General features: G+C 60.1%; 51 protein-coding genes, 6 tRNA genes and 1 riboswitch (1 of these 58 cut by a window edge). Of the genes, 21 read left to right on the top strand and 36 right to left on the bottom strand.

Translation table 11 applies throughout. The features are described from left to right. Positions 1 to 201: hypothetical protein (locus ACM6IP_RS19135; RefSeq protein ID WP_414862102.1), on the bottom strand; the 201-nt coding region annotated here is incomplete at its 3' end. Between the two features lie 22 nt (positions 202 to 223). Between ACM6IP_RS19135 and ACM6IP_RS19140 the strand changes: the two genes are divergently transcribed. Beyond that, positions 224 to 727, top strand: coding sequence for an AAA family ATPase (locus ACM6IP_RS19140; RefSeq protein WP_414862103.1), 504 nt, complete (start codon positions 224 to 226; stop codon positions 725 to 727). Between the two features lie 172 nt (positions 728 to 899). Here the strand turns inward: ACM6IP_RS19140 and ACM6IP_RS19145 are convergent, their stop codons facing one another. From ACM6IP_RS19145 to ACM6IP_RS19160, 4 genes are all read right to left on the bottom strand, one after another. Then, positions 900 to 2,210 (bottom strand): MFS transporter, encoded by a 1,311-nt coding sequence (locus tag ACM6IP_RS19145; RefSeq protein WP_414862104.1) that lies wholly within the window; start codon positions 2,208 to 2,210, stop codon positions 900 to 902. 242 nt (positions 2,211 to 2,452) lie between these two features. Then, complete coding sequence (locus tag ACM6IP_RS19150) at positions 2,453 to 3,730, bottom strand: L-fuconate dehydratase (protein ID WP_095171578.1); 1,278 nt, start codon at positions 3,728 to 3,730, stop codon at positions 2,453 to 2,455. A 14-nt stretch (positions 3,731 to 3,744) separates the two neighbouring features. Next, positions 3,745 to 4,593 (bottom strand): fumarylacetoacetate hydrolase family protein, encoded by an 849-nt coding sequence (locus ACM6IP_RS19155; protein ID WP_095171576.1) that lies wholly within the window; start codon positions 4,591 to 4,593, stop codon positions 3,745 to 3,747. A gap of 58 nt (positions 4,594 to 4,651) precedes the next feature. After that, complete coding sequence (locus ACM6IP_RS19160) at positions 4,652 to 5,392, bottom strand: SDR family oxidoreductase (protein WP_320333835.1); 741 nt, start codon at positions 5,390 to 5,392, stop codon at positions 4,652 to 4,654. 244 nt (positions 5,393 to 5,636) lie between these two features. Here ACM6IP_RS19160 and ACM6IP_RS19165 point away from each other — a divergent pair, with 244 nt between their 5' ends. Then, on the top strand, positions 5,637 to 6,398 hold the full coding sequence (locus ACM6IP_RS19165; protein ID WP_095171573.1) for a FadR/GntR family transcriptional regulator: 762 nt from the start codon (positions 5,637 to 5,639) through the stop codon (positions 6,396 to 6,398). A 133-nt stretch (positions 6,399 to 6,531) separates the two neighbouring features. Here ACM6IP_RS19165 and ACM6IP_RS19170 read toward each other — a convergent pair whose 3' ends face one another. The 3 genes from ACM6IP_RS19170 to phnN all read right to left on the bottom strand — a co-directional run bounded on the left by ACM6IP_RS19170 (position 6,532) and on the right by phnN (position 7,558). Next, positions 6,532 to 6,636: an SEC-C metal-binding domain-containing protein gene (locus ACM6IP_RS19170; RefSeq protein WP_401131081.1), complete on the bottom strand. Its 105-nt coding sequence runs from the start codon at positions 6,634 to 6,636 to the stop codon at positions 6,532 to 6,534. 150 nt (positions 6,637 to 6,786) lie between these two features. After that, positions 6,787 to 6,863, bottom strand: a tRNA-Arg gene (locus tag ACM6IP_RS19175). A gap of 110 nt (positions 6,864 to 6,973) precedes the next feature. Then, on the bottom strand, positions 6,974 to 7,558 hold the full coding sequence (phnN, locus tag ACM6IP_RS19180) for a phosphonate metabolism protein/1,5-bisphosphokinase (PRPP-forming) PhnN (RefSeq protein WP_159994219.1): 585 nt from the start codon (positions 7,556 to 7,558) through the stop codon (positions 6,974 to 6,976). A 385-nt stretch (positions 7,559 to 7,943) separates the two neighbouring features. On the opposite strand from phnN, the gene ACM6IP_RS19185 reads away from it, so the two are divergent. Then, positions 7,944 to 8,270 (top strand): Arc family DNA-binding protein, encoded by a 327-nt coding sequence (locus ACM6IP_RS19185; protein ID WP_095171568.1) that lies wholly within the window; start codon positions 7,944 to 7,946, stop codon positions 8,268 to 8,270. A 162-nt stretch (positions 8,271 to 8,432) separates the two neighbouring features. On the opposite strand, the gene mgtE is transcribed toward ACM6IP_RS19185, so the two are convergent. Next, complete coding sequence (gene mgtE / locus ACM6IP_RS19190) at positions 8,433 to 9,875, bottom strand: magnesium transporter (protein WP_095171567.1); 1,443 nt, start codon at positions 9,873 to 9,875, stop codon at positions 8,433 to 8,435. Between the two features lie 318 nt (positions 9,876 to 10,193). Here mgtE and ACM6IP_RS19195 point away from each other — a divergent pair, with 318 nt between their 5' ends. Then, positions 10,194 to 10,541, top strand: coding sequence for a hypothetical protein (locus ACM6IP_RS19195; protein WP_095171565.1), 348 nt, complete (start codon positions 10,194 to 10,196; stop codon positions 10,539 to 10,541). Between the two features lie 19 nt (positions 10,542 to 10,560). Here ACM6IP_RS19195 and ACM6IP_RS19200 read toward each other — a convergent pair. The 8 genes from ACM6IP_RS19200 to ltaE all read right to left on the bottom strand — a co-directional run bounded on the left by ACM6IP_RS19200 (position 10,561) and on the right by ltaE (position 16,668). Then, a tRNA-Arg gene (locus ACM6IP_RS19200) sits at positions 10,561 to 10,637 on the bottom strand. A 71-nt stretch (positions 10,638 to 10,708) separates the two neighbouring features. Next, positions 10,709 to 10,785 (bottom strand) — tRNA-Arg (locus tag ACM6IP_RS19205). Between the two features lie 72 nt (positions 10,786 to 10,857). Continuing rightward, positions 10,858 to 10,934: transfer RNA gene (locus ACM6IP_RS19210), tRNA-Arg, on the bottom strand. A gap of 107 nt (positions 10,935 to 11,041) precedes the next feature. Beyond that, positions 11,042 to 11,132: transfer RNA gene (locus tag ACM6IP_RS19215), tRNA-Ser, on the bottom strand. A gap of 62 nt (positions 11,133 to 11,194) precedes the next feature. Continuing rightward, a complete protein-coding gene (csrA, locus tag ACM6IP_RS19220; RefSeq protein WP_002554426.1) occupies positions 11,195 to 11,383 on the bottom strand; it encodes a carbon storage regulator CsrA in 189 nt (62 codons plus the stop codon). Between the two features lie 183 nt (positions 11,384 to 11,566). Then, positions 11,567 to 12,808 carry an aspartate kinase gene (locus ACM6IP_RS19225; protein WP_095171563.1) on the bottom strand — a complete coding sequence of 414 codons (1,242 nt, stop codon included), beginning with the start codon at positions 12,806 to 12,808 and terminating at the stop codon, positions 11,567 to 11,569. Between the two features lie 90 nt (positions 12,809 to 12,898). Next, complete coding sequence (gene alaS / locus ACM6IP_RS19230; RefSeq protein WP_414862105.1) at positions 12,899 to 15,517, bottom strand: alanine--tRNA ligase; 2,619 nt, start codon at positions 15,515 to 15,517, stop codon at positions 12,899 to 12,901. Between the two features lie 146 nt (positions 15,518 to 15,663). Then, a complete protein-coding gene (ltaE, locus tag ACM6IP_RS19235; RefSeq protein ID WP_414862106.1) occupies positions 15,664 to 16,668 on the bottom strand; it encodes a low-specificity L-threonine aldolase in 1,005 nt (334 codons plus the stop codon). A 197-nt stretch (positions 16,669 to 16,865) separates the two neighbouring features. Next, positions 16,866 to 17,037: riboswitch (FMN riboswitch) on the top strand. A 120-nt stretch (positions 17,038 to 17,157) separates the two neighbouring features. Between ltaE and ACM6IP_RS19240 the strand changes: the two genes are divergently transcribed. Continuing rightward, entirely contained in the window at positions 17,158 to 17,667 is a 510-nt protein-coding gene (locus ACM6IP_RS19240) for a 6,7-dimethyl-8-ribityllumazine synthase (RefSeq protein WP_095171559.1), read from the top strand. Between the two features lie 54 nt (positions 17,668 to 17,721). Here the strand turns inward: ACM6IP_RS19240 and astE are convergent, their stop codons facing one another. The 7 genes from astE to ACM6IP_RS19275 all read right to left on the bottom strand — a co-directional run bounded on the left by astE (position 17,722) and on the right by ACM6IP_RS19275 (position 25,612). Beyond that, positions 17,722 to 18,732, bottom strand: coding sequence for a succinylglutamate desuccinylase (astE, locus tag ACM6IP_RS19245; protein ID WP_414862107.1), 1,011 nt, complete (start codon positions 18,730 to 18,732; stop codon positions 17,722 to 17,724). A 12-nt stretch (positions 18,733 to 18,744) separates the two neighbouring features. After that, positions 18,745 to 19,032, bottom strand: a complete 288-nt coding sequence (locus ACM6IP_RS19250) for a topoisomerase II (protein ID WP_095171555.1) — start codon at positions 19,030 to 19,032, stop codon at positions 18,745 to 18,747. 63 nt (positions 19,033 to 19,095) lie between these two features. Then, complete coding sequence (gene astB / locus ACM6IP_RS19255) at positions 19,096 to 20,442, bottom strand: N-succinylarginine dihydrolase (protein WP_095171553.1); 1,347 nt, start codon at positions 20,440 to 20,442, stop codon at positions 19,096 to 19,098. 164 nt (positions 20,443 to 20,606) lie between these two features. After that, on the bottom strand, positions 20,607 to 22,076 hold the full coding sequence (gene astD, locus ACM6IP_RS19260) for a succinylglutamate-semialdehyde dehydrogenase (protein WP_414862183.1): 1,470 nt from the start codon (positions 22,074 to 22,076) through the stop codon (positions 20,607 to 20,609). After that, positions 22,073 to 23,098, bottom strand: a complete 1,026-nt coding sequence (gene astA / locus ACM6IP_RS19265; protein WP_095171550.1) for an arginine N-succinyltransferase — start codon at positions 23,096 to 23,098, stop codon at positions 22,073 to 22,075. The genes astD and astA overlap by 4 nt, the downstream gene beginning before the upstream one ends. A gap of 79 nt (positions 23,099 to 23,177) precedes the next feature. Then, the gene (aruF, locus tag ACM6IP_RS19270; RefSeq protein ID WP_095171548.1) at positions 23,178 to 24,197 is read right to left on the bottom strand and encodes an arginine/ornithine succinyltransferase subunit alpha; all 1,020 of its coding nucleotides are present in this window, start codon (positions 24,195 to 24,197) and stop codon (positions 23,178 to 23,180) included. A gap of 194 nt (positions 24,198 to 24,391) precedes the next feature. Then, entirely contained in the window at positions 24,392 to 25,612 is a 1,221-nt protein-coding gene (locus ACM6IP_RS19275; RefSeq protein WP_095171547.1) for an aspartate aminotransferase family protein, read from the bottom strand. A 306-nt stretch (positions 25,613 to 25,918) separates the two neighbouring features. Between ACM6IP_RS19275 and ACM6IP_RS19280 the strand changes: the two genes are divergently transcribed. Then, entirely contained in the window at positions 25,919 to 30,949 is a 5,031-nt protein-coding gene (locus tag ACM6IP_RS19280; RefSeq protein WP_414862108.1) for a dermonecrotic toxin domain-containing protein, read from the top strand. 57 nt (positions 30,950 to 31,006) lie between these two features. On the opposite strand, the gene argR is transcribed toward ACM6IP_RS19280, so the two are convergent. The 7 genes from argR to acs all read right to left on the bottom strand — a co-directional run bounded on the left by argR (position 31,007) and on the right by acs (position 39,106). Then, on the bottom strand, positions 31,007 to 31,987 hold the full coding sequence (gene argR, locus ACM6IP_RS19285; RefSeq protein WP_095171543.1) for a transcriptional regulator ArgR: 981 nt from the start codon (positions 31,985 to 31,987) through the stop codon (positions 31,007 to 31,009). 218 nt (positions 31,988 to 32,205) lie between these two features. Then, positions 32,206 to 32,970 carry an ABC transporter ATP-binding protein gene (locus tag ACM6IP_RS19290; protein WP_095171542.1) on the bottom strand — a complete coding sequence of 255 codons (765 nt, stop codon included), beginning with the start codon at positions 32,968 to 32,970 and terminating at the stop codon, positions 32,206 to 32,208. Positions 32,971 to 32,993: 23 nt separating this feature from the next. Further along, on the bottom strand, positions 32,994 to 34,106 hold the full coding sequence (locus tag ACM6IP_RS19295; protein WP_414862109.1) for a succinylglutamate desuccinylase/aspartoacylase family protein: 1,113 nt from the start codon (positions 34,104 to 34,106) through the stop codon (positions 32,994 to 32,996). Between the two features lies 1 nt (position 34,107). Continuing rightward, positions 34,108 to 34,806, bottom strand: coding sequence for an ABC transporter permease (locus ACM6IP_RS19300; protein ID WP_095171538.1), 699 nt, complete (start codon positions 34,804 to 34,806; stop codon positions 34,108 to 34,110). Next, positions 34,803 to 35,492: an ABC transporter permease gene (locus ACM6IP_RS19305; protein ID WP_095171536.1), complete on the bottom strand. Its 690-nt coding sequence runs from the start codon at positions 35,490 to 35,492 to the stop codon at positions 34,803 to 34,805. Before ACM6IP_RS19305 ends, ACM6IP_RS19300 begins: the two co-directional genes overlap by 4 nt. A gap of 91 nt (positions 35,493 to 35,583) precedes the next feature. Then, complete coding sequence (locus ACM6IP_RS19310) at positions 35,584 to 36,357, bottom strand: ABC transporter substrate-binding protein (RefSeq protein ID WP_159994201.1); 774 nt, start codon at positions 36,355 to 36,357, stop codon at positions 35,584 to 35,586. A gap of 793 nt (positions 36,358 to 37,150) precedes the next feature. Beyond that, positions 37,151 to 39,106 carry an acetate--CoA ligase gene (gene acs, locus ACM6IP_RS19315; protein WP_414862110.1) on the bottom strand — a complete coding sequence of 652 codons (1,956 nt, stop codon included), beginning with the start codon at positions 39,104 to 39,106 and terminating at the stop codon, positions 37,151 to 37,153. Positions 39,107 to 39,479: 373 nt separating this feature from the next. Here acs and ACM6IP_RS19320 point away from each other — a divergent pair, with 373 nt between their 5' ends. Then, a complete protein-coding gene (locus ACM6IP_RS19320; protein ID WP_095167135.1) occupies positions 39,480 to 39,743 on the top strand; it encodes a DUF2790 domain-containing protein in 264 nt (87 codons plus the stop codon). A gap of 253 nt (positions 39,744 to 39,996) precedes the next feature. Beyond that, positions 39,997 to 40,242, top strand: coding sequence for a hypothetical protein (locus ACM6IP_RS19325; protein ID WP_095167133.1), 246 nt, complete (start codon positions 39,997 to 39,999; stop codon positions 40,240 to 40,242). Positions 40,243 to 40,290: 48 nt separating this feature from the next. Here ACM6IP_RS19325 and ACM6IP_RS19330 read toward each other — a convergent pair whose 3' ends face one another. Next, positions 40,291 to 41,676 (bottom strand): sensor histidine kinase, encoded by a 1,386-nt coding sequence (locus ACM6IP_RS19330; protein WP_095167131.1) that lies wholly within the window; start codon positions 41,674 to 41,676, stop codon positions 40,291 to 40,293. After that, on the bottom strand, positions 41,669 to 42,340 hold the full coding sequence (locus ACM6IP_RS19335) for a response regulator (protein ID WP_095167129.1): 672 nt from the start codon (positions 42,338 to 42,340) through the stop codon (positions 41,669 to 41,671). Before ACM6IP_RS19335 ends, ACM6IP_RS19330 begins: the two co-directional genes overlap by 8 nt. Before the next feature lie 234 nt (positions 42,341 to 42,574). Here ACM6IP_RS19335 and ACM6IP_RS19340 point away from each other — a divergent pair, with 234 nt between their 5' ends. The 5 genes from ACM6IP_RS19340 to ACM6IP_RS19360 are packed head-to-tail and all read left to right on the top strand — an operon-like array spanning position 42,575 to position 47,982. Beyond that, positions 42,575 to 43,867 carry an OprD family porin gene (locus ACM6IP_RS19340; RefSeq protein ID WP_401127901.1) on the top strand — a complete coding sequence of 431 codons (1,293 nt, stop codon included), beginning with the start codon at positions 42,575 to 42,577 and terminating at the stop codon, positions 43,865 to 43,867. A 54-nt stretch (positions 43,868 to 43,921) separates the two neighbouring features. Then, on the top strand, positions 43,922 to 44,911 hold the full coding sequence (locus tag ACM6IP_RS19345; RefSeq protein ID WP_095167127.1) for a Bug family tripartite tricarboxylate transporter substrate binding protein: 990 nt from the start codon (positions 43,922 to 43,924) through the stop codon (positions 44,909 to 44,911). A gap of 60 nt (positions 44,912 to 44,971) precedes the next feature. Continuing rightward, complete coding sequence (locus ACM6IP_RS19350; RefSeq protein WP_095167125.1) at positions 44,972 to 45,430, top strand: tripartite tricarboxylate transporter TctB family protein; 459 nt, start codon at positions 44,972 to 44,974, stop codon at positions 45,428 to 45,430. Position 45,431: 1 nt separating this feature from the next. Further along, complete coding sequence (locus ACM6IP_RS19355) at positions 45,432 to 46,946, top strand: tripartite tricarboxylate transporter permease (protein ID WP_095167123.1); 1,515 nt, start codon at positions 45,432 to 45,434, stop codon at positions 46,944 to 46,946. Beyond that, on the top strand, positions 46,939 to 47,982 hold the full coding sequence (locus tag ACM6IP_RS19360) for an AbrB family transcriptional regulator (protein ID WP_414862111.1): 1,044 nt from the start codon (positions 46,939 to 46,941) through the stop codon (positions 47,980 to 47,982). Before ACM6IP_RS19355 ends, ACM6IP_RS19360 begins: the two co-directional genes overlap by 8 nt. Positions 47,983 to 48,020: 38 nt before the next feature. On the opposite strand, the gene ung is transcribed toward ACM6IP_RS19360, so the two are convergent. Next, positions 48,021 to 48,713 (bottom strand): uracil-DNA glycosylase, encoded by a 693-nt coding sequence (ung, locus tag ACM6IP_RS19365; protein WP_401127904.1) that lies wholly within the window; start codon positions 48,711 to 48,713, stop codon positions 48,021 to 48,023. Between the two features lie 132 nt (positions 48,714 to 48,845). On the opposite strand from ung, the gene ACM6IP_RS19370 reads away from it, so the two are divergent. Next, positions 48,846 to 49,958: an enoyl-CoA hydratase/isomerase family protein gene (locus ACM6IP_RS19370; RefSeq protein ID WP_095167117.1), complete on the top strand. Its 1,113-nt coding sequence runs from the start codon at positions 48,846 to 48,848 to the stop codon at positions 49,956 to 49,958. 53 nt (positions 49,959 to 50,011) lie between these two features. Here the strand turns inward: ACM6IP_RS19370 and ACM6IP_RS19375 are convergent, their stop codons facing one another. Further along, complete coding sequence (locus ACM6IP_RS19375; protein ID WP_095167115.1) at positions 50,012 to 50,470, bottom strand: hypothetical protein; 459 nt, start codon at positions 50,468 to 50,470, stop codon at positions 50,012 to 50,014. A 230-nt stretch (positions 50,471 to 50,700) separates the two neighbouring features. On the opposite strand from ACM6IP_RS19375, the gene ACM6IP_RS19380 reads away from it, so the two are divergent. The 7 genes from ACM6IP_RS19380 to ACM6IP_RS19410 all read left to right on the top strand — a co-directional run bounded on the left by ACM6IP_RS19380 (position 50,701) and on the right by ACM6IP_RS19410 (position 55,466). Next, the gene (locus tag ACM6IP_RS19380) at positions 50,701 to 52,188 is read left to right on the top strand and encodes a sensor domain-containing diguanylate cyclase (RefSeq protein ID WP_095167113.1); all 1,488 of its coding nucleotides are present in this window, start codon (positions 50,701 to 50,703) and stop codon (positions 52,186 to 52,188) included. Continuing rightward, a complete protein-coding gene (locus ACM6IP_RS19385) occupies positions 52,181 to 52,399 on the top strand; it encodes a cysteine-rich CWC family protein (protein ID WP_414862112.1) in 219 nt (72 codons plus the stop codon). The genes ACM6IP_RS19380 and ACM6IP_RS19385 overlap by 8 nt, the downstream gene beginning before the upstream one ends. 32 nt (positions 52,400 to 52,431) lie before the next feature. Next, complete coding sequence (locus ACM6IP_RS19390) at positions 52,432 to 53,124, top strand: pseudouridine synthase (RefSeq protein WP_414862113.1); 693 nt, start codon at positions 52,432 to 52,434, stop codon at positions 53,122 to 53,124. Positions 53,125 to 53,435: 311 nt separating this feature from the next. Further along, a complete protein-coding gene (locus ACM6IP_RS19395) occupies positions 53,436 to 54,320 on the top strand; it encodes an alpha/beta fold hydrolase (protein ID WP_159994181.1) in 885 nt (294 codons plus the stop codon). Between the two features lie 169 nt (positions 54,321 to 54,489). Then, positions 54,490 to 54,563, top strand: a tRNA-Gly gene (locus ACM6IP_RS19400). A gap of 281 nt (positions 54,564 to 54,844) precedes the next feature. Next, complete coding sequence (locus ACM6IP_RS19405; RefSeq protein ID WP_093412936.1) at positions 54,845 to 55,027, top strand: type II toxin-antitoxin system HicA family toxin; 183 nt, start codon at positions 54,845 to 54,847, stop codon at positions 55,025 to 55,027. A gap of 31 nt (positions 55,028 to 55,058) precedes the next feature. Beyond that, positions 55,059 to 55,466: a type II toxin-antitoxin system HicB family antitoxin gene (locus tag ACM6IP_RS19410; protein WP_159994179.1), complete on the top strand. Its 408-nt coding sequence runs from the start codon at positions 55,059 to 55,061 to the stop codon at positions 55,464 to 55,466. A 5-nt stretch (positions 55,467 to 55,471) separates the two neighbouring features. Here the strand turns inward: ACM6IP_RS19410 and tam are convergent, their stop codons facing one another. Then, positions 55,472 to 56,203, bottom strand: partial view of a trans-aconitate 2-methyltransferase gene (tam, locus tag ACM6IP_RS19415; protein WP_414862114.1) — the 3' portion only. It continues 39 nt past the right edge of the window; only the last 732 of its 771 coding nucleotides appear in the window; the start codon falls outside the window, past its right edge; the stop codon is at positions 55,472 to 55,474.

Raw genomic sequence — 56,203 nt, forward strand, 5'->3', positions numbered from 1 at the left:
ACGTAACTCATTGTTTACCAAGGAGTTTTCCGTTTCGACTGCGCCGGAAGTGGGGCGAATTATAGACATATAGAATCTGCCGTCAACTGCTAATTTGGTTTTTCTATCAAAACACCGAAAACAGCCTGAATAAGCCCTGAAATCAGGTGCCTGGCCGCGACCGGCTTTCAAAACCTCTTCTATATAGAGAAGATGCTGCATCCCCTCCCCCGCAGGACAGCTCGTGCTTATTGTATTCAGCGGCCTACCCGGCACCGGAAAAACCACGATCGCCAAGCTCCTGGCCAATCGACTGCGAGCGGTCTACCTACGGATCGATACCATCGAACAAGCCATCCGCAACGCCTGCGTCCTCGTACAGGACGTAGGCACCAGCGGCTACCTCGTGGCCAACGAGCTTGCCCTGAGCAATCTGCGTCTTGGTCACACCGTCATCGTCGACTGCGTCAACCCGGTATCGGCAAGTCGCAACACCTGGCACGCCACCGCAACCAGCGCCGGCGCAGAGCTACTGGATATAGAGGTGATTTGCTCCGACACAGAAGAACATCGCCGACGCGTCGAGACCCGCACGACCGACATCCCCGGCCTGACACCTCCAACCTGGGCGTCAGTGCTGGCACATGACTATGAACCGTGGAATCCACCGCCCCTCTATATAGATACAGCCCAGCTCTCACCGGACGACGCCGTATCCCAAATCATCAGTCACCTGCACTCCATCTGAAATGAAATGTGAGGGGGCCCTCGGCCACGTTGCCACAGTAACGCCCGCCAACAAGGAGCACGTGCCGAGCGAACCAGCGCAACTACATGGCGCTTCATGACCTATGAGAGCGGGATTGCTCGCGATGCCACTGGTGTACAGAAGAGGTGCTATCGCGAGCACGTACACATTTTCAGCTGGGCGATCGGGCCACCTGAACCCGCTTTCCTGACTCGTACCCCGCTCTTGCCGAGCGAATCAGCATCAGCGTACCGATCAGGGCGGTCGCCGCCAGGAAGTACATCCCCGCGTGGGCGTTATTGAAGTACTGCTCGGCCCAGGTTTTGACCGTTGGCGCCAGGAAGCCGCCTAGATTACCCAATGCGCCAATCACCGCAATCCCGCTGGCCGCTGCGGCACCGCCCAGGAAGCGAGTAGGTAAGGTCCAGAACAGCGGCTGCACGGTGATGAACCCGGCGGCGGCAACGCAGAACGACAGCATCACCAGCGGCAGACTACCGCTCAAGGTCGAGCCCACCATTCCCACTGCTGCCAATGCCAGCATCAAGGCTGCAAAACGAGCCTGCTGGCCTTTTCGGTCGGCGTAACGGGTGACCACATACAGCACGCAAACGGTGGCAATCCAGGGAATGGCGGTCAACATGCCGACTTTCAGGCCGATGCCGGTGGCGAGCAGTTCCGCGATTCGTGTGGGCAGGTAAAACAGTACGCCGTAGACACTGACCTGAATCGTGAAATAGATCAGGGTGAAGTACAGAACCTTAGGGTTGATCAATGCCGCACGCCATGTCGATGGGCCACTATTGGCTTTCAACAGCTGATCTTTTTCCAGTTCGTGCTCAATCGCAGCTTTTTCTTCAGCACTCAACCACTTGGCATCTCGCGGTTTGTCGGTCAGGTAAAAGAACGCAAACACGCCGATGATCGAGGCGGCGAGGCCTTCGGTGACAAACATCCATTGCCAACCGGCCAGACCGAACTGGGCGGTTTCCAGCAGCCATCCCGACACCGGCCCGCCTACAATCAAAGACACTGGCACACCAAAATAGTAGATGCCGTAGGCCGAACCGCGCTGGTTCTGCGGGAACCAATAGGTCAGGTACAGCACCACGCCCGGCGAAAGACCGGCCTCGGCCACGCCCAGCAAAAAGCGGAGGATGTAGAAGCTGGTTTCGTCGTGGGCAAACATCATCGCAGCCGAAACCAACCCCCAGGTGACCATGATCCGGCTCAACCAAATACGCGCGCCGATCTTGTGCAGCATCAGGTTGCTGGGCACCTCAAACACGGCGTAGCCGATAAAGAAAATGCCCGCACCAAGCGCAAAAGCGGCGTTGCTGAGGCCGGTGTCAGCCTGAAAGGCGTGTTTGGCAAAACCGATGTTGGAACGGTCAATGATTGCCATCGCAAACATCAATGCAACAAAGGGCAAGATGCGCCAGCGGATTTTGCTGAGCGCCTGCTTCAACGCGGGGTTAGACATGACGTCCTCCGATTATTGTTTTTGTGGAGTGCAGCAACATCAATACAGCGCTTACAGCTTTTTCAAGGCGCCACGGACATAAGCCGCGACCACCAAGAACGGCCCATCGGCAAAAGATACGCCACAGCTGTGGAGGCGTTATCAGCCACCAGGCCCATCACGTACCCGATAGGCCGTGGCGTCATAGCGACTGGAGTGCTGGTGAGCATTCAGCCGAAGTGGGCGCGAGGATCGCATGGCGGTTAGCCCCGATACTGGTACTGCTCTCGAGAGGCGGCCTTCATCTGGATCGAGAAGCCCGGCGCCTGCGGTGGCATGTAGGCCGCATTACGAATTACGCACGGGTCTACGAAGTGTTCGTGCAGATGGTCGACAAACTCCACTACGCGACCTTCATGGGTGCCGGCGATGCACAGGTAATCGATCATTGACAGGTGCTGTACGTACTCGCACAAGCCCACGCCGCCTGCGTGCGGGCATACCGGCAAGTTGTACTTGGCGGCCATCAGCATCACCGCCAGCACCTCATTGACCCCGCCCAGTCGGCAGGCGTCGATCTGCACCACATCAATTGCTTCACGCATGATCAATTGTTTAAACACGATGCGGTTCTGGCACATCTCCCCCGTGGCGACTTTGACCGGAGCGACACCCAGACGAATCTTGCGATGGCCTTCGACGTCATCCGGGCTGGTGGGCTCTTCAATGAACCATGGATTGGCGAAGGAGAGCTCGCGGACCCAGTTGATGGCCGTGTCGACTTCCCACACCTGGTTGGCGTCGATCATCAACTGACGATCCGGGCCCAGCACTTCACGGGCAATACGCACGCGGCGGATGTCGTCCTTCAGGTCGCGGCCGACTTTGAGTTTGACGTGGGAGAAACCGGCGTCGACCGCTTCCTGACACAAACGGCGCAGCTTGTCGTCGGCATACCCCAGCCACCCGGCTGAAGTGGTGTAGCACGGGTAACCTTGCTCTTCGAGCAGCGCAACGCGCTCGGCTTTACCCCGGGCGCGTTCGCGCAGCAACGTCAGGGCTTCTGCCGGGGTGATGCAATCGGTGATGTAGCGAAAATCAATGCAGCGCACCAACTGCTCGGGGCTCATGTCCGCCACCAGGCGCCAGACCGGCTTGCGCTCCGCCTTGGCCCACAAGTCCCAGGCAGCGTTGACCACCGCTCCGGTGGCCAGGTGAATGGCGCCTTTATCCGGGCCGATCCAGCGCAATTGGCTGTCACTGGTGACGTGATGCCAGAAACGGCCCATGTCTTGGGCAATCCATTCCAGCTTCAACCCCACCAGCAGACCGGCCAACGCCTTGATCGAGGCGCAGCAAATCTCGTTGCCGCGGCCGATGGTAAAGGTCAGCCCATGGCCTTCCAGGCCCGGGGTATCGGTTTCGAGAATGACATAGGCCGCAGAGTAATCCGGGTCCGGGTTCATCGCATCCGAACCATCGAGAGATTGCGAAGTAGGGAAGCGGATGTCTTCAACGCGTACAGCGGTAATCGTGGTCATGGCGTAGCTACCTGTCACTGGGCATTCACGGTGCGTTGGTTTTGTTCGCCGAGGCCGGCGATGCCCAGACGGATTTGTTGACCTGCGCGCAGGTACACCGGCTCAGGCTTGATACCCAGGCCGACGCCCGGGGGAGTACCGGTGGAGATCACATCACCGGGTTGCAGGCTCATGAATTGGCTGAGGTAGCTGATGATTTTTGGGATCTGGAAAATCATCGTCCGGGTGTTGCCGTTCTGGTAACGCTTGCCGTCGACTTCCAGCCACAGATCGAGCTGATGCGGGTCAGCGACTTCATCGCGGGTCACCAGCCAAGGGCCGAGCGGGCCGAAAGTGTCACAGCCCTTGCCTTTGTCCCAAGTGCCGCCCAGTTCCAGCTGGAACTCGCGCTCGGACACGTCATTGATTACGCAATAACCGGCCACGTGTTCGAGAGCATCGCTTTCGCTGATGTAGCGGCCGCCTTTGCCGATGACCACGCCAAGCTCGACTTCCCAGTCGGTTTTGCGTGAGTTGCGCGGTATCTCGATGTCGTCATTCGGGCCGACAATGGCGCTGGTCCACTTGCTGAACACCACCGGTTCGGCCGGGATTGCGGCGCCAGTTTCGGCGGCGTGATCGGCATAGTTGAGGCCGATGCAGATGAACTTGCCGACTTCACCAACGCAAGCGCCGAGGCGTGGCGAGCCTTCAACCAGCGGCAAGCTGGACGGGTCGAGATCTTGCAGGCGGGCGATGCTTTGCGGGCTCAGCGCGTCGCCCGTGATATCAACGACCACTTCGGACAAGTCGCGCAATTGACCGTTGTTATCAAGCAACGCAGGACGTTCCTGGCCTTTTTCGCCGTAGCGCAGCAGCTTCATATTATTTCCTTTGTTAGTTAGAGCTAAGGGGCACGCAGGTCTAATGGCGGCGCGGGAGTCAGTTACTCCAGCCACCATCAATAATTTGCGCAGTTCCGGTGGTGAACCCGCTGGCACTTGAGCCCAGGTACAGCGCCAGGTGTGCTATTTCCTCAGCGGTGCCGATGCGGCCCATCGGTTGGCGGGCAGCGAAGGCGGCGTAGACCTCAGCGATGCTGCGACCTTCACTTTGGGCTTGTTCACTGATGCGTTGACGCAAGGAGGGGGAGTCAACGGTGCCGGGGCAAATGGCATTGCAGCGGATGTTCTGACTGACGAAATCAGCCGCCACTGAACGTGTCAGGCCAATTACCGCACCTTTGCTGGCGCAGTAGGCAAAACGATTGGGAACGCCTTTAACGCTGGAAGCCACCGAGGCCATATTGATGATCGAGCCGCCACCGTTCGCCAACATGCCCGGTAAGAAAGCTCGGATCATGCGGTACATGGCGGTAACGTTTAGGTCCAGGGCGAAGGCCCAGTCGTTTTCGCTGCACTCAAGAATGTTGCCGCTGTGAACCACACCTGCGCAGTTGAACAGAACATCTAGCGGACCAAGCTCTTGGGCTAGGTGCTGGATGGCGCTTGCATCGGTGACATCTAGGATATGGGTATGTGCACCTTCAAGTGCTTCGAGGGCGCCAGCATTGATGTCGGCGGCGAAGACTTCAGCGCCAGCAGCGAGATACGCCTGGACACTGGCTAGGCCAATACCCTGAGCGCCCGCCGTGATCAGCACGCGTTTGCCGGAAAGATTCATAAATGCTCCGTGACGCTAATTTTTTATTGTTTTCGCGAAGACTGGCCCAATGGTCAGGCCATTGGAGGCGCATCAATTGGCAAACCGACTCAAGCGCCAGAATAAAGTTTGCTATGATCACTTCACGTTATGGGTTCAATGGTCAGACCATTAGGCCTTTTATAGCATTCGCCCCGACCATCAACAAGCGTCTTTTCCACCGGCGTGCTTGTCGAATGCTGTCCAAACCAGAGTTTAATTTTCAATGCCATTTCAAGTTATTGATAACCAAAGACTTTACCGGCAGATCGCCGACCAGCTGCGAGCCTTGATCGACAGCGGAGAATTTCCGCCGGGCAGCCGTTTGCCGGCCGAGCGAGAGCTGGCCAAGTTGCTAGGTGTGAGCCGAGCCTCTGTGCGTGAGGCAATGATTGCGCTAGAAGTGATCGGCTTGGTGGATGTGCGCGTCGGTAACGGGGTGCTGGTCTGCGAACCTTCAGTGCAAGCGGTATCGAATGAGCCAGTCATGGCTCAAGTCACGCGCAATCAATGGAAAGAGCTGGACCCTGAGCTGGGGATCGAGATTGATTTCAGCGCTGAAATCCCGCCCTTCGCCTTGCTTCAGGCCCGCCGTCTGATCGAGCCCGAAGCCGCCGCGCTGGCGGCCGTGAACGCTAGCGATGAAGAACTGGCAGGCATCCGCGAGGCATTCGAGCGCAACGTGCAGGACAACCGTGAAGATTCACACACCCACCCCGGCGACCGCCTATTCCATATCCGCATCGCCCAGGCCTCGGACAACCCGGCCTACGCGCTGATGATTCAACACCTGTTAGGCCATCGATACGGCAGCATGTTCCAGCGTCTACAAAGCCATTACAGCTCGGGCGACATGCCCCATCGTTCGGAAGATGAACACCGGCGTGTGCTGCAAGCGTTGGAACAACACGACCCCGACGCAGCGCGTCAGGCAATGGCCGAGCATCTGAGTGAAGTGATCAGGATTTTCAGCCGTAGCGCCCAGTAAGCATCTATTCGTAGCCGGGACGCTTAGGGGAGTGGCTGATGGATGAACGATGACAGTTCTGTTACGGGGGCGTTCTTATTTAAGGAGGCCGTGTAAAGCGGGCTTGCAAGATGTCTGGAGAATCCGGGGCGCATCAATCCCAGAGTTTGAGAGGGTCGGCCGCGGCGCGCCCAAGATGGCAACGTTTTAATTTCTTCCCTGAGCCACACCAGCAAAGTTCGTTTCTACCCGTCGTCATAAAGCCTGCTGCTTTCGTTATTAATTATTTCAGCCAAAAAAAACCCCGCAAGACTGACCTATGCGGGGTTTATTTTCGCCTTTTGCTGCCACCCTGCTGTCACGGAAAAAGTGAGCTGTCAGGATGACGGGTTAAAAGGCTCTATTTATATGGTGTCCCAGGCGGGGTTCGAACCTGCAACCTTCCCCTTAGGAGGGGGATGCTCTATCCAATTGAGCTACTGAGACACAGACCGGCCGCAAGGAGCTGCGGCGCGATGGACGGCGAGCATGTTAACGGGCAGCCCCGCGTTTGTCATGTCGTCTGTACGGCTTATTAAGTGTAGGCAATGGCCCGCTCACGCCGAACGGGGTTTTTCCACGATACCTTCATTGCCAAGCAACGCCAGCAAGCGAGCCAGGGTTGTCGACAACTCGGCGGAATTATCCAGTAGGAAAATACCGCCAGACTCGTCCTCCGCCGTACCACGGGCAAACAAGGCATTACGCGCCAACCTGGTCTCGATCTCTTTGCTGCTTTCACGCCCCCTGCGCTGAAGGCGCTCACGCAGGACATCGGTATTCACCGTCAACAGGATGGGCAACAACTGCGGGTAGCGCTCTTTCACTAGAGGCAAGTGCCCCCTGGAACCGTTGACTAGCACATGCAGCCCTTGCGCCAGCCACTGATCGATCTGCACCGGAATTCCGTAATCCAGCCCGTTGGCATGCCAACTCAGGGCAAAACCGCCCTCACGCGCCAATTCGGCAAATGCCTGGGGCGTGAGCCCCAGGGCAGCCTCCCCGACTGACTCTGCCGAGCGGGTAATTACCCGGCGCGCCACCACGCAGTCGAGTTGCGCCAGAGCATCGCGGGCCGCATCGATCAGGCTGTCCTTGCCAGAGCCCGAGGGGCCCATGAGATAAACCAGTCTGCCACTCACCCGCAATATCCCCTCATGATGTATTCACCCCTAGTAAATCGGCCATTTGCCACTACGCTGTATACGTAGAGGAGTGGCGTGCAAGCGTACACGGCTTGCACACAAGGACGCGCAGCCCCCTGTCCACTGGGCAAAAGGGCGAGGCCATGCACCCGGAGCGGATTTAAGTTTTCAAACCAGTCCGCATTTCTGATAATTGGTGCTGGCATAACGCCTGCCTCAGGCTCAATATTTGTCACAGAATTGGCGCCAAGGATCTGGCTTGCTTGAGGCATGATGCGGGCCTCTTATCAATTCAGGTTGAACATTTGGCTGCCTTGCTTGTCCTAAAGACATCCTGCGGCCAATTCCGAGAACCGCTCCCCTGAACTAACCGGTTAAATATATGCGCCCATTGAAACAGGCAATTTATTCCAGCCGTACGGCTGACAAGTTCGTCGTACGCCTGCCAGACGGAATGCGTGAACGCATTGCCGAGGTGGCACGCAACCATCATCGCAGCATGAACTCCGAAATCATCGCGCGCCTGGAGCAGAGTCTTATTCAGGAAGGCGCGCTGGGCGAAGAGTTGAGCATGCGCCTGGACAGTCCCGAGCTGTCGCTGCACGAACGTGAATTGCTGCAACGCTTCCGCCAGCTATCCCACCGCCAGCAAAATGCACTGGTGTCGTTGATTGCCCATGACGCTGAAATGGCCGCAAACCCGTCCTGATTACACCCCGAAAGTTCAAGCCAGCCTCGCGCTGGCTTTTTTTTGCCTGAAAAACCACCCAGGCATCTTCGCGATGATTCGCACGCAGGCCATCGACGTCAGACAGTTTGATTAATCCCAGGTGCGCGACGCGGTCATTGGGCCAGGTCGCGCAGCACAGGCCTAGAGCAGGAAGATCGTGGCGAGGCCAAGGAAGATGAAGAAACCGCCGCTATCGGTTACGGCCGTGATCATCACGCTCGCACCCATTGCCGGGTCACGCCCGACGCGCGCCAGGGTCATCGGGATCAGCACCCCCATCAGCGCCGCCAGCAGCAGGTTCAGGGTCATGGCGGCCGTCATCACTACGCCGAGCGACCAACTGCCATACAGCAGGAAGGCCACTACGCCAATCACTCCACCCCACACCAGGCCATTGATCAGGCCCACGGCCAGCTCCTTGCGCATCAGGCGCGAGGTATTGCCGGTACTGACCTGGTCCAGCGCCATGGCGCGCACGATCATGGTGATGGTCTGGTTACCGGAGTTGCCACCAATGCCGGCAACAATCGGCATCAGCGCCGCCAGGGCCACCAGCTTCTCGATAGACCCTTCGAACAGGCCGATCACCCGCGAGGCAACGAAGGCGGTAATCAGGTTGATGGCCAACCACGCCCAACGGTTACGCAGGGACTTCCACACCGAAGCGAAAATATCTTCCTCTTCACGCAGACCCGCCATGTTGAGGACTTCGTTTTCGCTCTCTTCACGAATCAGGTCGACCATCTCGTCGATGGTCAGACGGCCGATGAGCTTGTCGTTCTTGTCGACCACCGGGGCCGAGATCAAGTCGTAACGCTCGAACGCCTGCGCCGCGTCATAGGCATCTTCGTCCGGGTGAAAGCTCACCGGGTCGCTGGCCATGACTTCCGAGACCTGCTTGTCCGGATCGTTGACCAACAGGCGCTTGATCGGCAGGACGCCCTTGAGCACACCGTCGTAGTCGACCACGAACAATTTGTCGGTATGGCCCGGCAGCTCCTTGAGGCGCCGCAGGTAGCGCAAGACCACCTCGAGGCTGACGTCCTCACGGATCGTCACCATCTCGAAGTCCATCAATGCACCGACCTGCTCCTCGTCATAGGACAACGCGGAGCGCACGCGCTCACGCTGCTGGCCATCGAGGGTCTCCATCAGCTCATGGACGACGTCTCGCGGCAGCTCAGGGGCCAGGTCAGCAAGTTCGTCGGCGTCCATCTCCTTGGCGGCTGCCAGGAGCTCGTGATCGTCCATGTCGGCGATCAGGGTTTCACGGACGGAGTCAGACACTTCAAGCAGGATGTCGCCGTCACGCTCGGCCTTGACCAACTGCCAGACCGTCAGGCGATCGTTCAGCGGCAATGCTTCAAGGATGTAGGCAACGTCAGCGGAGTGCAGGTCATCGAGCTTGCGTTGCAACTCGACGAGGTTCTGCCGGTGGACCAGGTTCTCGACCCGGTCGTGATGAGGACCTTCCTGACGGTGAGTCAGGTCTTCGACCACCCGCTGGCGCTGCAGCAGCTCAATGACTTGAGCAAGGCGGTCCTGCAAGCTTTCTTGAGTCTTTTTTACTTCTACTTCAGTCATAGGCGAACTCCACTCCCAGCAGCGGGGCACGCCGGAAGGATCAATCAGTCAATTCATGATTGGAAAAACGGGGTACTGAGTAACTACTGGGTAAGTCCATGGAGGTATTCCACAAGCCCCGGCGGGGCTGACGGGCGCAATGATACACCGCCTGACGCTTTTAAACGTTAAAAATCGCGGCTGAAACAAGCGCTTGCACGACAAACCTGAGCGCTGTCCTGATCCATGAGAGTGCGACGACTTATCCCGAAAAGAAAACACAGGGCCATCGCAAAATGTCCGACTAACCTTCAAATGGATCGCCAGGGAGGGCGCTGAATGCCATCGCGGATACGCTGTTTGTTACTGACCACCCTGCTCTGCCCAGCGGCCAGCGCGCAAGTAATGACTGTGCAGCGTTGTGAGGCAGCCAACGGTCGCATCACATTCACCAGCACGGCCTGCAAGACCGGAGAGCGTCCGAGCCTGCAGCAAGTCCGCACCTACCTGCCCGGTAGCAACACCGAGGTATACGCCGACACGGCAGTCCTGCCCGAAGCCGAACACCTGCAAGCAGCCGACCGGGCAATCAAGGCAAAGAAGATGAAAAGCGCGCCGAGCAGATTTGACGAGCAAAGACGGGTTCGGCAGAAAGCCAAATCCCAGACAGCAAAAAGCCCGCGTTAGACGCAGGCTTTTTGGTGTTTGGTGCACTCGACAGGATTCGAACCTGTGACCGCTCGGTTCGTAGCCGAGTACTCTATCCAGCTGAGCTACGAGTGCAATTGTACTTTTAGACCAGATCACAACTGGTTGAAGCCAGGTTACCTGCATAACTGCAAACAACCCTTAAATGGTGCACTCGACAGGATTCGAACCTGTGACCGCTCGGTTCGTAGCCGAGTACTCTATCCAGCTGAGCTACGAGTGCAATGTGTGCTTTTAAACCAGATCACAACTGATTGAAACAAGGTTGCTTGAATCACTTCAAACAACCCTTAATTGGTGCACTCGACAGGATTCGAACCTGTGACCGCTCGGTTCGTAGCCGAGTACTCTATCCAGCTGAGCTACGAGTGCATTTGTTGCCGCGCATTATAGTTCGTCGAATCTTTTTTCCAAGCACTTTTTCTAGTAATTTCAACCACTTACCGAAAAAGCCTGATTACAACGCTCTACACAAATAATGGCGGAGAACGGGGGATTCGAACCCCCGACACCCTTTTGAGGTGTACTCCCTTAGCAGGGGAGCGCCTTCGGCCACTCGGCCAGCTCTCCGCAACACGGGGCGTATCTTAACCAACCTTTTCCCCGTTTGCAAACATAAAAAGCGATAAAAATTAATGGCTTGGTTCTTCGTCCTTCTCTTTCTTTATACGCAGGTAGATTTCCTCACGGTGTACAGCTACCTCCTTGGGTGCGTTAACGCCTATGCGCACCTGATTTCCTTTGACGCCGAGCACGGTTACGGTGATTTCGCCATCACCGATAATCAGGCTTTCTGCACACCGACGAGTCAGAATCAGCATACCTTTCTCCTTACGCATTTCAGTTCAGGGACAACAGTCTGCAAAAAAAAAGCGCTCGAACGGCGACCGGAACGATCGCAGTTCTACACGCTTAAGTATTGACCAGCGCATGCAAAAGAACAGCCTTGCCCACGCCACTCAAAAAATAAAGGGCGCGGTCAGACCGCGCCCCTCGGGACCACATCACTCGCCTTGGCGAGCCGGTGCGTCCAGTTCGAACGCCGTGTGCAGTGCGCGCACAGCCAGTTCCAGGTACTTCTCTTCGATCACCACCGACACCTTGATCTCCGAAGTGGAGATCATCTGGATATTGATGGTTTCCTTGGCCAGGGCTTCGAACATGCGGCTGGCAACACCTGCGTGAGAACGCATGCCAACGCCGACGATCGAAACCTTGGCGATCTTGGTGTCACCCACCACCTCACGGGCACCGATCTCGCGAGCGGTGTTTTCCAGCACTGTCTGGGCCGCCTGGTAGTCATTGCGGTGCACGGTGAAGGTGAAGTCGGTGGTGTTATCGTGCGCAACGTTCTGCACGATCATGTCGACTTCGATATTGCCGGCACTGATCGGGCCGAGAATCTTGAATGCCACGCCCGGGGTGTCTGGCACGCCACGGATGGTCAGCTTGGCTTCATCGCGATTGAAAGCGATGCCGGAAATGATCGGCTGTTCCATGGTTTCCTCTTCATCAATAGTAATGAGGGTGCCTGGCCCCTCCTTGAAGCTGTGCAGTACGCGCAGCGGGACGTTGTACTTGCCGGCGAACTCGACCGCACGGATCTGCAGCACCTTGGAACCGAGGCTGGCCATTTCCAGCATCTCTTCGAAGGTGATCTTGTCCAGGCGCTGGGCCACGGACACCACGCGCGGGTCGGTGGTGTACACCCCGTCCACGTCGGTATAGATCTGACATTCATCGGCCTTCAGGGCCGCTGCCAGCGCCACGCCAGTGGTGTCGGAGCCGCCACGGCCCAGGGTGGTGATGTTGCCGTGCTCGTCGACGCCCTGGAAACCGGCCACCACAACCACGCGGCCAGCCTTCAGGTCACCGCGAATCTTCTGGTCATCGATCTGCAGGATACGCGCTTTATTGTGCGCGCTGTCCGTCAGGATCCGCACCTGGTTGCCGGTGTACGACACCGCAGGCACGCCGCGCTTGATCAACGCCATGGCCAGCAATGCAATCGTCACCTGCTCGCCGGTGGAGACAATCACATCCAGTTCACGCGGAACCGGTTGCTCATCGCCACTGATTTGCTTGGCCAGATCGATCAGACGGTTGGTTTCGCCGCTCATTGCAGACAGCACGACCACCAGGTCATCGCCGGCATCGCGGAATTTCTTAACCTTGTCGGCGACCTGCTCGATTCTCTCGACAGTGCCGACCGAGGTGCCTCCAAATTTCTGTACGATCAAAGCCATTTCAAAGCCGCCTCTGCCCATGAAGGGCGCCCATTAGTCACTCAAACAGCAGCCGGACCCACCACTAGACGAGAGGCCCGGCATACAGCCTTAAATACCCTGTTCGACAAACGGTACGGTCAGGGCCAGGGCCGCGTCCAGTGCGCCAGCGTCAATACCACCGCCTTGCGCCATGTCCGGACGACCACCGCCCTTCCCGCCCACTGCCGCAGCGGCTTGCTTCATCAAATCACCGGCTTTGAGTTGGCCAGTCAGGTCTTTGGTCACACCGGCAACCAGCACGACCTTTTCCTCATGGACACTGCCGAGCAGGATCACTGCGCGGCCGAGTTTGTTCTTCAACTGATCGACCAGCGCCAGCAGCGCCTTGCCATCCTGACCGTCGAGACGCACGGCCAGCACCTTCACGCCCTTGACGTCCTGGGCCTGGGCCGACAGGTCGTCACCCGCCGCACTGGCAGCCTTGGCTTGCAACTGCTCGAGTTGCTTTTCCAGCAGACGGTTGCGCTCAAGCACAGCCGACAACTTGTCGATCAGGTTGTCGCGGCTGCCCTTGACCAGGCTGGCCGCTTCCTTGAGTTGCTCTTCTGCCGCGTTCAGGTAGGCCAGCGCAGCTGCGCCAGTCACTGCCTCGATACGCCGCACGCCCGAAGCCACACCGCCTTCGCTGATGATCTTCAGCAGGCCGATGTCGCCAGTACGGTTGGCGTGGATACCGCCGCACAGCTCGACGGAGAAATCACCGCCCATGCTCAGCACGCGCACATTGTCGCCATACTTCTCGCCGAACAGCGCCATGGCGCCTTTTTGCTTGGCGGTGTCGATGTCGGTTTCTTCAGTCTCTACCGCCGAGTTCTGGCGAATCTGCGCGTTGACGATTTCTTCCAACGCCTTGATCTGCTCAGGCTTGATGGCTTCGAAGTGGCTGAAGTCAAAGCGCAGGCGCTGACTGTCGACCAACGAACCCTTCTGCTGGACGTGCTCGCCCAGCACCTGGCGCAAGGCTGCGTGCAGCAAGTGGGTCGCCGAGTGGTTCAACGCAGTAGCGTGACGCACCTCGGCATCCACCTGGGCCTCAACCGGCGCACCAACGATCAGGCTACCCGATGCCAGCACACCGTGGTGCAGGAAGGCACCACCGGTCTTGGTGGTATCGCGCACGTCGAAACGTGCAGCACCGGCCTGCAGGTAACCGCAGTCACCGACCTGGCCACCGGACTCGGCGTAGAACGGGGTCTGGTTGAGAACGATCACGCCCTCGTCGCCTTCGCTCAATACGTCGACCGACTGGCCGTTCTTGTACAGGGCAACGATTTTCGCCGAACCGCGGGTATCGGTGTAGCCGGTGAACTCGGTGGCCACGTCGACTTTGACCAGGGTGTTGTAGTCCAGGCCAAACGAACTGGCCGAACGTGCACGCACGCGCTGGGCTTCCATTTCGCGCTCGAAACCGGCTTCGTCGATGGTCAGCTCGCGCTCGCGGGCGATGTCGGCGGTCAGGTCCATCGGGAAACCGTAGGTGTCATACAGCTTGAACACCACGTCGCCCGGCACTACGGTGCCTTTGAGTTCGGCCAGGTCCTGCTCGAGAATCTTCAGGCCGTGCTCCAGGGTCTTGGAGAACTGCTCTTCCTCGGCCTTGAGCACGCGCTCGATATTGGCCTGCTGCTGCTTGAGTTCCGGGAAGGCTTCACCCATCTCGGCCACCAGCGCCGCGACGATCTTGTAGAAGAAGCTGCCAGTGGCGCCCAGCTTGTTACCGTGGCGGCAGGCGCGACGGATGATCCGGCGCAGCACGTAGCCACGGCCTTCGTTGGACGGCAGCACGCCATCGGCAATCAGGAAACCGCAGGAACGGATGTGATCGGAAACCACTTTGAGTGAAGACTGATCGCCATTTTCGCAGCCGATTGCTTCAGCCGAGGCTTTGAGCAGGTTCTTGAACAGGTCGATGTCATAGTTGGAGTTGACGTGCTGCATCACCGCACTGATCCGCTCCAGGCCCATGCCGGTATCCACCGACGGCGCTGGCAACGGATGCAACACGCCATCGGCGGTGCGGTTGAACTGCATGAAGACGTTGTTCCAGATCTCGATGTAACGGTCGCCGTCTTCTTCCGGCGAACCCGGTGGGCCGCCCCAGATGTGGTCGCCGTGATCGTAGAAAATCTCGGTGCATGGGCCGCACGGGCCGGTATCGCCCATGGTCCAGAAGTTGTCGGAAGCGTAAGGCGCGCCCTTGTTGTCGCCGATGCGGATCATGCGCTCGACCGGCACACCGATCTGCTGGGTCCAGATGTCATACGCTTCATCGTCGGAGGCGTAGACGGTAACCCAGAGTTTTTCCTTCGGCAGCTGCAGGACACCGGTCAGGAAGGTCCAGGCGAAAGTAATTGCGTCGTGCTTGAAATAGTCGCCGAAGCTGAAGTTACCCAGCATCTCGAAGAACGTGTGGTGACGGGCGGTGTAACCGACGTTTTCCAGGTCGCTGTTCTTGCCGCCGGCGCGTACGCACTTCTGGCTGCTGGTGGCGCGGGTATACGCGCGCTTTTCCTGGCCCAGGAAGCAGTCCTTGAACTGGTTCATCCCCGCGTTAGTGAACAGCAGGGTTGGGTCGTTGCCCGGAATCAAAGAGCTGGAGGCTACACGGGTGTGGCCTTGCTCTTCGAAGAAGCGAAGGAAGGCTTCACGGATTTCTGCGCTTTTCATTAGGTTCTTCCACGGAGGCTGCGGCCAAAGGCCTGTGCGATTCGTCAACGGACGAAGCGACGGCAAAGGGCCGCATTATATCGGCCCTGCGCGCGCGGTACAGCGTGTTTATACGATAGAAACCGTCAATTGGACGGCCTGCAAGATCATTTAGCGGAAAACTCGACGAATGTCGCGATTACCTGGTCGATCTGGGCCCGACCGACATCCATGTGGGTAACCATGCGCAAACGGGCAGCGGCGCTGAGCTTGACGCCCCGCTCTGCAGCAAAAGCCTTGATTGCGTCGGCTTTGTCGCCGATCTGCAGGTAAACCATGTTGGTATGCACCGGCTCGACAGTAAAACCCGCCGCTCGCAGACCTTGCGCCAGGTACTCGGCGTTGGCATGGTCCTCGGCCAGGCGTTGCACGTGATGATCCAGCGCATACAGGCCGGCCGCCGCCAGATAGCCGGCTTGGCGCATGCCGCCACCGACCATCTTGCGCAATCGTCGAGCCTTGGCGATCAACTCCACCGAACCACAGAGCACCGAGCCCACTGGCGCGCCCAGGCCTTTGGACAGGCACACTGACACCGAGTCGAAATGCTTGGTGATCACCCGTGCATCCACCCCCAGCTTGACCGCCGCGTTGTACAGCCGCGCGCCATCCAGGTGCAACTGCAAGCCATGCGCCTGGGTAAAGCTTCGCGCCTGGGCCAGGTACTCCAGCGGCAGCACTTTGCCTTGCATGGTGTTTTCCAGGGCCAGCAGGCGAGTACGGGCGAAGTGGAAGTCATCCGGCTTGATCGCCGCCGCCACCTGCGCCAGGTCCAGCGAACCGTCAGCCTGGACCTCCAGTGGCTGCGGCTGGATCGAGCCCAGCACCGCGGCGCCACCGCCTTCGTATTTGTAGGTGTGCGCCTGTTGGCCGACGATGTACTCCTCACCGCGCTCGCAGTGGGCCATCAAGCCCAGCAGGTTGCTCATGGTGCCCGTCGGCACGAACAGTGCAGCGGCAAATCCCAGGCGCCCGGCCAGCTCGGCCTCGAGTCGATTGACCGTAGGATCCTCACCATAGACATCGTCACCGGTGGCCGCCCTGGCCATTGCGTCGAGCATCCCTGCGGTTGGTTGGGTGACGGTGTCGCTGCGAAGATCGATAACACTCATGAATCAGGCCTCGGTAGACAGGGGAGAATCCCTTACAGGTGTGAATTACTGCGGGCATGCCGGGCAATAATCAACCCTTGCGCCAGGAAAAGGCGGCAGGCGCCCGATAAAAAGTCGATGACAATCAGCAGATAGCAGCAATGCACAGCTGTGAAATATGTGTTAAAAACGCTGCGCCGCCAGACAATCTGTCGGCAAAACGTTCTCAGGGCGGGGTGCAACTCCCCACCGGCGGTAATTGCGCGCAATGCGCATAGCCCGCGAGCGCTTGGTGTCACCGCAGCCGCTGGCTGTGAATGATGGCAAGGTCAGCAGACCCGGTGTGATCCCGGGGCCGACGGTCATAGTCCGGATGAAGAGAGAACGGGATTGGCGCCAAAGGGCCGTCCACGGGAGAGGTGCAGTCAATGCACGCTTACCCGTTGCGTACCCTTAAATCCCATTCGATTCATAACGCCCTGTTTTTCACACAAACAGGAGTCAGAACAGATGCAACCCACCGCAATCGACAGCAAAAGCAAAAACCATCAGGGCGAGCGCGTAGCGTTTATCCAGGCCTGCTGGCACAAGGATATTGTTGACCAGAGCCGTAAGGGCTTCGTCAGCGAGATGATCGCCCAGGGCTATCAGGAATCGGAGATCGACTTTTTTGAAGTCGGCGGTGCCTTTGAAATCCCGCTGCACGCCAAGCTGCTGGCCAAGTCCGGCCGTTATGCCGGCATCGTCGCGGCCGCCTTGGTGGTCGATGGCGGCATCTACCGTCACGAGTTCGTCGCCCAAGCAGTTGTCAGTGGCCTGATGCAGGTCCAGCTCGAAACAGAAGTGCCGGTGTTCTCGGTCTCCCTGACGCCCCATCACTTCCATGCCGGCGAAGAACACCAGAAGTTCTTCTTCGAGCACTTTGTGCACAAGGGCCAGGAAGCGGCGAAGACCTGTGCCGATACCCTGCACAAGATCCGCGCGCTGCGTCGTAACGAGCCTCGCGCGGTAGCCGTTTAAGCCAGGCAAAAACCTGTGGGGGTAGCGTTGCTTCCACAGGTTTTAGAAGTTGAATCAGGCCAGGTTTTCACCCGTGGTTGGCACAATCAAGATGCCGGCCCGCAAGCCATTCTTCACCTTGGGGTTGGGGAAGATGATTCTCGCGCCCTCCTCCTCGATGACCCAGCGCGTCTGCGCGATGTCTTCAGCCAGCACATAACCCACGTCCAGCGGTGAGAAGTTCTCGATGTCCGCCGGCAGGTTCAGCGTGAAGCTGTCGCTGTGCTTGATGATTTCCCGCGCCACACTGAACAGTTGCAGGCCGTCCAGGCCGGCGTCTGCCAAGGGCGGCTCGCTGCCCTCGATGATCTGCTTCAGGCGGGTTTCCAGGCGTGAAACATTCACCCCATCGTTCTGCCCAAATGGCCGAGCCTTGCCCAGCTCCAGGGTGAAGGCCTCAGCGCCCAGCTTGTCGTAGGTGTAGGAACTGAACACGATCGACGGCTTGCTCTGCAACAGCACCGCCTCCATGCCTGCCGCCCGTAGCCGGGCCAGTTCGCGACGCGAGTGCTGGCGGCCTTCTTTCCAGGGGTACAGGGCAAACTGTTCGATCTTCGAACCACGAATAGCGGTATGCAGGTCGTAGTGCAGGCGCTCACGGTCCGGCAAGCTGAAAAAACTCGCCGCCAGGCGCTCCAGCTCACAGGCGCGCAGCGCCTCGCAGCCACTGCTCAATTCATGCCGGCCGTTGAACAGCCGATTGACATCCTGCTCGATAAAACGCTCACCGCGGCGCATGGCCTCGGGGTTGCCGAACAGGAACAGAATGCGTGCGCACGGCTTCAAGTCACCGCGAGCAATGTCGTGCAACAGGCGATCGAGCAACTCGATCGGCGCTGTTTCGTTGCCGTGGATGCCGGCCGACAACAGCAAGTCCAGGCCGTTGTCGCGAGCTTGCGGTGGCCGGACTTCCAGCGCACCTTCACTCAGCCAGCGCATCCGCACGCCTTCGACAGTCAGTTGAGTCTTCTCCGCCGGTTCACGGCCGGCGAGGGTCAGTTCAAGCAGTTTGCCGAGGGCGAGCATAGAACGATTTCCTTAATGGTCGTGATTGCAATCCGGGCCATGCACGTGGTCTTCGTCGCCGACTTCAGCCGGTTCCATTTCCAGTTGCAGGCTTACCAGATTAGTCGCCAATGGGCGCAGCAGCAGGTTGGCGTATTCGGCATCGCCTTCTTCGACGTCAACGCCGATCAGCAGTTGGCCGCGGCCGTCGTGCTGGATCCACAGTTCCTTGCCCTGCCAGATCACCGCTACGCGGGTGCAGGAGGTTTCCAGTTGAGTGCCGTCGGTGTCTTCAAGGATCAGCTGCAGGGTATCGCTCATTTTTTCGCTCTCATCTGGAGATAAAGCAGCGCGCCCGACTCATCAGGAGCCGGTCGCGGGCTTTCAATTGATCTGGAATGGATAAACCGCGCCCAGTTTAAGGATTTGCGTCAGTTCATCCAGTGCCGCCCGGCACTCAAGCAACAATTGTGGGTCCGCCAGATCGTTTTCGGTCATGCGGTCACGGTAGTGCTTTTCAACCCACTGGGTCAGCGTGCCATACAACGGCGCGGTCATGATAACCCCTGGATTGACAGCCGCCAGCTCGGTTTCATTCAACGCCACGCGCAGACGCAGGCACGCCGGGCCACCACCGTTCTGCATGCTCTGCTTGAGGTCGAAGACTTTGACCTCGCGGATCAGCCCACCGGAACTGGTCAGGGTCTGCAGGTACTGCCAGACGCGTTCGTTGTTCTGGCACTCTTGCGGCACGATCAGCAACATCGAACCGTCCGCCTGCGACAGCAGTTGGCTGTTGAACAGGTAGGAACGCACGGCGTCCTCGACCGAAACCTGCGCACGCGGCACGCAGATCGCCTTGAACTGACCACCCCGCTTGGCGAGCTTGGCCGACAGTTCAGCCAGCATCTGCTCGGTGTCGAGGAAGGCGTCCTCGTGATAGAACAGCGCCTCACCGTTACCCACCGCAATCACGTCGTTGTGGAACACGCCCTGATCGATCACCGCAGGGTTCTGCTGAGCATAGACCACGCCGTCATCACTCAGGCCGTGCAAACGTGCGACCGCTTGCGAGGCTTCCAGGGTCTGGCGCGCCGGGTACTTCTGGGGCGCCGGGTAACGGGGGTCGAACGCACTGCGACCGAACACAAAGAACTCGACCCCGGCTTCGCCGTAGTCACGGCAGAAACGGGTGTGGTTGGCCGCGCCTTCGTCACCGAACTGCGCCACGGCCGGCAAGGCCGCGTGATGGGCGAAGTGCTTCTGGTCGGCGAACATCGCCCCCAGCACGCGGCTGGTGGTCGGGTGCTCGATGCTGCGGTGGTACTTGCAGTTGAGGTTGGCGGCGGTGAAGTGCACACGGCCGTCGGCGGTGTCGGCGCTCGGGCTGACAGTGGCGGCGTTGGCCACCCACATGCTCGACGCCGAGCAACTGGCGACCAACAGTGGCATGGCCTCTTTGGCGGCCTGCTCGATCACTTGGGCATCGGTGCCGCTAAAGCCCAGGCTGCGCAATGCGCCGACATCCGGACGTTCCTGGGGCGCCAGCACGCCCTGGACAAAACCCATGTCCATCAGCGCTTTCATTTTCGCCAGGCCTTGCAGCGCCGCTTCCTTGGGGTTGGAAGACTGCTGGCTGTTGCTCTGGGACGCAACGTTGCCGAAGGACAGACCGCCGTAGTTATGGGTCGGCCCCACTAGACCGTCGAAATTGACTTCATAGGATTTCATCAGCGAGGCTCCACGAGAATCTGTTGTTATAGGCTCAGGTAACAATTCTTTTAGGCTGCGGTGCGGCCATCGCGGGCAAGCCCGCTCCCACAGGCGCAGCAGTGATCACAAGTTTTTGTGATCGACGCAGTACCCTGTGGGAGCTGGCTTGCCAGCGATAGGCATCACGCCATCTTCACGCCCGGCGTCAGGGCCGCAGGCATGGTCAGGCTCGGTGTTTCCAGCGAGGCCACCGGGTACGCGCAGTAATCTGCTGCGTAGTAAGCGCTGGCGCGGTGGTTGCCCGATGCGCCGACGCCGCCGAAGGGCGCGCTGCTCGCAGCACCTGTCAGTTGCTTGTTCCAGTTGACGATACCGGCACGGCTCTGCAGCCAGAACTGCTGGTAGCGCGCCTCGGAGTCCGACAGCAAGCCGGCGGCCAGGCCGTACTGGGTGTTGTTGGCCTCGCTGATCGCCGACTCGAAATCGGTGTAGCGAATCACTTGCAGCAGTGGCCCGAACAGCTCTTCGTCAGGACGATCCGCCACGGCGCTGACATCCAGGATGCCCGGGGTGAGCAATGCCGCATTGGCCTGTGGCTGGGTCATCTCCAGCAAGCTCACCGCGCCATTGGCCAGCAGGTGTTCCTGGGCGTCCATCAAGGCTTTGGCGGCGGCCAGGGAAACCACCGAGCCCATGAACGGTGCCGGCTGTTGATCGAACGCGCCGACCTCGATGGTCGCGCTGACCGCCACCAGGCGCGCCAGCAGCGTGTCGCCCCAGGCGCCTTGCGGCACCAGCAGGCGGCGCGCGCAAGTGCAGCGTTGACCGGCAGAAATGAAGGCCGACTGAATAATGGTGTAGACCGCCGCGTCGAGGTCGGCGACCTGATCGACCACCAGCGGGTTGTTGCCGCCCATTTCCAGCGCGAGAATCTTGTCCGGGCGCCCGGAGAACTGCGCATGCAGGTGGTTGCCGGTGCGGCTGGAACCGGTGAAGAACAGACCGTCGATCCCCGGGTTGGCGGCCAGCGCGATCCCGGTTTCACGGGCGCCTTGCAGCAGGTTCAACACACCCGCCGGCAGGCCGGCTTCGATCCAGCAACGGACCGTCAATTCGGCGACTTTCGGGGTCAGTTCGCTAGGCTTGAACAGCACGCTGTTACCGGCCAGCAGGGCCGGAACGATGTGCCCATTGGGCAAGTGACCGGGGAAGTTGTAAGGCCCGAAGACCGCAACCACGCCATGGGGCTTGTGCCGCAATACGGCGGTGGCGTCGCCCAGCGGGCCGCTCTTTTCGCCGGTACGCTCGCGGTAGCTCTGCACCGAGATGGCGATCTTGTTGACCATGCTGGTCACTTCAGTCGCCGCTTCCCACAGCGGTTTGCCGGTTTCTTCACCGATGCAGTGCGCCAACTCGTCGGCGTGGGACTTGAGGCTGGCGGCAAAGGCCTCCAGCACGCTGATGCGCTCTTCCAGGGTACGCTGGGCCCAGGCCGGGAACGCCTGGCGCGCAGCCTGCACGGCGCTTTCAACCTGGGCGGTGGTAGCGCCCTGCCCCGACCACAGCACGTGCTGGGTCACCGGATTCAGCGATTCAAAGGCATCGCCCTGACCCGCCAGCCACTCACCTGCGATGTATAGCGAATTCATTATTTCGACTCCCGGGCAGCAGACAACGGCACGGCGCGCACTTGATCACCGGCATTGAGTTGAAGACGTTTGGCGGTCAGTGGATCGACCACCAGGGTACCGGCGGCAAAACGTGCGGGCGCAGCAGTGATGCGGCAGTCTTCGCGCTTACGGTTGTGAATCAGGAACGGCGTGGCGTCATCCCCCGGGGTGCCGATGGCCAGCACCAGCGCCTGGCTGTCACGCACTGCGCGGATCTTGCCGGTTTCGCATTCCACTGCCGGGCCGGCGTCGAAAATATCGACGTAGCCCTGGTAGCTGAAACCCTCGCTCTTGAGCATCGCCAGCGCCGGCTCGGTGTCCGGGTGAACCTGGCCGATGACATTGCGCGCGTCTTCGGAAAGGAAGCAGGTGTAGAGCGGAAACTTGGGCATCAACTCGGCAATGAACGCCTTGTTGCCCACGCCAGTCAGGTAATCGGCCTGACTGAACTCCATCTTGAAGAAGTGCCGGCCCAGGCTTTCCCAGAACGGCGAACGGCCAGCCGTGTCGGAGACGCCACGCATCTCGGCGATGATCTTGTTGCCAAACAGCTGCGGGAATTCGGCGATGAACAACATCCGCGCCTTGGCCAGCATGCGGCCGTTGAGGCCGGTGCGATAATCGGCATGCAGGAACAACGAGCACAGCTCGGAGTTGCCGGTCAGGTCGTTGGCCAGGAACAGCGTCGGAATTTCGCGGTAGATGTTCAGCTCTTGCGAAGCGCTGACCGTCAAGCCAACCCGGAAGTTGTACCAGGGCTCACGCAGACCCACGGCGCCGGCAATTGCGGAAATTCCCACCACGCGGCCGTCGTCATCCTCGAGCACGAACAGGTAATCGGCGTCGCCGCGCCCCGCTTCGCCACGGAAGGTCTTTTCGGCCCAGCCAACCCGGTGCGACAGGCGCTCTTCGTTGGCCGGCAAGGTGGTCAGGCCGGTGCCAGTGCTGCGGGCCAGCTCGATCAGAGCGGGTAAATCGCTGCTGCGTACGGGACGAACGATCATGCTATCTCCTCAAACGGACGGCCGGTAACGGCCCCCCGCAAAACTCGCTGCTCTGCAGCCTTTATCAGGCGTAAAAGCGTTAAACCGCCACCAGGCGCACGCTGGCACCCTCGCCGACGCCCAGGGCCTCGGCGGCTTCCAGATCCAGGACCACCGGTTTGCCCGGCGCGTAGTCCAGCTCCAGCATGACCGCGCGGTAATCCTGCAACTGGGCATTGGCCACCAGGTACTGCCGGCCTGCGCCCTTGACCGGCTCGCCGATCTTCACCGGCACCACACGGCTCTGGGCAATCGAGCGGATCCCCGAGACACGCGCGTGCAGGGTCGGGCCACCGTCGAAGATGTCGATGTAATGATCGGTCTCGAAGCCTTCGCGCATCAGGATGTCGAAGGTGATCTGCGCCCGCGGGTGCACCTGGCCCATCGCTTCTTGAGCGGAGTCCGGCAGCAGGGGGACATAGATCGGGTAATGCGGCATCAGCTCGGCCAGGAACGTGCGGCTCTTGAGCCCGCACAGGCGTTCGGCGGCGGCGTAGTTGAGGTCAAAGAAATTACGGCCGATGGCGTCCCAGAACGGTGAGTCACCCTGTTCATCGCTGTAGCCGACGATCTCGGTCACCACCGAATCGGCGAACCGCTCGGGGTGGCTGGCGACGAACAGCAAGCGTCCGCGGGAGTTGAGCTCCGACCAGGCCGAACCCACCAGCTCCGGCAGCACGTAGAAGCTGGTCAGCAAGCTGTTGCCGGTCAGGTCATGGCACTGGGAGAGCACGTGGATCTTGTTGTGGATCTTCAGCTCGCGGGAGGCGTGGACGAAGGTTTCATTGCGAAAGCTGTAGAAAGGTTCCGAATAACCGGCCGAGGCAACGATGGCCGAGCAGCCCACCAGCTTGCCGGTGGTGCTGTCTTCGAGCACGAAGAAATAGCTCTCCTCACCGTTGAAGCTGACTTCGGCGGCGAACGAGGCTTCGCTCGCGGCGATCTTGTCGCTCAGGCGTTCAACGTCATCCGGCAGGGAAGTGACACCAATCGGGCTGTCCGCAGCCAGACGCTGTACCTCGCCCAGATCAGCCATTTGCGCAGGGCGCATCACCAGCATGGTGTCACTCCTTTCTTGAAAACTCTTTGAGGAAAATAGCCGGCCCCTTGTAGGAGCGAGCCTGCTCGCGATGGTGGTTCAGCAACAATGATGTCGCCTGACACATCATCGCGAGCAGGCTCGCTCCTACAGAAAAGCAGGACCGGAACAAAAATTGGGTTCGACACCTGAATGATCAGGCGCCGAAGGGTCTATCAGGCTTGTGTCAGTTTCGCGGCAGCGCGTTCGAAGCGGTCCAGACCGGCATCGATATCAGCGTCTTCAACCACCAGGCTCGGCGCAAAACGAATCACGTCCGGGCCGGCTTGCAGGATCATCAGGCCTTCTTTTTCAGCGGCGTTGAAGATGTCCTTGGCCTTGCCTTTCCAGGCATCGCTCAGCACGCAACCGATCAGCAGACCCAAACCACGGACCTGAGTGAACAGACCATACTTCTCGCCGATCTGCTCCAGGCGCGCCTTGAACTTGTCGTGCTTGGCATTCACCCCATTGAGCACTTCAGGGGTGTTGATCACGTCGATCACCGCTTCGGCCACTGCACACGCCAGCGGGTTGCCACCGTAAGTGGTGCCGTGGGTGCCGACGACCAGGTGCTTGGCCAGGTCTTCGGTGGTCAGCATGGCGGCGATCGGGAAACCACCGCCCAGGCTCTTGGCGCTGGTCAGGATGTCCGGCGTCACACCGTAGTGCTGGTAGGCGAACAGCTTGCCGCTGCGGCCCATACCGGTTTGCACTTCGTCGAACACCAGCAGGGCGTTGTGCGCGTTGCACAGTTCACGGGCCCCTTGCAGGTACGCCAGCTCGGCCGGCAATACCCCGCCCTCGCCCTGGATCGGCTCCAGCACGACGGCGCAGGTCTTGTCGGAAATCGCGGCTTTCAGCGCGGCCAGGTCGTTGTACGGCACGTGGCTGATGCCGGTGATCTTCGGACCAAAACCGTCGGAGTACTTGGACTGGCCGCCAACGTTGACGGTAAACAGCGTACGGCCGTGGAAGCTGTTGAGCGCGGCGATGATTTCGTACTTCTCAGGACCGAAACGATCATGGGCGACCCGACGGGCCAGCTTGAAGGCGGCCTCGTTGGCTTCAGCGCCGGAGTTGCAGAAGAACACGCGCTCGGCAAAGGTCGCGTCGATCAGCTTATGGGCCAGGCGCAGGGCCGGCTCATTGGTGAACACGTTGGACACGTGCCACAGCTTGTTCGCTTGCTCGGTCAAGGCACCGACCAGTGCCGGGTGGGCGTGACCCAATACGTTGACGGCAATCCCGCCGGCGAAGTCGATCAGCTCGCGACCGGACTGGTCCCAAACGCGGGAACCTTCACCACGCACTGGGATGAAAGCGGCAGGCGCATAGTTGGGAACCATAACCTGGTCAAAATCGGCGCGTTGTACCGCAGCGTGCTCAACGGACATCGGAGTCTCCTGATGAGAAACACCCGCCTGGAACTGGCGAGCTTGGTGAGGATTGTAAGGACAGTTTCCGGCTTGGCCTTGCCGCCAAGCGACAACTTCTTATAGCGCAAAACCCGCTTTTGACCGGGTTTACGGCAATGCGACAAATAGCGTCGCAAAGGCGCAGTTTAAACTGCCTGCGCAGGTTAGAGGCAGGATTACCGGGATTTGATTTCGAGCCGTGTGTCCGCCCGTAATTATGTAGCGCACCCTGGCCGTTGCCCTCTGATCTGCTTGGCACTCTTTAGACAGCCAAGGATGAACACGATGTCATTACCTGAAGGACACCCCCCCGCAACCACACTCAACACCCACCACTCAGAACACCCCGACAGCCACTATCTGCCCCTCAGAAACGCCGTTCCCGACTGGCTCGCCAAGGCATCACCCGCCAGGCGCCAGGCCCTCAAACGCACACGACCACAGTTGCCCGACCGCTTGACCACGGCACCGGCCGACCAGCATACCGAGCTCAACACTCTCAACGCCGCTCACTGGAGCGCACAAAATGCTGTGGACCAGGCGCTGGAACGCCTGCAAGACGTCAACAGCTTCACCGAACCCTTACTCAGGAATGCGCTGAAAACCCGCTTCAACCTGGAGGTGGACGTCAAGAAAACCTTCTTGCGTCTGTATATCCCCGCGACAATCCCCTGGCTCCCGATTAAGTCTGGAGCCGCCCGGACCTGGACGGTTTCGTTGCTGGACGCGGCGCTGCACAACTTTGAAAGCAAAGAAACCGAAGCCGACGCCTACGAACCTGACTCAACTTTCATCACTGAACCCTCGGCCATCGGGCAATTCACCATCCTGCCCGCACTCAAGGCAACGATCGGTATCCCGGCATTTACCCGACTGTGTCGGGAACTGGATATTGGCGCCCAATACAAGACTTACCTCGAAGACAACCTGGGCGTCTCCAACCCGGTTGTCACCACCCTCCTCCAGCCCAAAGTCATCCAGAGCCAGAAAGCCGCACTAAAGGCGGCGCTGAAATTTGCACAGATGAACGGCAATATTCAGGCAGATTATTTTCTGTTGATTCAGGGGCTGCTCGAGGGCTTGCAAGGCATGAGGCTGGACGGTGAAACGTTGCTTTGTCACGACCTCAGCATCATGTCCTCCGAGCTCACCGGCATCGTGCTGTTTGCCCCGAACCTTGAGCAGAGCCGCAGGCCGGTGCGAGTGGTGGCCTATGTCCCGGATGATCCCAATCACCCGATCAGGGAGTACCCGTCGACCGCTGATTTCATGTGTACGCTGACTGAACAACTGCGCGATGCCAACTATCAGACATTCTTCAGCCGGTTCGTTGCCCACGAATATCGAGGCTATTTCTTTAGCAATCTCGCCAATCGGCTCACGCAAGTCACATGGCATCAACACCAACAGGGTGACCCGCTGGCTTCATGGCGCGAATCCGCCATCGACAACCCCGACCTGCAGTTCTCTTCTACCCCCATCAGACGCACGCTGTGGCAGCACCTCTACCAGGAAAAACTGAACAAAATCCTCAATGATGCACGGGTCATCGCCGTATCGACCGCAACAGCTGATCAGAACGCCCGCTGGGCGCTGTGGGACTCTTTCGTCAACATCGCGACATCGATCCTCGAGATCGCGGTGCTCGTGATAACCCCCTTCGTACCTTTTGCCGGGGAATTGATGATGGCCTACATGGCCTATCAGTTACTGGACGAGACATTCGAAAGTATCGTTGACTTGGCCCAAGGCCTGAAAAGTGAAGCCTTTGAGCATTTCATGGGCGCGGTCGAGTCGGTCATCCAAATGGGCACCTTTGCCGCCGGTGGCATGGTCGCGGCGAGCGAATTCCGCAATCTGCTGCCCAAGGAAATTGTCGCCTTCATCGATCAATTCAAAACGGTCTCGGCACACGGTGGCAAAACCCGGTACTGGCAACCGGACCTCAGCGCCTACGAGCAGAAAGTCGAGTTGCCAGCAGGCTTCAAGCCCGACGCCCAGGGCATCTATCGGCATCAAGGCAAACGCATTGTGCAGATCGAGGACAAATACTACGCCGTACAGACAGCGAGCAGCGCGGACAGCCATTACCTGCAACACCCCAACCGACCTGACGCCTATCAGTCACCGCTGAAACACAATGGCTCAGGCGCATGGAAAACCGAGCTTGACCAACCGCTGCATTGGGACAAGACAAAGTTGGCGCGCCGTCTCGGCTACAAGGTTGATGCCTTCACCGATCTTGAACTTGACCAGGCCCTGCACATCAGCAACACCCATGAAGACGTTCTGCGCAAGATGCATGTCCATAGCGAGTCTGAACCGCCCCTGCTGACAGACACCCTTGAACGTATGCGAATTGAAAAAGATATTCAGAACCTGATCGATCAGCTCAACAGCGACGACCCTCTGGAATATCGCAAAGCCGATCCGCAAGCCCAGTTGCAATTGCTGACGAGCTACGGTCTTTGGCCAGAAACCAAAGCGCTACGCTTTCTCAATACAGAGGGAGAGTCGGTCTGGGAATTCTCCGCGAAGGAACACCTGCCAGTCGTACAGATACACGAGGCCCAACTGCGTAATGGCGATTTGCTTAAAACCATACTGGAGACCCTTGACCAGAGTGAGATCAAGACCGTATTCGGTGAAAGCTTCGGCGATCCGACAATCAACATCGATGTTCGCGTCAGAAACCTGAGCAAAAAACTCGGGCAAATCGCCGAAGACAAACGCGCCTCGCTTTTCGAGTCACGCTATAGCGGACAGGCGGCCACACAGCCGCCTCATGTCCAGACAATCATCAAGGCGGCACCGGAGCTTCCCCTGAGCGTTGCCCGGGAACTACTGAGCCGGGCCAGCGGCGATGAGCTTAAAGAAATCGATCGCGGGCATCTGCCAAAGCGTCTGGTGGACCTTGCACACCAGGCCAATGAAGAGGTGCGAGTGACGCGCGCGTATGAAGGGCTTTATCTGGATTCGCCAGACTCGGCAGACACCAAAACGCTGGCGCTGCGCTCGCTCGAACGATTACCCGGCTGGTCTACCGAGGTGCGGATCGACGTTCATGACCAAACCTTTGACGGCCCACAGGTCGACAGCATAGGTGACGTCCAGGCCCCAATCCGCAAAGTACTGGTGCTGACCAGCGATGGCCGCTACCAGGCCTACGACACCGAAGGCCTGGAACTGTCTGGTGCCATCGACCTTTACTCCGCCACATTGCAAGCCTTGCCGGACGCCCAGCGAAACAGCCTGAGCATTCATATTGGCCAAAACACCAAACTGAAGCAGGCAATCCGAGACAATCCCCTGGAACGAGCCGAATTTCGAACAGTCCTTTCACTCCCGCCCGCACCCGAACCGATCATTGAAACCCTGCGCTTGCTAGGGGCCGAAGGGTATAGCCGCAGTTCCGGCGGGCAGCCACGCACACTTGAAGATCGAGCACGGGAGCTTTATCCCAACCTTTCCCCAGAAGCTATCCAGACCCTGCTTCAACGACTGCAAAGCCACCCCAATGGCCCGCGCGCGGAACTCTCACGCCTGCGCAACGAGTATTACCAACTACAGGATGACCTGCATATCTGGGCCAATAACCCGCCCGCCGTGCACCCGATAACCAACGTTGCACTCAGTGAACAGGAATTACTGATAGAAACACAAAACCGCCGATTGCTCAGGGAGCAAATACTCCGCTGCTGGCGCCGGGAGACTGCGCTCTTTGATGACGCATTGGGAGCCGAGGGCGGGCATGTCTTCGAGTTTTCCCAGCCGATCATCGGCGATCTCCCCATCCTGAGCGCCGACTTCAGCCATGTTTCCTCCATTTCGCTCCAGAACAGCGCGAGCGCACACTCCATTGGCCCTTTCCTGGAACGCTTCCCGGGTCTGCGCCAGCTGGAACTGCGCAACTTTACCCTGCTGGAACTACCGCAGCCGATCAATGCGCTGCCGGAACTCGAGGAACTGGTACTGAGCGATTGCGGCCTTGTACTCACCGCCGAAAGCCAGGCAACACTGTCATCGCTGAGCAAGCTTTCCGTTCTGGACCTGTACAACAATCCATTGGGGCTCACACCCAATCTGGCCACCATGCCTGAGCTGACCTACATCGACCTTTCCAACACCGGAATTTCCAGCATTCCAGACGGGCTGGTGAATCACCCTCACATTCGAACAGCCATTTTCAATAACAACCAGATCACCGAATTACCCGCTGCCCTCTTCGACCTTCCCGGCAACATCAGTGAGGGATTTGATTTTGGCAACAACCCACTGTCCCCGCTCACCCGTGAACGTGTAAAGATTCACTACAGCCGGACCGAGAAAGACTTTGGGGTCTATGCCGAACAGGCCGATATCGATCGAGCCAAAGCCCTGTATCCCAGCCTGGACAATGAAGAAGCCAGTGATTTCATCTATCGCTTACCCGGAACACTGACAGACGGTCGAGCCGACCTGACACGCCGCGAAGTTGAGCTCACCAGACTCCGTAACGACCTGAGTCTATGGACGGCCAATGTGCCCGACAACCACGCCGTTACTGGCGCCCCCATGACGGCCGACGAGCTGTTTGCCGAGCACGTCAAAAGAGATGAATTCAAGCAAAAGCTGGAACAGTGCTGGCGCCAGATACCAATCGAGAGCGTAGCCGTCAGCGAATATGGTTTCACCTCACACCTGACAATCATGGGCGACTTGCCGGTGCTAACAGCGGACTTCGGACATGTACCAGAAATATACCTGACGAGCGCAGGAGGCATTGCCCCGCGAATCAGCCGATTCCTGGAAGCTTTTCCGAACCTGGACAGCCTGACCGTGCGCGGATACCAGCTGGATAATATCCCCGATAGCGTCTTCAGAATGAGCAGGCTGACGGCACTGATCCTGCCTGAGTGCAGGATCACCCTGACCCAGGAAACCGTCGATGCATTGGCGAGCATGAATCGTCTTGACCACTTGAATCTGCGGGACAATCCGCTAGGCCTTAGCCCCGACCTCAGCCAGATGACGGATATCTCCTCATTGGACCTTAGCCATACAGGCATCACCGAGATCCCTAGAGGAGTGTTGAGCATCAACTCCTGGACGGATGTCGACCTGAGCTACAACGCCATTACCGAGATGCCCGTCGAGCTCATGGAGGTCGATCCCGATGTCGGTGAAAGCTTTGACTTCAGTGGCAATCCATTCACCGAGCAAAGCATGCAACGCATCGCCGCTTACTACCACGCAACCGAAAATGACCTGGGGTTCGAGCAAACCGACCTACCCGCCCCCATTGATCCGGCGCCTGATACAGATATTGAAACCTGAGTACTCGCTATTGAGTCAGGCCATGGGGAGCTCGCGCTCCCTGTGGCCAACCGCGGTCTAGCCGCGTTCCGACGGCACGGACGATAGTTCGAACGGGCTGCTGCTGCGCCGCTGGTTACGGTCTTCACGCGGCGTGGCGCCGAAGAAGTTACGGTAGGCGCTGGAGAAGTGCGGGCCCGAGGAGAAACCACAGGACAGGCCGATCTGGATGATCGACTTGCTGGTCTGCATCAACATCTGCCGCGCCTTGTTCAGGCGCAGCTCGAGGTAATACTGGCTCGGCACGCGGTTGAGGTACTGCTTGAAGATCCGCTCCAACTGCCGACGGGACACGCACACATGCTGGGCGATTTCGTCGGTGGTCAGCGGCTCTTCGATGTTGGCTTCCATCAGCAACACGGCTTGCGTGAGTTTTGGATGGCTGGAGCCGAGGCGATTCTGCAAGGGAATGCGCTGACGCTCACCTCCTTCACGAATCCGCTCGACCACCAACTCTTCCGACACTGCTCCGGCCAGCTCGGCCCCATGGTCTCGCGCCAAAACTGCCAGCAACAGGTCAAGCACCGACATCCCGCCGCACGCCGTCAGGCGATCGCGATCCCAATCGAACAGATGACTGGTGGCAATCACCTTGGGGAAGCGCTCGGCAAAATCGTCCTGCCAACGCCAGTGCACCGCGGCGCGGTAACCGTCGAGCAGACCCAGTTGCGCCAGGGGATAGACACCAGCCGACAGACCGCCAATCACACAACCGGCGCGCACCAACTGCTTGAGCGCACTGCTCAGGGCCGGTGCCAGCGCGGAGGGAGGCTCGTCGGCGAGCAGGAACAGCTTCTGGAAGTTTTCCAGCTTGCCGCTCCAGGCCTCACCCGGCAATTGCCAGGCCCCCTCGCTCGGGGGTTCGGCCTGCAGGAACACCAGCTCGTAAACCACTTCCGGATGCACGCGCTGAGCAACACGCAAGGCCTCCTCGGCCAGCGCCAGCGTCAAGGCTTTAGTGCTGGGCCAAATCAGGAAACCAATTTTGTGGGCGGTCATGGAATGCTATCCGAAGCCAGTAACAGTAATGAAGACAAAGGCCAATGCTAGCCCGTAAACCAACACAAATCTCAAAAAACGATGAAGACCCGCTCCTCTGTAGGAGCGAGCCTGCTCGCGAAAAACCTGAGAACGCCACGGAGCATCAGGCTTCCCGCGTTATCGTTGACGATCTTCGCGAGCAAGCTCGCTCCTACAGGGCGAGACAGCAGCCTTGACTATTTCAAGCTGCCGGAGAGGAATTGCTGCAGGCGTTCGGACTGTGGATTGACCAGCACTTCGCGCGGGTTGCCACTTTCCTCGACCACACCTTTGTGCAGGAACACCAACTGGTTCGAGACTTCCCGGGCAAAACCCATTTCGTGGGTCACCACCACCATGGTCCGGCCTTCCTGGGCCAGGGCCTGCATGACCTTGAGCACGTCGCCAACCAGCTCCGGGTCGAGCGCCGACGTCGGTTCGTCGAACAGCATCACCTCAGGCTCCATCGCCAGCGCCCGGGCAATCGCCACGCGCTGTTGCTCGCCACCGGACATGTGGCCCGGGTAGGCGTCCTTGCGATGGGACACGCCGACCTTGGCCAGGTACATCTCGGCCTTTTCCCGCGCCTGGGCCTTGGACATGCCCAGCACGTGCACGGGCGCTTCCATGATGTTTTCCAGCGCGGTCATGTGCGACCACAGGTTGAAATGCTGGAACACCATCGACAGGCGCGAACGCATGCGCTGCAGTTGCTTGGGGTCGGCCGCCTTCATCGCGCCGTCCTTGCCGGCCACCAGCTTCAACTCTTCGTTGTTGAGCAGGATCTTGCCCGCGTGCGGCTGCTCCAGCAGGTTGATGCAGCGCAGGAAGGTACTTTTGCCGGAGCCACTGGAGCCGATGATGCTGATCACATCGCCTGCCGCTGCCTTCAGGGACACGCCCTTGAGCACTTCGTGACTGCCATAGCGTTTATGCAGGTCTTGGACTTCAAGTTTGTACATGCTGTCGGTTCTCACAAAAACAGTCAGTCGTTGAGCAAGCGCCCGTGACGCAGCGCTTCGCGCCCCGCCACCTTGGCCAGCCAGAAACCGGGTTGGGCATACCGCAGCCGTTCAACGGCAAACAGCACGCCGGCCGTACCAGCACACACGGTGCTGACCCGATCAGCCAAAGGATCAATCACTTCAAAAATCTGCTCACCGGCCTCGACCCACTCGCCCGGCTCACGCAAGAAACTCACCACGCCCGGATGCGGCGCAAACAGCAGCTCGGTGCCTTCGAACGGCAGCCCTTCGCAGGCTTCGTGCAACGGGGCCGGCCATTGACCCTTGATCAGGCCCTGCTCGGCAAGGAACGCCAGGATGCCCTCGGCGTGACCTTCGGCCTGGGCACGCCCAGTGTCTGCCTGACCGCCCAGCTCGATGGTGGTCGCCAGGCATGCCAGGGGAATCTGCGCCTGGGGAAACTGCCGGGCCAAACGCAGCCACGGCAACGAGCAGGCTTCATCAAAGGAGCTGCCGCCGGAGTCTTCTGCCAGCAACCCGACCCGCACATTCAAGTGCGCGGCCAACGAACGCCACTGCGGCCAGTGCTGCGGCAAGGCATACATGTGCAGCGCGGCTTCGGCGTCGCAATGCAGGTCCAGCACCACGTCGGCGGTGCAGGCATGGCTCAGCAAGATCCGCTGCATGCCCTGCAATTGACTGCTGGGCGCGGGCAATGCGGCCAGCGCATCACTCATGGCCTGGCGGATCAACTGGACATTGGCGTGCGGATCATCCCCCAGGCGACCTTCGAGCTGCGCGGCCACCGGCGCACTCAACTCGACGAAATCACGGTTGAAATTCTTGCCGCTGCCCGCCTCGAAACGACCTTGGTGGTTGCCCTGGAGCAACTGCCCAAGGCCCAGCGGGTTGGCCACCGGTACCAGCTCGATCACCCCGTTGAGGGCACCTTGGGCTTCGAGTTCGCCCAAGCGCTTTTTCAGCTCCCAGGCCGTGCGCATCCCCGGCAATTCGTCGGCGTGCAGGCTGGCCTGGATATAGGCCTTGCGCTCGCCAGCGCCGAAGCGGAACACCGAAACATGGCGCTCGCTACCCAGGTGGCTCCACGGCAACTGATGGTCAATACGTTCCATATCAGTGCTTCCGTGGGGCCATGTAGCCCAGCCAGCGGCGCTCGGCCATCTTGAACAGGCGCACCAGGATAAACGTCAGGCACAGGTAGAACACGCCGGCGGTGATGTAGGCTTCGAACGGCAGGTAGTACTGGGCGTTGACGGTACGCGCGGCACCGGTGATGTCGATCAGGGTGACGATGGACGCCAGACTGGTGGTCTGCAGCATCATGATCACTTCGTTGCTGTACTGCGGCAGCGCCCGGCGCAAGGCCGATGGCAGCAGGATGCGCTTGTACATCTTGAAGCGCGACATGCCCATGGCCTTGGCCGCCTCGATCTCGCCATTGGGCGTGGCCCGCAGGCTGCCGGCGATGATTTCGGCGGTGTAGGCACTGGTGTTGACGGCAAAGGCCAGGCACGCGCAGAAGGTCGCGCTCGACAACCATGGCCAGAGGAAGCTCTCGCGCACGGCTTCGAACTGGGCCAGGCCGTAGTAGATCAGGAACAGCTGCACCAGCATCGGCGTGCCGCGGATCACGTAGGTGTAGAGCCAGGCGGTCATGTTGATGACCGGCTGCTTGGACACCCGCATCAAGCCCAGGGGCAAGGCGCACAGCAGGCCGAAGAACAGCGACAGCCCGAGCAGTTTCAAAGTGGTCAGCAGACCGCCGAGGTACAGCGGCAGTGCCTCCCAGATGACGTTGTAGTCGAAGATCATAGATCAGCCGCCCTTACGCCTACCGAGTAGCGCTTCTCAAGGTGACGCAATGCCAGCAACGAGACACTGGTGATCACCAGGTACATTGCCGCCACCGCGAGGAAGAAGGTGAAAGGCTCGCGGGTGGCATCTGCCGCCTGCTTGGCCTTGAACATCATGTCTTGCAGACCCACCACCGAAATCAGCGCAGTGGCCTTGGTCAATACCAGCCAGTTGTTGGTGAAGCCGGGAATCGCCAGGCGAATCATCTGTGGTACCAGGACTCGGAAGAACACCTGGAAGCTGCTCATGCCGTAGGCCATGCCCGCTTCGGCCTGCCCCTTGGGGATCGCCATGAAGGCACCGCGAAAGGTTTCCGACAGGTACGCGCCGAAGATGAAGCCCAGGGTGCCGATACCGGCGACCAGCGGATTCAGGTCGATGTAGTCGTCATAACCAAGCAACGGCGCTACGCGGTTGAGCAGGTCCTGACCGCCGTAGAAAATCAGCAGGATCAGTACCAGGTCGGGAATACCGCGGATTACCGTGGAGTACAGATCGCCCAGCCAGGCCAGCCAGCGTACCGGCGACAGGCGCAACGCGACCCCGATCAGACCCAGAACAATGGCCAAGGCCATGGACGACAAGGCGAGCTGAAGCGTCAGCCATGCGCCATCGAGGATGACAGCCCCGTAGCCTTTCAACATGATTCAGGTCCTCGAAAATTGGGATGAAAAAATGGCGCAAACCTCAGAGATCCTGTTGCTTGCGCCATTTCGGACTTGTCGCTGCGACGATTTACTTGCCGTAAATGTCGAAGTCGAAGTACTTGTCCTGGATTTGCTTGTACTTGCCATTCTCGCGAATGCCAGTGATCGCGGTGTTGATCTTGTCTTTCAACGCATCACCCTTGCGTACTGCGATACCCACGCCGTCGCCGAAGTATTTGACGTCGGTGAAGGCCGGGCCAACAAACGCGAAGCCTTTGCCAGCGTCGGTTTTCAGGAAGCCATCATTCAACAGGGTAGCGTCTGCCACGGTGCCGTCGAGGCGACCGGCAGCCACGTCCAGGTAGATCTCGTTCTGCGAACCGTATGGCTTGATTTCCGCACCCAGCGGGGCCAGGACTTCACGAGCGAAACGCTCGTGAATCGAACCACGCTGCACACCGATGTTCTTGCCCTTGAGCTCGGCCAGGTTGTCGCCAACCTGAGTGCCGGCCTTCATCACCAGGCGTGCCGGGGTGTTGTAGTACTTGTTGGTGAAGTCCACGGACTTCTTGCGATCTTCGGTGATCGACATGGACGACAGGATGGCGTCGATCTTGCGCACCTTGAGTGCCGGGATCAGGCCGTCGAACTCTTGCTCGACCCAAACGCACTTGACCTTCATCTCTTCGCACAAGGCGTTGCCGATGTCGTAGTCGAAACCAACGATGCTGCCGTCCGGCGATTTGGACGCGAACGGAGGGTAAGCCGCCTCGATACCAATTTTCAGAGGCTTTTCATCGGCGAACGTTGGCAGGGACAGCACGGACAGTGCCAGGGCGCCAAGAAGCACGAGTTTCTTCATCTTAGGACTCCATCGGTAAAGGGCGAAAACGGCAGAGTGAGCATCAGCCCAATATGCGAATGGGTTAAACGTAAAAAACGTTGCTGCGTCCTGGTCGGCGCGCGTTGTTTTCAACGCGGACAACGACGAGCGAGTGATCGGCATTCTAACGACAGGCCCGAAGTCGATATTTCTTCAATGCGACAACAAATTACAGAAGCACCGAGAAACAGGTTTGAGCACATTGACAGCCCTTGAAGTTTATGCAAGAGCAAAAGACATTGAACCGATCTATGCTGCAAATTGCGGGCCTATTATTGGCAAACCCTTCTAATCCGGCAAGCGCAGCGTAATGTCATATTTTTCATACCCGCTTCAAAGGCCCTAAAACGGGGCCTTTCGTTTCCCATCGCCCCGAAATTCAGCCAACGGTTACACATTTCAGCGCCGGGGTAACGCCCGGAAACGCCCCACAGGCTGGTCGATATTTATTCGCCCGGTGTTTGCACAGGCGTTTATCGGTCGAGCGCTCCGCGCTCACAACACAAAGGTGTAACCGCCCGGCTCTCCCACAGGGAATGCAACACCAGAGAAAGCCAGGCAGGCCGGCCGCCAGGTCGCCGCGCTCTTGATCTTGATCGACCTGCACCGTCGGCAAATTGAGCGAAGGGCGGCGAGGACTGCGTCCTCGAACGCAGCCTCGCGGGCTCGACAGCTACGGGGGATTGGGCATTTCCCAGCAAACGGCGAGCACTACGAAAAAGCCCCGCTCGGCGCAATGCCGGCGGGGCTTTTGGTGAATCGAGAACCGCGCTTACGCGACGTTCATGGTCTTGTGAGTATCGATCAAATGCTGCACCACACCCGGGTCGGCCAGGGTCGAGATGTCACCCAAGCCATCGTACTCAGCCGTGGCAATCTTGCGCAGGATGCGGCGCATGATTTTCCCCGAACGGGTTTTCGGCAGCCCTGGCGCCCACTGGATGACATCCGGCGAGGCGATCGGACCGATCTCCTTGCGCACCCAGTTCTTCAGTTCCAGGCGCAACGCTTCGTTCGGCTCTTCGCCACCGTTGAGGGTGACGTAGACATAGATCCCCTGGCCCTTGATGTCGTGCGGCACGCCGACTACCGCGGCCTCGGCGACTTTCGGGTGGGCGACCATCGCGCTCTCGATCTCGGCGGTGCCCATGCGGTGGCCGGAGACGTTGAGCACGTCATCCACCCGGCCGGTGATCCACCAGTAGCCGTCTTCATCGCGACGAGCACCGTCGCCGGTGAAGTACATGCCGCGGAAGGTCTTGAAGTAGGTGTCGACAAAACGGTCATGGTCGCCGTACAGGGTACGGGCCTGGCCTGGCCACGAGTCGAGGATCACCAGGTTGCCCTCGGCCGCACCTTCGATGATGTTGCCCAGGTTATCCACCAGCGCCGGCACCACGCCGAAGAACGGACGCGCCGCAGAGCCTGGCTTGAGGGCGTGAGCGCCCGGCAGTGGGCTCATCAGGGTGGCGCCGGTTTCGGTCTGCCACCAGGTGTCGACGATCGGGCAACGCGATTGTCCGACGTTCTTGTAGTACCAGTCCCAAGCTTCTGGGTTGATCGGCTCACCCACCGAACCCAACAGACGCAGGCTGCTGCCATCGGTGCCTTCGCAGGCCGCAGTGCCGGAGGCCATCATCGCGCGGATCGCGGTCGGCGCGGTGTAGAGGATATTGACCTGGTGCTTGTCGACGATTTTCCCCACCCGGGTGATGTCCGGGTAGTTCGGCACACCTTCGAACAGCAGGGTGGTCGCGCCATTGGCCAGCGGGCCGTAGACGATGTAGGTGTGGCCAGTGACCCAGCCGACGTCGGCGGTGCACCAGTAGATTTCGCCCGGACGGTAGTCGAACACGCGCTCATGGGTCAGCGCCGCGTACAGCAGGTAGCCGCCGGTGGTGTGCTGAACGCCCTTTGGCTTGCCGGTGGAACCGGAGGTGTAGAGGATGAACAGCGCTTCTTCGGCGCCCATTTCTTTCGGCGCGCAGACGGTGCCCGCGACTTTCATCAGGTCTTCGTACCAGATGTCGCGATGCTGGTTCCACTTGATGTCGCCACCGGTGCGCTTGCACACGATGACTTTCTGGATGCTGCTGGTTTCCGGGTTGGTCAGCGCGTCGTCGACGTTGGCCTTGAGGGAAATTTTCTTACCGGCACGCAGGCCTTCGTCAGCGGTGATCACCACTTTCGATTTGCAGTCGATGATCCGTCCGGCCAGGGCTTCGGGCGAGAAGCCGCCGAACACCACCGAGTGAATCGCGCCGATCCGAGTGCAGGCCAGCATGGCGACCACGGCTTCGGGGATCATCGGCATATAGATAGTCACCACGTCGCCGCGGTGCACATCCTGGCCACGCAGGGCGTTGGCAAACTTGCAGACTTGTTCGTGCAGCTCGCGGTAGGTGATGTTGCGGCTCTCGGCAGGGTCATCGCCTTCCCAGATGATCGCGATCTGCTCGCCGCGCTCGGCCAGGTGGCGGTCGAGGCAGTTGTAGGAAACGTTGAGGGTGCCGTCGGCGAACCACTTGATGTCGACATGGTGGTCGTCGAACGAGGTCTGCTTCACCGTGGTGAAAGGCTTGATCCAGTCGAGGCGCTTGGCTTGTTCGCGCCAGAAGCCGTCCGGGTTGACGACCGACTGCTGGTACATGGCCTTGTAGGTCGCCTCGTCAGTCAGGGTATTGGCCGCAACCTCGGGACGAACGGGATACAGAGAAGCCGCACTCATCTTTCTTTACCTCGGTGAAATAGTTGTTTTTGTATGACCCCGTTGTAGCCCGAGGCGGGCCTATAGAACCATTCGACGATGGTAGTAACAAGCCCCTACAAATCGTCCAGATTTCCCGGCGCATAGCCGTACGGACGTCCCAGGTAGCTGATGTTTCGGGGATTGTTACAAGATCTGTCAACAGTGTTTATCAAAAGCGCGGCTATATGAATCCGCGCCCCACGCCTAAAATCCGCCTCGCCAACTCGGCAATGTGATTAACCCAGTTGCAGCCCCCACGAAGGCAGTTAATCCACAGTAACTAAACCCAGATATACACGCAGCCCCACAAAGGCTGCGTGACCCCTCTCGACCTCAGAAAGGTAAATTTCAAATGAAAGCTTTATTGGTTCTGGCCCTCAGCAGTCTGTGCGTTACCGCCATGGCAGACGAGGTCCCGACTGATGTTGCAGGCAATACAGTAGCGGTAGAGGAATACACTTACTCCACCCACCTGGATATCGCCAAAGTTATCTCCATGAGCGAAATACCCAGTGTTTGCGAAGTTGTGCCAGCGCGCATGGAATATGAAGACTCGAGCGGTCAACGGCATATCCTGCGTTACAGCGTCATGGGCAATGGTTGCTCTAACGGCTGATCCACCCCGCACTTAAAAGTGCTTTCGAATATCGGCCGCAGGAAATCGTTCTTGCGGCAAAAACGCCCGCCGCACCAGATCTGGAGCCTGCGGCCCCACCCTCTACCGCCTGTATTGCTTGAATAGGCCCGAAGGCAGTCACATCTAATAATTCGATTTGTTTGAGCATTTATTTGCGCTTTTTAATCAAATTCATCCGAGTAGTATCAGCTTCAACCCCACACAACATCCTCAACACCTCGGAGTCACCACCATGAAAACCCAACTGATCCTCGCCCTGACCCTCTCCGTCCTGGCCGCCAACACCTTCGCCGCCGACGGTTATGACCGCACGATTGCCGCTGATGGTTTTGATCGCACCGGGTCCGCTACCCTCGCTGCTGATGGCTTCGATCGCACCGGGTCCGCCACTCTCGCCGCTGATGGCTTCGATCGCACCGGTTCCGCTACCCTCGCTGCTGATGGCTTCGATCGCACCGGTTCGGCCAACCTCAGCTAAGTGCTGAATCTCTGCTCACAGCCCGGCCTCGGCCGGGCTTAGTTGTTTTTAGCCCGCGATAAAACTGACCCGAACCTTCAGCCCCGCCTGTGCACCGTCGTGCAGGGTAATGTGGGCCAGGTGCGCGCGGCAGATTTCCCCGACAATCGCCAACCCCAAGCCAGACCCTGCGACTTGCTGGTTGCGGCGGTAGAAACGTTCGAACACCCGGTCACGCTCCTCCAGCGGAATCCCCGGCCCGTCATCTTCAACCTCCAGCACTGCCGGCGCGCTGACGCGCAAGATCACGTTGCCACCTGCTGGCGTGTGGGCCAGGGCGTTGTCCACCAGGTTGCTCAGCAACTCGTTGAGCAGTGTCGGCTCACCGCGCAACCACACCGGTTCGTCAGCTTCCAGCGCCAGGGCAACCCCCCGGGCATGGGCCAGAGGTGCCATGGCCATGCCGAGTTCGCGTGCCAGTTGGCTCAGGTCGAGCAACTGCGCCCCGCCCTCGGCAATCGCCCGTGCGCCATTCTCGACACGGGCCAGCGACAGCAGTTGATTGGCCAGGTGCGTCAGGCGATCGGTGCCTTGGGCGGCGCTTTCCAGGGTGCTGCGCCAGGTCTGCGGCTCAGTGGCGCGCAAGCCCAGTTCAAGGCGCGCCTTGAGCGCCGCCAGTGGAGTGCGCAACTCATGGGCCGCGTCGGCAATGAATTGCGCCTGGCGCTCGAACTGGCCGCGCAGGCGCTCAGTGAAATGGTTGAGGGCCCGCACCAAAGGCCACAATTCACGCTGTACCTGGACCAACGGCAGCGGCCGCAAGTCATCCGGTTGGCGCTCTTCCACCGCGGTGCGCAAGCGCTCCAGCGGACGCAACGCGGCACTCACGGCAAACCACACCAGGAGCAAGGCGCCTCCGGCGAGCATGCCCAGGCGCAGCAAGGTATCGGCCATCAGGCTGCGGGCCATGCTGACCCGCGCCTCGTCGGTTTCCGCCACGCGAATTTCCGCCATGCCGTTCATGTTCGGTTCGCTCACTGCCTTGAGCAGGCTGACCACCCGCACGTTCTGGCCCAGGTAAGTGGCGTTGTAGAAGCGTGCCAGCGCCGGATAGTCGTCGGTGCGCGGGGTGCCGGGCGGCGGGCCCGGGAGGTTTTCGTAACCGGAAATCAGCTTCTGGTGGATGTCGTTGACCTGGTAATAGATGCGCCCGGCACTGTCGTAGGCGAAGGTGTCCAGCGCCACGTACGGCACATCGGCACTGAGGCTGCCGTCACGCTGGGACAGGCCGGCGGCGATGGTCCGCGCCGAAGCCAGCAAGGTCCGGTCATAGGCGGTGTCGGCCGCTTCCCGGCCATTCCAGTAGGCGCTCAGGCCGCTGGCGATCATCAGCACCACCAGCAACAGCGCGAGGTTGCCCAGCAACCCCCAACGCAGACTCCTGGGCTTATGCATCACGGCTTTCCAACAGGTAGCCCAACCCCCTGAACGTGACGATGGCCACTGAGTGCCCGTCGAGTTTCTTGCGCAGGCGGTGCACGTAGATTTCGATGGCGTCGGGGCTGGCCTCCTCGTCGAGACCGAACACCTGGGAGGCCAGTTGCTCCTTGCTCATCACCCGGCCAGGACGGGCAATCAGCGCCTCGAGCACGGCCTGCTCGCGGGAGGTCAGGGTCAGCAGTTCGTCACCGAGGCTGAAGCGCCGGGTGTCGAGGTCATACACCAGCCCCCCGCAACGCTGCTGGCGTTCGCCACCCAACACGCTGCGGCGCAGCAGAGCCTTGACCCGCGCTTCAAGCTCGGTCAATTCGAAAGGCTTGGCCAGGTAGTCGTCGGCACCGAGGTTGAGCCCATGGACCCGATCCTTGACGTCGCTGCGGGCGGTCAGCATCAGCACCGGGAGGTTTTTGCCACGGCTGCGCAAGCGCGCCAGTACTTCAAAACCGTCCATGCGCGGCAGGCCCACATCGAGGATCGCCACCGCGTAGTCCTCGCTGCTCAAGGCCAGGTCAGCCGCCACCCCATCGTGCAGCACATCCACGGTCAGCCCTGTGCTCTTGAGCGCCTGGGCGACACTTTCGGCCAGCTGCAGATGGTCTTCGACGAGAAGCACGCGCATGGATCTTTACCTCAGGTGGGGATGGTCGACGCCATTCTTCGGCGCGGAGTTTACAGCCGCATCCGCCGCTGTGAAGCCCGTAACCGGTGAAAGTATTCTGAAAGGTTAGCGAAAGGTTGGCCCGCTAGAGTCCAGCCACGGACAGTTTCGACTGCCGTGTCCTTGAGAGTAGTGAACGAAAAACGCCCCGATGCGTTTTCGCCCCAATAAGAACAATAAATGGAGTGCTTCACGATGCTGTCTACGCAGCCCCAGGCTTACCTGCCTGTTCGTTTTTCCCGCCTTGGTACCACCGCCCTTGCCAGCGCCGCCGCCCTAGCCGGCTTCACGCCTGCCAGTCATGCCGCCTTCTTCGAAGACAGCAGCGCGACCCTGGAAACCCGCAACATGTACTTCAACCGCGACTTTCGCAGTGGCACCAGCGCCCAGCAATCCAAGCGTGACGAGTGGGCCCAGGGCTTCATGCTCAACCTCGAGTCGGGCTACACCGACGGCACCGTAGGGTTCGGGGTCGACGCGCTGGGGATGCTCGGGATCAAGCTCGACTCCAGCCCCGACCGTACCGGTACTGGCCTGTTGCCAACCCATGACGACGGGCGCGCGGCCGACGAATATTCCAAGCTAGGCCTCACCGGCAAGGTGAAGATTTCCGCCACCGAGCTGAAGATCGGCAGCCTGATTCCCGAGTTGCCGATCCTCAAGGCCAACGACGGACGCATCCTGCCCCAGACCTTCGAAGGCGGCCTGCTGACTTCCAAGGAGATCAAGAACCTGACCTTCACCGGCGGGCGCCTGGACAAAGCCAAGGACCGCGACAGCACCAACTTCGAAGACGTCGCCCTGAACAACAAGAACAGCCGTTTCGCCGGCACCGTCGCTGGCAGCCATTTCGATTTCGGCGGCCTGGACTACAAGTTCACCGACAAGATCACCGGCAGCTACCACTTCGCTCAATTGGGTGAGGTCTACAACCAGCACTTCCTCGGTTTGCTGGCATCACAGCCGGCAGGTCCGGGGACGTTCGCCGCCGACCTGCGCCTGGCGGTCAGCGACGATTCCGGTCAGGCCCGCGGCGGCAAGATCGACAACAACTCCCTCAACGGCCTGTTGAGCTACGCCTTGAGCGGGCATAAATTCAGCGCCGGTTACCAGCACATGTCGGGCGACAGCGCCTTCCCCTATGTCGACGGCTCCGATCCCTACCTGGTCAACTTCGTGCAGATCAACGACTTCGCCGGCGCCGAAGAACGTTCCTGGCAGGCCCGTTACGACTACGACTTCGCCAAGTTGGGCGTGCCCGGCCTGAGCTTCATGAGCCGTTACCTGAGCGGTGACAACATCAAGCTCAACAATGGCGAGACCGGCAAGGAATGGGAACGCAACACCGAGATCAAGTACGTGGTGCAAAGCGGCGCCCTCAAGGACGTCGCCCTGCGCCTGCGCAATGCCACCTATCGTTCGAACTATTCGGCCCGCGACGCTGATGAAGTGCGGGTGCTGGTGAGCTACAGCGTTGCCCTCTGGTAATGGACTCAAGCCGCAACCGTGCCACTCCAATAACAACTCCTGTGGAGACGACCGATGAATTTTTCGCTGCGTAACCTTGCTCTCGCCGCCAGTTGCCTGCTGGTCACCGCCCCCCTGCTCGCCGCCGACAGCACTGAGCCCAAGCGTCCGGAATGCATTGCCCCGGCGTCGCCCGGCGGTGGTTTCGACCTGACCTGCAAGCTGGTGCAGAGCGCGCTGGTCAACGAAAAACTGCTGTCCAAGCCGATGCGCGTGACCTACATGCCCGGCGGTGTCGGCGCCGTGGCGTACAACGCGGTGGTCGCCCAACGCCCCGCCGATGCCGGGACCCTGGTGGCCTGGTCCAGCGGTTCGCTGTTGAACCTGGCCCAGGGCAAGTTCGGCCGTTTTGATGAAAACGCCGTGCGTTGGTTGGCGGCAGTCGGCACCAGCTATGGCGCCATCGCCGTGAAAAACGATTCGCCCTACAAGAACCTCGACGACCTGGTGCAGGCGCTGAAGAAAGACCCGAGCAAAGTGGTAATAGGTTCCGGCGGCACGGTGGGCAGCCAGGATTGGATGCAAACCGCCCTGATCGCCAAGGCTGCCGGGATCAACCCTCGTGACCTGCGGTACGTGGCACTCGAAGGCGGTGGCGAAATTGCCACTGCCCTGCTCGGTGGTCACATCCAGGTCGGCAGTACCGACATCTCCGACTCCATGCCGCACATCCAGAGCGGTGACATGCGCCTGCTCGCCGTGTTCGCCAACGAGCGCCTGGACGAGCCGGAAATGAAGGATATCCCTACCGCCAAGGAGCAAGGCTACGACATCGTCTGGCCGGTGGTACGCGGCTTCTACCTTGGGCCAAAGGTCAGCGATGCCGAATACGCCTGGTGGAAAAACGCCTTCGACAAACTGCTGGCTTCCGAAGAGTTCGCCAAGCTGCGTGACCAGCGTGAACTGTTCCCGTTCGCCATGACCGGGGTCGAGCTGGACACCTACGTGAAGAAACAGGTCGCGGACTACAAGCTGCTGGCCAAAGAGTTCGGCCTGATCCAGTAATCGCCTCGTTCTCACGGCCACCGCCCTGGCACCAATCGGGGCGTGGCCCAGGAGTTTGTCATGCTGTTACAACGCATTTTTGCTTCGGTGCTGTTGCTGGCCTGCCTGTGCCTGATCCTTATGGCCTGGCCTTACCAGGCAGCCTTTTCCTACGAACCGATCGGACCACGCGCCTTCCCCCTGCTGATGCTGGGACTGATGGCGCTGGGCCTGATCTACATGGTGTACCGGCCCTCACCGATCAAGCACAGCGAAGAAGACCCGCCACTGGACCGCGAGACCCTGAGCAAGATCGGCCGCTGCGTGCTGTTGCTGCTGGTGTTCGCCGGGCTCTTCGAGCCCCTGGGGTTCATCCTCAGCAGCATCCTGGTGGGTATCCCGATGGCGCGCCTGTATGGCGGACGCTGGCTGCCCGGCACGCTGATCATCTGCCTGCTGAGCGTGGGTCTGTACCTGTTGTTCGACAAAGTCATGGACGTGCCGCTGCCCCTGGGCCTGCTCGACGTCCTGGAGAACTGATATGGATACTCTTGGTTATTTGAGCCATGGTTTTGGGGTTGCCCTGACGCCCTACAACCTGGTCACGGCGTTGAGCGGAACCTTGATCGGGACCGTCGTCGGCCTGCTGCCGGGGCTGGGTCCGATCAACGGCGTGGCCCTGTTGATTCCCATCGCCTTCGCCCTGGGCCTGCCACCGGAGTCGGCGCTGATTCTGTTGGCGGCGGTATACCTGGGATGCGAGTACGGCGGGCGGATCAGCTCGATCCTGCTGAACATTCCCGGCGAAGCCTCAACCGTCATGACCACCCTCGACGGCTACCCGATGGCCCGCCAGGGCATGGCCGGGGTGGCCTTGTCGTTGTCGGCCTGGAGCTCGTTCATCGGCGCGTTCATTGCGACCTGCGGCATGGTGGTGTTTGCGCCGATACTGGCCAAGTGGGCAATCGCCTTCGGCCCAGCGGAATATTTCGTACTGATGGTATTCGCGATTGTCTGCCTGGGCGGCATGGCCGGCGACCGGCCGCTGAAAACCTTTATCGCGGCCCTGATCGGCCTGTTCCTGTCCACGGTCGGCATCGACGCCAACAGCGGCGTGTACCGCTTCACCGGGGACAACATCCACCTCACCGACGGCATTCAATTCGTGGTGCTGGTGCTGGGCCTGTTCTCCATCAGCGAGATCCTGCTGTTGCTGGAGAAAACCCACCGGGGCCAGGAAGCGTTCAAGGCCACCGGGCGCATGATGTTCAACTTCAAGGAAGCCGCCTCGGTGTTCTGGGTGAACATCCGCTGTGGCGTACTGGGTTTCATCATGGGGGTATTGCCGGGTGCCGGTGCAACCCTCGCCAGCGCCGTGGCCTACATGACCGAGAAAAAGATCGCCGGTCCTGGCGGCAAGTTCGGCCAGGGCGACAAGCGCGGCCTGGCGGCACCGGAAACCGCGATTGGCGCCGAAGCCTGTGGCGCCCTGGTACCGATGCTGACCCTCGGGGTCCCGGGCTCGGGCACTACGGCGGTGATGATCGGCGCCCTGTCGCTGTACAACATCACCCCAGGCCCGCTGTTGTTCCAGCAGCAGCCTGACATCGTCTGGGGCCTGATTGCCTCGCTGTTCATCGCCAACGTCATGCTGGTGATCCTCAACATCCCGATGATCCGTATCTTCACCCGCATCCTCGCCGTGCCGAACTGGGCGCTGGTGCCCATGATCGCGATCATTACCGCGATCGGTGTCTACGCGGTGCACGCCACCACCTTCGACCTGTTCCTGATGATCGGCATCGGCATCTTCGGCTATATCCTGCGCAAGTTGGACTTCCCGTTGTCGCCCGTCCTGCTGGGTTTCATCCTCGGCGGCCTGATGGAGCAGAACCTGCGTCGTGCGCTGTCGATTTCCAACGGTTCGCTGGAGATCCTCTGGTCGAGCGGGATCACCAACACCGTGTGGGCGCTGATCGTGCTGATGCTGCTGGTGCCAATCCTGCGCATCTGGCGCAAGCGCGCCGTGGCCCGTCGCGCAATTGCCGATGTCTGATCGCCGGTCCTGGAAAACCTGGTGGGGAACACCGCTGGTCGGTCTGCTGGGCGGTTACCTCGCCAGTCAGATCGGCTGGCCGCTGCCGTGGATGGTCGGCTCGTTGCTGGCGATCATCCTGGTACGCTGCCTGACCCCTTGGCAATTGGCCGAGATCCCGGGCGGACGCAAGTGCGGCCAGTGGATCGTCGGCATCGGCATTGGCCTGCACTTCACTCCCGTGGTGATGGAGCAGGTCATGAGTCATTTCGGGCTGATCTTCTTCGGCGCGCTGGTGACCAGTCTTTCGGCCGTGGTCGGGGTCTGGCTGCTGCGGCGCACCGGCGAGGATCGCGCCACCGCATTTTTCTCCAGCATGCCGGGCGGCTCCGGTGAAATGGTCAACCTCGGCGCTCGCAACGGCGCCGTACTGAGCCGAGTGGCGGCCGGGCAAAGCCTGCGGGTGCTGGTGGTGGTGCTGTGTGTGCCAGCCGCCTTCAAGTACCTGCTGGGCGAAGGCGTGCCGGCCTTGCATCCGACCAGCGTCGACTGGCGTTGGCTGGCCCTGCTGTTCCCGGCGGGCGCGCTGTGTGCCTGGCTCTGGCAGCGCTTGTGCCAACCCAATCCGTGGCTGTTCGGTCCCTTGCTGGTGAGTGCCGCCGTGAGTATCAGCCTGGACCTGCACATCGGCCTGCCCGATGGCGGCAGCCAGGTCGGTCAATGGCTGATCGGCAGTGGCCTGGGCTGTCACTTCAACCGGCAGTTCTTCCGCCGCGCGCCCTCCTTCATGGGCCGCACCCTGATCGGCACGGCACTGACCATGCTGATCGCCACCCTGGCCGCGTTGTGCCTGAGCGCCCTGACCCAGTTGGACCTGCGCTCATTGACCCTGGGCATGATGCCCGGCGGCATCGCTGAAATGAGCCTGACCGCCGAAACCCTGCAACTGTCGGTGCCACTGGTGACAGCGATGCAGGTGATGCGCTTGCTGTTCGTGCTGTTTCTGGCCGAACCGTTGTTCCGGCACTGGGACCGGCAACCGGATTCAGAGCAGTAGACCGTGTCGCGCCCGATCGGGCGCGCGGGGTTATGGCGTCAGACTGGCGGCAATCGCCATTCGATCGGCGTCTCGCCATTCTGCTCAAGGTACTTGTTGGTACGACTGAAGTGCCCACAGCCGAGGAAGCCGCGATAGGCAGACAGTGGCGAGGGGTGCACCGAGGTCAACACCAGGTGCTTGGTGGCGTCGATCAGTTTCTGTTTGCTCTGCGCATGGGCGCCCCACAACAGAAACACCAGGTGGGGCTGATGCTCGCTCACCACTTCGATTATCCGGTCAGTAAAGAACTGCCAGCCTTTGCCCGCATGGGCGTTGGCAGTGGCCCGCTCTACGGTCATGGTGGTGTTGATCATCAGCACGCCCTGGTCGGCCCAGCTTTGCAGGCAGCCGTGACTGGGGATGTCGATGTTCAGGTCGCGTTTCAATTCCTTATAGATGTTAACCAGCGACGGCGGCGCCGGCACGCCCGGCTGCACCGAGAAACACAGGCCATGGGCCTGGCCTGGCCCGTGGTAGGGGTCCTGGCCGAGGATCACCACCTTGACCTTGTCCAACGGCGTGGAGTTGAGCGCGTTGAAAATCATCGGGCCGGGTGGATAGATCTCCTTGCCTGCCGCACGTTCCTGTTGCAGGAAGTTGCGCAACTCTGCCATGTAGGGCTGGTCGAATTCGGCACGCAGTGCCTCCTTCCAGCTCGGTTCGAGTTTGATACGGTCGTCAGCAGTCATGGTTACATCCGGCAAAAACAATGGGGCGAACCCTAGGAAAGCCCGTCACGCTTGTCAATTGATCTGACGCAGATCCGGCACTTTCCTGCACAACGCTCATAATGAACCCTTGAATCCGCAATCGAGGTCACGATGAATCTGCACTTCGAAGAACTCACCGGCACAGATGGCGCACGTATCGGCATCGCCAGCCTGGATGCCGAAAGCACCCTCAATGCCCTGTCCCTGCCGATGATCCGCGCCCTGACCGAGCAATTGGACAGCTGGGCCAAAGAACCGCAGGTGGTCTGCGTCCTGCTGCGCGGCAACGGCACCAAGGCATTTTGCGCCGGCGGCGAAGTGCGCAGCCTGGCCCAGGCCTGTCGCACCCAACCCGGCGAAGTACCGCCGCTGGCCGCGCAATTTTTCGCTGCGGAATACCGCCTGGATTTCCGCCTGCACACCTACCCCAAGCCGCTGATCTGCTGGGGCCATGGTTATGTGCTCGGCGGTGGCATGGGCTTGTTGCAGGGCGCGAGCACCCGCATCGTCACCCCCAGCAGCCGCCTGGCCATGCCCGAGATCAGTATCGGCCTGTACCCGGATGTCGGCGCCAGTTGGTTCCTCTCGCGCCTGCCCGGCAAGCTGGGGCTGTTCCTTGGTTTGACCGGCGCCCAGATAAACGCCCGCGATGCCCTCGACCTGGATCTGGCTGACCGCTTCCTGCTCGATGAGCAGCAGGAGCAATTGATCGAAGGCCTGCTGCAACTCAATTGGCAGGAGCAGACCGCGATGCAACTCAACAGCCTGTTCAAAGCCCTGCAGCAAGAAGCCATCGAGCAAATGCCCGAGGCGCAATGGTTGCCGCGCCGCCAGCAGATCGACGAGCTGCTGGACGTCAGCGATGTGCGCTGTGCCTGGCGCGCCATCAGCCTATTGCGTGATCACCCTGACCTGCTGCTGGCCCGCGCTGCGAAAAACCTGCACGACGGCTGCCCGTTGACCGCCCATCTGGTCTGGGAGCAGATTCAGCGCGCCCGCCACCTGTCATTGGCCGCAGTGTTCCAGATGGAATACACCCTGAGCCTCAATTGCTGCCGCCATCCGGAGTTCAGCGAGGGCGTCAGGGCGCGCCTGATCGACAAAGACCACAAGCCTCGCTGGCACTGGCCGGACGTCAATACGATCCCCCAGGCGGTGGTCGATGCGCACTTTCACAAGGCCTGGGAAGGCCGGCACCCGCTGGCGGACCTGTCGGACTACTGAATCCCCGGGCATAAAAAAGCGGCGCTGGATGCGCCGCTTGCCGGTTGCCGGATCTAACGGTTGCGCCCGCCGCGCTCACCACGACCATTGTGCTCGCCATGCCGATCACCACGTCGATCGCCGCGCCGGTCAGCGTGATCGCGCCCGCCCCGCCCACCCTGTTCCCAGCGCTGGTTGCTCTGGCCGTAGTTATTGCCCCACCCCTGGTTGCGATGACCGTCCCAGCCATGGCTGGGGGTTGGGCGGTAGGCCCGGGACGGGGCCTGGTAATAACGGGGTGAAGGTTGGTAGTAACGCGGCGCCGCCTGGTAATAACGCGCCGAAGGGTAATACCGCGAGGGCTGCGAGTAGTAACTGCGTGGGTAGGAATAATAAGAACCGCCCCCGTAGTAGACCGGCGCCGGCGAAGAATAGATGTCTGAACGGTAGTAGCTGGAACCTCCGTCGTAATAAGGAACGCACGCGGCAAGACTCAAACTCATCGAAGTAATCAGAACAAGTCGGCGATACATGGCGGCCTCCTGGACCGCTAAAGAGCCACACCAGCGACGCGGGCGGGCATCAGCCAAATAATCTGCCTGACGTGATATCTGACAGCGAATTGGCAATCTGGTGCGCAGCGGCAACAGATTGATACATGTCATTCGTCGACTGGCTTGCCGCGTAACGGCGCAAATGCCCGCGTCATTTCCCCTAAGTCCCACTAGAATGCTCTGACTCAACATCGATCAACGGACTCGTCATGCCGCTTCGCTCTGCGCTGTTTTCGCAACGTTCGTTGGTCCTCACCTTGATCGCCCTGCTGGGTGCCGGCTTCCTGGCCACTTCCCTGCTCAGTTACTACGCCTCGCGCGCCTCGATTCGCGACAGCATCGTCAACACCGAACTGCCGCTGACCTCCGACACCGTCTACTCGGAGATCCAGAAAGACCTGGTCCGGCCAATCCTGATTTCCTCGATGATGTCGCGCGACACCTTCCTGCGCGACTGGGTGGTGGCCGGCGAGCGCGATCCCGGGCAAATGACCCGTTACCTCAACGAGGTCATGACCCACTACGGCGCCTACACCGCCTTCTTCGTGTCCAACAACAGCCTGACCTACTACCAGGCCAAGGGCGTGCTGAAAAAAGTCAGCCTTAGCGAACCGCGCGACACCTGGTACTTCCGCGTCCGCGACATGGCCCCGCCCTACGAGATCAACGTGGACGTGGACATGGCCAACCAGGACAGCCTGACCTTCTTCATCAACTACAAGGTCTACGACTACCAGGACAACTTCATTGGCGCGGCGGGCGTCGGCCTGACCGTCGATGCCGTGATCAAGCTGATCGACACCTACCAGCAGCGTTACCAGCGCAGCGTGTATTTCGTCGACACCGAGGGTCGCATCGTCCTCACCGGTGCCGACGGCGGCCCGCAAGGCGCGCGGGTCGGCACGGCGCTGAGCGAGCTGGACAGCATGCGCGATCTTCTGGCCACGCTGCCCAAACCCCACAGCGGCAGCTACGAATATATGACCCAAGGCCAGGGGCATTTCCTCAACGTACGGTTTATCCCGGAACTGAACTGGTACCTGTTCGTCGACAAACGTGAAGGCAGCGCCCTGCACGAGGTGCGCCAGTCGCTCTACCTGAACCTGCTGATCTGCCTGATCGTCACCCTGAGCGTGCTGGCCCTGCTCCATCGGGTGATCACGCGTTTCCAGGGCCGCATCGAAGCCCAGGCCACCCTCGACAGCCTCACCGGCCTGCCCAACCGCCGCGGCTTCGACCTGCTGGCAGCGCAAGCCATGCAGGAAGCCCAGCGCGAACCCAAGCCGCTGACCGCCTTGCTGCTGGACCTGGACCATTTCAAGCGCCTGAACGACAGCCATGGTCACCTCGCCGGCGACCTGGTGCTGGCCGGTTTCGCCCGTGACCTGGAAAGCTGCCTGCGCCAGTCCGACATCGTCTGTCGCTGGGGTGGCGAGGAGTTCATCGTCTTGCTCAAGGACACCGACGCCAGCACCGGCCTGAAGATCGCCGAGAAAATTCGCCAGATGATCGAGCGCAAGCACTACCCCTATGAAGGCAAATCCCTGCAAATTACCCTGAGCATCGGCTTGACCACCCTGCAGCCGGATGACACCTTGCACGACCTGCTGTCGCGCGCCGACCAGGCGATGTATCGAGCCAAACAACTTGGCCGCAACCGGACCTGTACCCAGATGCCTCACTCCAGCTATGCATAAACCCGACCTCTGCCCGGCCTGCGGCGCCAGCAACGCTTGCAGCCTGGCCGACCCGCGCACCGCCCAGCACAGTTGCTGGTGCTACACCGTGACCATCGACCCGGCGGTGCTGGCGGCCTTGCCCGCCGAACTGCGCGACCTGTCGTGCCTGTGCCCCGGCTGCGCCCAGGTCGAGGCACAACTGCAGGCAAGCGGCGTCTGTGTCGCGTAAGATGCGCGCCCCTTGCCGACCTGCCGACTCCCATGCGCGTTGACCGTTTCCTCAGCAACTTGCCGCGTTTCAACCGCCAACAGGTGCGCCTGGCGCTGGTCGAGCGGCGGATCAAGGTCGACGGGCAGATCGTCAGCGACCCGCACACCGAGGTGCGCGAGTTCAGCCGCGTCGAATGCGACGACGAGGTGCTGCAAGCCGGCAAGGCCGCGCGCTACTTCATGCTGCACAAACCCGCCGGTTGCATCAGTGCCACCCGTGACCCCGAGCACCCGACCGTCCTCGACCTGATCCATGAACCCGACAAGCTCGACCTGCACATCGCCGGCCGCCTGGATTTCAACACCACCGGCTTGATGCTGATCACCAACGACGGCAACTGGTCACGCCGCCTGACCCAACCACAGACCAAGCTGGCGAAGATCTACTACGTCGAAACCGAGCAATTGATTACGCCCCAGTATGCCGAAACCTTTGCCCGCGGCCTGTACTTCGCCTTCGAAGACCTCACCACCCAACCCGCCGACCTGCAGTTGCTGGCGCCCCGGGCTGCGCGCCTGGCCATCATCGAGGGCCGCTACCACCAGGTGAAACGGATGTTCGGCCACTTCGACAACAAGGTCATGCGTTTGCATCGCGAACAGATGGGCCCGTTGACACTGGACAGCCGCTTGAAGCCGGGCGAATACCGCCCACTGAGCGCTGCCGAGATCGCCTTGATCTGATTGCGCGACCGCCGGGCAGACATTGTCGAACAATTCGCCAACGGCACTTGCGCGATAGCCAGCACCCTGCTTGAATCAAACCGTCGGCCGAAATGTGACCGCCAAGTCATACCATACCTCTAAGAAACTTTTTGTCGGTTGAGCGCCTCCCGTCTCCACCTCTCCCGACAGACTGCCCGCCTATAACAACACCCGTCGACCAGACATTAACGGATCGACATGGGCCCTCACCTTCCAGGCGTATGCCTACCTGTCATAAAGCCCGTGCACACTCAGTTGCGCGCCTACACGCTTGCCAGGAGTCTTACGACATGAGGCCAGAAATCGCTGTGCTGGACATACAAGGTCAGTATCGGGTCTACACGGAGTTCTATCGCGCAGATGCCGCAGAGAAGACCATCATTTTGGTCAACGGCTCGATGGCCACCACGGCGTCGTTTGCACAGACCGTGAAAAACCTCCATCCACAGTTCAACGTGGTGCTCTACGACCAACCCTACGCGGGCCGGTCAAAAGCCCACAACCAGCATGAGAAAATGCTCACCAAGGAAGTCGAGGGGCAGATCCTCCTGGAGCTGATCGACCACTTCGCCGCCGAGCACGTGATGTCATTTTCGTGGGGTGGCGCCGCCACGATGATCGCGCTCGCGCATCGCCCGCGACGCATCGAAAAGGCCGTGATCAGCTCGTTCTCGCCAGTGATCAACGAACCAATGCGCGACTACCTGGAACGGGGTGTCGACTACCTCGGCAACCTCGATCGCGACCGCGTCGGGCACCTGGTCAACGACACCATCGGCAAGCACTTGCCGTCGTTGTTCAAGCGCTTCAACTACCGCCACGTCAGCACCCTGGCCGAACATGAATACGGGCAGATGCACTTTCACATCAGCCACGTCCTCAACAGCGACCGCCTGTGCTACCTCAAGGCCGCCAAGCAGATCGATGTGCCCGTACTGTTCATGAACGGTGAATGGGACGAGTACACCGCCGCCAGCGATGCCCGGTTGTTTGGCAACCACGTGCAACACAGCACCTTCAGCACCATCCAGGCCACCGGGCACTTTCTCGACATGGAGCACAAAGCCGCCTGCCGAGACAGCCGCCAGGTACTGCTGGGCTTCCTGAAACCGGCGCCCCACGAAGGCCGGACGCGTTCCCACGTAACCCAGGACCACCATGCACTGGCCATTTGAAACAGCGTCCTCGCGAGCAGCCTCGCCACCTTAGGTAATCCTCTACCTGTAGGAGCAGGCTTGCCCGCGACAGACCGCGCCTTGCGTGTAAAAAACTACGTAAATGCAGATCCAGCAAAGAAAAACTTCAAATCCGTCGCCACATCTGGTACAAAGTCAGCCGTTCCGAGCGGGTGTCGTATAATGGCATTACTCCAGCTTCCCAAGCTGATAACGAGGGTTCGATTCCCTTCACCCGCTCCACTAATTTCAGTCTTGCGCCAGGTAGCTTCCTGACGGGAGACGACAAAAAACCGGTCCACAGTGACCGGTTTTTTTATGCCTGCAATTCCGTAGGGCTCCGCACAAATGCCTCCTGCACCATCGCGCAATACTTTCGCCGGTAACGTGCCTCCCTGTTCCGGCGGGGGTTTCTACACTGATCCCAACCGCTCATCACCTGACCCATCCAAATTGGTGGTTATAGTGTTGATAAGATCATTTCGGTAGGTATAGTAACCACCTACACAGCACAGGGACGTGATGTGAACAGTCGATATTTGATCAGCCAAATCGTTGCAGACGGCTGGTACCTGGTGCGGGTCCGGGGCAGTCACCATCATTTCAAACATCCAACCAAACCTGGATTGGTGACGGTTCCGCACCCGAAGAAGGATCTGCTGACCAAGACGGCAGTGAGCATCCTGCAACAGGCCCTGTTGTCATGAGTTGGCGCACTAAAACCAGAGGACAATCAACATGCTTTATCCAATTGCCATTTCAGAAGGCGATGACCAGCACGCCTGGGGCGTGGAAGTGCCGGATATTCCGGGGTGCTTCTCGGCCGGTGATGACCTGGACGATGCCATCGCCATGGCGCGTGAAGCCATCGAGGGGCACTTCGAGATCCTGGCCGAGGACGGTTCGGCGATTCCGCCAGCCAACAGGGTGACCCACCATGCGCGCAACCCACAATATGCCGGCGTGACCTGGGCCTTGGTCGACATCGACGTCAGCAAATACCTGGGCAAGGCGCAAAAACTCAACATCACCCTGCCCGCCTATCTGCTGACTCGCATCGACGAATACGTGCTGCACCACCCGGAAGAAAAAAGCCGCTCCGGCTTTCTGGCCTCGGCGGCGTTGAAGGTGTTGCAGCAGGCTTGATCCCGTTAGCGCGTAGCGACGATGAACAGTCGCGGGAACGGCAATAGCACCGAGCCGTTGGCCAGTACCGGGAAGTAGGGTTCGATGGCTTCCAGGTACTGCGCCAGGTATTGGGCTTGCTCCACCTCGTTCAGTGGCTGCAGAAACGGCCGCAGGCCACTGCCCTTGAACCACTCGACCACCGCCGCCGGGCCGCCCGCCAGCGGGTGATGGTAGGTGGTGCGCCACACATCCACCCGTGCGCTGCAGGTACACAGCATCTGGTAATACGTATTGGCGTCGTCCAGTGTCGTGCGCTGCCCGGCGACCGGGGCCAACTTGTCTGCCCAAGGGCCATTGGCCGCGACTTCGCGCATCATCCGATGGGGCGGCTGTTCGAGGTTGTCCGGCATCTGGATCGCCAGGCTGCCGCCTACCGTGAGCTTGTCGACCAGCGCGGGCAACAGCGTGGCATGCTCGGGCAACCACTGCAGCACTGCGTTGGCGAAGATCACGTCGAACGGCCCGGGTTCGTTCCAGGCGCCAATATCGCTGGTGTCGAAACGTACGCCCGGCAGGCATTTGCGGGCGGCGTCGATCATGTCGGCGGAGCTGTCGATACCGCGTACCGCGGCACCTGCAAAACGCTGTACCAGCAACTCGGTGGAGTTGCCCGGGCCGCAGCCGATGTCGATCACCGAACGTGCATCAATCGCGGGGATCGCGGCCAATAAGTCACGCGCCGGGCGGGTGCGCTC

The sequence above is a fragment of the Pseudomonas sp. IT-P176 genome (assembly GCF_949767245.1).
GTDB lineage: Bacteria > Pseudomonadota > Gammaproteobacteria > Pseudomonadales > Pseudomonadaceae > Aquipseudomonas.

What these genes read in the sequence shown, in the direction of transcription:
- ACM6IP_RS19145 (WP_414862104.1), bottom strand. Translation starts at nt 2,210, where the DNA reads ATGTCTAACCCCGCGTTGAAGCAGGCGCTCAGCAAAATCCGCTGGCGC.
- ACM6IP_RS19150 (WP_095171578.1), bottom strand. Translation starts at nt 3,730, where the DNA reads ATGACCACGATTACCGCTGTACGCGTTGAAGACATCCGCTTCCCTACT.
- ACM6IP_RS19155 (WP_095171576.1), bottom strand. Translation starts at nt 4,593, where the DNA reads ATGAAGCTGCTGCGCTACGGCGAAAAAGGCCAGGAACGTCCTGCGTTG.
- ACM6IP_RS19160 (WP_320333835.1), bottom strand. Translation starts at nt 5,392, where the DNA reads ATGAATCTTTCCGGCAAACGCGTGCTGATCACGGCGGGCGCTCAGGGT.
- ACM6IP_RS19165 (WP_095171573.1), top strand. Translation starts at nt 5,637, where the DNA reads ATGCCATTTCAAGTTATTGATAACCAAAGACTTTACCGGCAGATCGCC.
- ACM6IP_RS19170 (WP_401131081.1), bottom strand. Translation starts at nt 6,636, where the DNA reads ATGACGACGGGTAGAAACGAACTTTGCTGGTGTGGCTCAGGGAAGAAA.
- ACM6IP_RS19185 (WP_095171568.1), top strand. Translation starts at nt 7,944, where the DNA reads ATGCGCCCATTGAAACAGGCAATTTATTCCAGCCGTACGGCTGACAAG.
- mgtE (WP_095171567.1), bottom strand. Translation starts at nt 9,875, where the DNA reads ATGACTGAAGTAGAAGTAAAAAAGACTCAAGAAAGCTTGCAGGACCGC.
- ACM6IP_RS19195 (WP_095171565.1), top strand. Translation starts at nt 10,194, where the DNA reads ATGCCATCGCGGATACGCTGTTTGTTACTGACCACCCTGCTCTGCCCA.
- csrA (WP_002554426.1), bottom strand. Translation starts at nt 11,383, where the DNA reads ATGCTGATTCTGACTCGTCGGTGTGCAGAAAGCCTGATTATCGGTGAT.
- ACM6IP_RS19225 (WP_095171563.1), bottom strand. Translation starts at nt 12,808, where the DNA reads ATGGCTTTGATCGTACAGAAATTTGGAGGCACCTCGGTCGGCACTGTC.
- alaS (WP_414862105.1), bottom strand. Translation starts at nt 15,517, where the DNA reads ATGAAAAGCGCAGAAATCCGTGAAGCCTTCCTTCGCTTCTTCGAAGAG.
- ltaE (WP_414862106.1), bottom strand. Translation starts at nt 16,668, where the DNA reads ATGAGTGTTATCGATCTTCGCAGCGACACCGTCACCCAACCAACCGCA.
- ACM6IP_RS19240 (WP_095171559.1), top strand. Translation starts at nt 17,158, where the DNA reads ATGCAACCCACCGCAATCGACAGCAAAAGCAAAAACCATCAGGGCGAG.
- astE (WP_414862107.1), bottom strand. Translation starts at nt 18,732, where the DNA reads ATGCTCGCCCTCGGCAAACTGCTTGAACTGACCCTCGCCGGCCGTGAA.
- ACM6IP_RS19250 (WP_095171555.1), bottom strand. Translation starts at nt 19,032, where the DNA reads ATGAGCGATACCCTGCAGCTGATCCTTGAAGACACCGACGGCACTCAA.
- astB (WP_095171553.1), bottom strand. Translation starts at nt 20,442, where the DNA reads ATGAAATCCTATGAAGTCAATTTCGACGGTCTAGTGGGGCCGACCCAT.
- astA (WP_095171550.1), bottom strand. Translation starts at nt 23,098, where the DNA reads ATGATCGTTCGTCCCGTACGCAGCAGCGATTTACCCGCTCTGATCGAG.
- aruF (WP_095171548.1), bottom strand. Translation starts at nt 24,197, where the DNA reads ATGCTGGTGATGCGCCCTGCGCAAATGGCTGATCTGGGCGAGGTACAG.
- ACM6IP_RS19275 (WP_095171547.1), bottom strand. Translation starts at nt 25,612, where the DNA reads ATGTCCGTTGAGCACGCTGCGGTACAACGCGCCGATTTTGACCAGGTT.
- ACM6IP_RS19280 (WP_414862108.1), top strand. Translation starts at nt 25,919, where the DNA reads ATGTCATTACCTGAAGGACACCCCCCCGCAACCACACTCAACACCCAC.
- argR (WP_095171543.1), bottom strand. Translation starts at nt 31,987, where the DNA reads ATGACCGCCCACAAAATTGGTTTCCTGATTTGGCCCAGCACTAAAGCC.
- ACM6IP_RS19290 (WP_095171542.1), bottom strand. Translation starts at nt 32,970, where the DNA reads ATGTACAAACTTGAAGTCCAAGACCTGCATAAACGCTATGGCAGTCAC.
- ACM6IP_RS19295 (WP_414862109.1), bottom strand. Translation starts at nt 34,106, where the DNA reads ATGGAACGTATTGACCATCAGTTGCCGTGGAGCCACCTGGGTAGCGAG.
- ACM6IP_RS19300 (WP_095171538.1), bottom strand. Translation starts at nt 34,806, where the DNA reads ATGATCTTCGACTACAACGTCATCTGGGAGGCACTGCCGCTGTACCTC.
- ACM6IP_RS19305 (WP_095171536.1), bottom strand. Translation starts at nt 35,492, where the DNA reads ATGTTGAAAGGCTACGGGGCTGTCATCCTCGATGGCGCATGGCTGACG.
- ACM6IP_RS19310 (WP_159994201.1), bottom strand. Translation starts at nt 36,357, where the DNA reads ATGAAGAAACTCGTGCTTCTTGGCGCCCTGGCACTGTCCGTGCTGTCC.
- acs (WP_414862110.1), bottom strand. Translation starts at nt 39,106, where the DNA reads ATGAGTGCGGCTTCTCTGTATCCCGTTCGTCCCGAGGTTGCGGCCAAT.
- ACM6IP_RS19320 (WP_095167135.1), top strand. Translation starts at nt 39,480, where the DNA reads ATGAAAGCTTTATTGGTTCTGGCCCTCAGCAGTCTGTGCGTTACCGCC.
- ACM6IP_RS19325 (WP_095167133.1), top strand. Translation starts at nt 39,997, where the DNA reads ATGAAAACCCAACTGATCCTCGCCCTGACCCTCTCCGTCCTGGCCGCC.
- ACM6IP_RS19330 (WP_095167131.1), bottom strand. Translation starts at nt 41,676, where the DNA reads ATGCATAAGCCCAGGAGTCTGCGTTGGGGGTTGCTGGGCAACCTCGCG.
- ACM6IP_RS19335 (WP_095167129.1), bottom strand. Translation starts at nt 42,340, where the DNA reads ATGCGCGTGCTTCTCGTCGAAGACCATCTGCAGCTGGCCGAAAGTGTC.
- ACM6IP_RS19340 (WP_401127901.1), top strand. Translation starts at nt 42,575, where the DNA reads ATGCTGTCTACGCAGCCCCAGGCTTACCTGCCTGTTCGTTTTTCCCGC.
- ACM6IP_RS19345 (WP_095167127.1), top strand. Translation starts at nt 43,922, where the DNA reads ATGAATTTTTCGCTGCGTAACCTTGCTCTCGCCGCCAGTTGCCTGCTG.
- ACM6IP_RS19350 (WP_095167125.1), top strand. Translation starts at nt 44,972, where the DNA reads ATGCTGTTACAACGCATTTTTGCTTCGGTGCTGTTGCTGGCCTGCCTG.
- ACM6IP_RS19355 (WP_095167123.1), top strand. Translation starts at nt 45,432, where the DNA reads ATGGATACTCTTGGTTATTTGAGCCATGGTTTTGGGGTTGCCCTGACG.
- ACM6IP_RS19360 (WP_414862111.1), top strand. Translation starts at nt 46,939, where the DNA reads ATGTCTGATCGCCGGTCCTGGAAAACCTGGTGGGGAACACCGCTGGTC.
- ung (WP_401127904.1), bottom strand. Translation starts at nt 48,713, where the DNA reads ATGACTGCTGACGACCGTATCAAACTCGAACCGAGCTGGAAGGAGGCA.
- ACM6IP_RS19370 (WP_095167117.1), top strand. Translation starts at nt 48,846, where the DNA reads ATGAATCTGCACTTCGAAGAACTCACCGGCACAGATGGCGCACGTATC.
- ACM6IP_RS19375 (WP_095167115.1), bottom strand. Translation starts at nt 50,470, where the DNA reads ATGTATCGCCGACTTGTTCTGATTACTTCGATGAGTTTGAGTCTTGCC.
- ACM6IP_RS19380 (WP_095167113.1), top strand. Translation starts at nt 50,701, where the DNA reads ATGCCGCTTCGCTCTGCGCTGTTTTCGCAACGTTCGTTGGTCCTCACC.
- ACM6IP_RS19385 (WP_414862112.1), top strand. Translation starts at nt 52,181, where the DNA reads ATGCATAAACCCGACCTCTGCCCGGCCTGCGGCGCCAGCAACGCTTGC.
- ACM6IP_RS19390 (WP_414862113.1), top strand. Translation starts at nt 52,432, where the DNA reads ATGCGCGTTGACCGTTTCCTCAGCAACTTGCCGCGTTTCAACCGCCAA.
- ACM6IP_RS19395 (WP_159994181.1), top strand. Translation starts at nt 53,436, where the DNA reads ATGAGGCCAGAAATCGCTGTGCTGGACATACAAGGTCAGTATCGGGTC.
- ACM6IP_RS19410 (WP_159994179.1), top strand. Translation starts at nt 55,059, where the DNA reads ATGCTTTATCCAATTGCCATTTCAGAAGGCGATGACCAGCACGCCTGG.